Origin of the sequence: Microbacterium karelineae (genome assembly GCF_009745985.1) — a bacterium.
Classification (GTDB): Bacteria; Actinomycetota; Actinomycetes; order Actinomycetales; family Microbacteriaceae; genus Microbacterium; species Microbacterium karelineae.
Genome location: NZ_WFIX01000184.1, coordinates 1 through 56406, shown reverse-complemented (window position 1 = coordinate 56406; position 56406 = coordinate 1). Strand labels below are relative to the sequence as shown.

The 56406-nt window shown below is 70.0% G+C and carries 52 protein-coding genes and 2 tRNA genes (1 of these 54 only partly in view); 26 read left to right on the top strand and 28 right to left on the bottom strand.

Translation table 11 applies throughout. From position 1 onward, the window contains the following. On the bottom strand, positions 1–589 hold the 5' portion of the coding sequence (locus tag GB932_RS11620; RefSeq protein WP_156760863.1) for a DNA-directed RNA polymerase subunit beta. 41 nt of this gene lie to the left of the window's left edge; the window shows 589 of its 630 coding nt (coding positions 1–589); it begins with the start codon at positions 587–589; the stop codon falls past the left edge of the window. Between the two features lie 163 nt (positions 590–752). Here GB932_RS11620 and GB932_RS11615 point away from each other — a divergent pair, with 163 nt between their 5' ends. From GB932_RS11615 to GB932_RS11600, 4 genes are read left to right on the top strand one after another with little or no spacing between them, the layout of a single operon-like run. Continuing rightward, positions 753–1739 (top strand): ABC transporter substrate-binding protein, encoded by a 987-nt coding sequence (locus tag GB932_RS11615; RefSeq protein WP_197517454.1) that lies wholly within the window; start codon positions 753–755, stop codon positions 1737–1739. Beyond that, complete coding sequence (locus GB932_RS11610) at positions 1736–2788, top strand: FecCD family ABC transporter permease (RefSeq protein ID WP_156760861.1); 1053 nt, start codon at positions 1736–1738, stop codon at positions 2786–2788. The genes GB932_RS11615 and GB932_RS11610 overlap by 4 nt, the downstream gene beginning before the upstream one ends. Further along, a complete protein-coding gene (locus GB932_RS11605; protein WP_156760860.1) occupies positions 2785–3786 on the top strand; it encodes a FecCD family ABC transporter permease in 1002 nt (333 codons plus the stop codon). Before GB932_RS11610 ends, GB932_RS11605 begins: the two co-directional genes overlap by 4 nt. Next, complete coding sequence (locus tag GB932_RS11600; protein ID WP_156760859.1) at positions 3783–4616, top strand: ABC transporter ATP-binding protein; 834 nt, start codon at positions 3783–3785, stop codon at positions 4614–4616. Before GB932_RS11605 ends, GB932_RS11600 begins: the two co-directional genes overlap by 4 nt. Before the next feature lie 145 nt (positions 4617–4761). Here GB932_RS11600 and GB932_RS11595 read toward each other — a convergent pair whose 3' ends face one another. Further along, the gene (locus GB932_RS11595; protein WP_156760858.1) at positions 4762–5133 is read right to left on the bottom strand and encodes a hypothetical protein; all 372 of its coding nucleotides are present in this window, start codon (positions 5131–5133) and stop codon (positions 4762–4764) included. 81 nt (positions 5134–5214) lie between these two features. Here GB932_RS11595 and GB932_RS11590 point away from each other — a divergent pair, with 81 nt between their 5' ends. The 6 genes from GB932_RS11590 (at position 5215) to GB932_RS11565 (ending at position 9003) form a co-directional block, all read left to right on the top strand. After that, the gene (locus GB932_RS11590; RefSeq protein WP_156760857.1) at positions 5215–5670 is read left to right on the top strand and encodes a DUF3817 domain-containing protein; all 456 of its coding nucleotides are present in this window, start codon (positions 5215–5217) and stop codon (positions 5668–5670) included. A gap of 51 nt (positions 5671–5721) precedes the next feature. Next, complete coding sequence (locus tag GB932_RS11585) at positions 5722–6705, top strand: pirin family protein (RefSeq protein ID WP_156760856.1); 984 nt, start codon at positions 5722–5724, stop codon at positions 6703–6705. 13 nt (positions 6706–6718) lie between these two features. Next, positions 6719–7060 (top strand): GNAT family N-acetyltransferase, encoded by a 342-nt coding sequence (locus tag GB932_RS11580; RefSeq protein WP_156760855.1) that lies wholly within the window; start codon positions 6719–6721, stop codon positions 7058–7060. Positions 7061–7098: 38 nt separating this feature from the next. Beyond that, positions 7099–7446, top strand: a complete 348-nt coding sequence (locus GB932_RS11575; RefSeq protein WP_156760854.1) for a GNAT family N-acetyltransferase — start codon at positions 7099–7101, stop codon at positions 7444–7446. A 119-nt stretch (positions 7447–7565) separates the two neighbouring features. Continuing rightward, the gene (locus tag GB932_RS19245) at positions 7566–8177 is read left to right on the top strand and encodes a hypothetical protein (RefSeq protein ID WP_197517453.1); all 612 of its coding nucleotides are present in this window, start codon (positions 7566–7568) and stop codon (positions 8175–8177) included. Positions 8178–8193: 16 nt separating this feature from the next. Beyond that, positions 8194–9003, top strand: coding sequence for an aminoglycoside 6-adenylyltransferase (locus GB932_RS11565; RefSeq protein ID WP_197517452.1), 810 nt, complete (start codon positions 8194–8196; stop codon positions 9001–9003). A gap of 58 nt (positions 9004–9061) precedes the next feature. On the opposite strand, the gene GB932_RS11560 is transcribed toward GB932_RS11565, so the two are convergent. From GB932_RS11560 to GB932_RS11540, 5 genes are all read right to left on the bottom strand, one after another. Then, positions 9062–9134, bottom strand: a tRNA-Lys gene (locus GB932_RS11560). A gap of 9 nt (positions 9135–9143) precedes the next feature. Further along, a complete protein-coding gene (locus tag GB932_RS11555) occupies positions 9144–9692 on the bottom strand; it encodes a DUF421 domain-containing protein (protein ID WP_156760851.1) in 549 nt (182 codons plus the stop codon). A 48-nt stretch (positions 9693–9740) separates the two neighbouring features. Continuing rightward, positions 9741–10322 carry an isochorismatase family protein gene (locus tag GB932_RS11550; protein ID WP_156760850.1) on the bottom strand — a complete coding sequence of 194 codons (582 nt, stop codon included), beginning with the start codon at positions 10320–10322 and terminating at the stop codon, positions 9741–9743. 82 nt (positions 10323–10404) lie between these two features. Then, positions 10405–11049, bottom strand: a complete 645-nt coding sequence (locus tag GB932_RS11545; RefSeq protein ID WP_156760849.1) for an NAD(P)H-binding protein — start codon at positions 11047–11049, stop codon at positions 10405–10407. A gap of 123 nt (positions 11050–11172) precedes the next feature. After that, the gene (locus GB932_RS11540; protein ID WP_156760848.1) at positions 11173–12624 is read right to left on the bottom strand and encodes a helix-turn-helix domain-containing protein; all 1452 of its coding nucleotides are present in this window, start codon (positions 12622–12624) and stop codon (positions 11173–11175) included. Positions 12625–12767: 143 nt separating this feature from the next. Here GB932_RS11540 and aceA point away from each other — a divergent pair, with 143 nt between their 5' ends. From aceA to GB932_RS11520, 4 genes are all read left to right on the top strand, one after another. After that, positions 12768–14063, top strand: coding sequence for an isocitrate lyase (gene aceA, locus GB932_RS11535; RefSeq protein WP_156760847.1), 1296 nt, complete (start codon positions 12768–12770; stop codon positions 14061–14063). Positions 14064–14088: 25 nt separating this feature from the next. Continuing rightward, positions 14089–15747: a malate synthase A gene (gene aceB / locus GB932_RS11530; RefSeq protein WP_156760846.1), complete on the top strand. Its 1659-nt coding sequence runs from the start codon at positions 14089–14091 to the stop codon at positions 15745–15747. Between the two features lie 72 nt (positions 15748–15819). Beyond that, positions 15820–16440: a rhomboid family intramembrane serine protease gene (locus GB932_RS11525; protein WP_156760845.1), complete on the top strand. Its 621-nt coding sequence runs from the start codon at positions 15820–15822 to the stop codon at positions 16438–16440. A 160-nt stretch (positions 16441–16600) separates the two neighbouring features. After that, on the top strand, positions 16601–17089 hold the full coding sequence (locus GB932_RS11520) for an FBP domain-containing protein (RefSeq protein WP_156760844.1): 489 nt from the start codon (positions 16601–16603) through the stop codon (positions 17087–17089). 95 nt (positions 17090–17184) lie between these two features. Here the strand turns inward: GB932_RS11520 and pulA are convergent, their stop codons facing one another. Further along, entirely contained in the window at positions 17185–22947 is a 5763-nt protein-coding gene (pulA, locus tag GB932_RS11515; protein ID WP_156760843.1) for a pullulanase-type alpha-1,6-glucosidase, read from the bottom strand. A 319-nt stretch (positions 22948–23266) separates the two neighbouring features. Here pulA and GB932_RS11510 point away from each other — a divergent pair, with 319 nt between their 5' ends. Next, entirely contained in the window at positions 23267–23827 is a 561-nt protein-coding gene (locus tag GB932_RS11510; protein WP_156760842.1) for a thioesterase family protein, read from the top strand. Positions 23828–23833: 6 nt separating this feature from the next. Here GB932_RS11510 and GB932_RS11505 read toward each other — a convergent pair whose 3' ends face one another. Beyond that, entirely contained in the window at positions 23834–24421 is a 588-nt protein-coding gene (locus tag GB932_RS11505; protein WP_156760841.1) for a helix-turn-helix domain-containing protein, read from the bottom strand. A 59-nt stretch (positions 24422–24480) separates the two neighbouring features. Here GB932_RS11505 and GB932_RS11500 point away from each other — a divergent pair, with 59 nt between their 5' ends. The 3 genes from GB932_RS11500 (at position 24481) to GB932_RS11490 (ending at position 27403) form a co-directional block, all read left to right on the top strand. Beyond that, entirely contained in the window at positions 24481–25464 is a 984-nt protein-coding gene (locus tag GB932_RS11500) for an NAD(P)/FAD-dependent oxidoreductase (protein WP_156760840.1), read from the top strand. A gap of 49 nt (positions 25465–25513) precedes the next feature. Then, the gene (locus tag GB932_RS11495) at positions 25514–26770 is read left to right on the top strand and encodes a low temperature requirement protein A (protein ID WP_197517451.1); all 1257 of its coding nucleotides are present in this window, start codon (positions 25514–25516) and stop codon (positions 26768–26770) included. 78 nt (positions 26771–26848) lie between these two features. Further along, a complete protein-coding gene (locus tag GB932_RS11490) occupies positions 26849–27403 on the top strand; it encodes a dihydrofolate reductase family protein (RefSeq protein WP_156760839.1) in 555 nt (184 codons plus the stop codon). 120 nt (positions 27404–27523) lie between these two features. Here the strand turns inward: GB932_RS11490 and GB932_RS11485 are convergent, their stop codons facing one another. The 12 genes from GB932_RS11485 to GB932_RS11430 form a co-directional block, all read right to left on the bottom strand. Beyond that, complete coding sequence (locus tag GB932_RS11485; protein ID WP_156760838.1) at positions 27524–29173, bottom strand: subtype B tannase; 1650 nt, start codon at positions 29171–29173, stop codon at positions 27524–27526. A gap of 202 nt (positions 29174–29375) precedes the next feature. After that, positions 29376–29448 (bottom strand) — tRNA-Thr (locus GB932_RS11480). Between the two features lie 89 nt (positions 29449–29537). Further along, complete coding sequence (locus GB932_RS11475; protein ID WP_156760837.1) at positions 29538–29924, bottom strand: RidA family protein; 387 nt, start codon at positions 29922–29924, stop codon at positions 29538–29540. Further along, positions 29921–30775 carry a fumarylacetoacetate hydrolase family protein gene (locus GB932_RS11470; RefSeq protein WP_156760836.1) on the bottom strand — a complete coding sequence of 285 codons (855 nt, stop codon included), beginning with the start codon at positions 30773–30775 and terminating at the stop codon, positions 29921–29923. Before GB932_RS11470 ends, GB932_RS11475 begins: the two co-directional genes overlap by 4 nt. Then, positions 30772–31242, bottom strand: coding sequence for a nuclear transport factor 2 family protein (locus GB932_RS11465; RefSeq protein ID WP_156760835.1), 471 nt, complete (start codon positions 31240–31242; stop codon positions 30772–30774). The genes GB932_RS11470 and GB932_RS11465 overlap by 4 nt, the downstream gene beginning before the upstream one ends. Then, the gene (locus tag GB932_RS11460; protein ID WP_156760834.1) at positions 31239–32021 is read right to left on the bottom strand and encodes an SDR family oxidoreductase; all 783 of its coding nucleotides are present in this window, start codon (positions 32019–32021) and stop codon (positions 31239–31241) included. The genes GB932_RS11465 and GB932_RS11460 overlap by 4 nt, the downstream gene beginning before the upstream one ends. Before the next feature lie 32 nt (positions 32022–32053). Next, the gene (locus tag GB932_RS11455; protein WP_156760833.1) at positions 32054–33340 is read right to left on the bottom strand and encodes an FAD-dependent monooxygenase; all 1287 of its coding nucleotides are present in this window, start codon (positions 33338–33340) and stop codon (positions 32054–32056) included. A gap of 124 nt (positions 33341–33464) precedes the next feature. Next, complete coding sequence (locus GB932_RS11450; protein ID WP_156760832.1) at positions 33465–34364, bottom strand: LysR family transcriptional regulator; 900 nt, start codon at positions 34362–34364, stop codon at positions 33465–33467. A 69-nt stretch (positions 34365–34433) separates the two neighbouring features. Continuing rightward, positions 34434–35279: an ATP-binding cassette domain-containing protein gene (locus GB932_RS11445; RefSeq protein WP_156760831.1), complete on the bottom strand. Its 846-nt coding sequence runs from the start codon at positions 35277–35279 to the stop codon at positions 34434–34436. Further along, entirely contained in the window at positions 35276–37108 is a 1833-nt protein-coding gene (locus GB932_RS11440) for a dipeptide/oligopeptide/nickel ABC transporter permease/ATP-binding protein (protein WP_156760830.1), read from the bottom strand. The genes GB932_RS11445 and GB932_RS11440 overlap by 4 nt, the downstream gene beginning before the upstream one ends. After that, complete coding sequence (locus tag GB932_RS11435; protein WP_156760829.1) at positions 37105–38049, bottom strand: ABC transporter permease; 945 nt, start codon at positions 38047–38049, stop codon at positions 37105–37107. The genes GB932_RS11440 and GB932_RS11435 overlap by 4 nt, the downstream gene beginning before the upstream one ends. Positions 38050–38112: 63 nt before the next feature. Continuing rightward, complete coding sequence (locus tag GB932_RS11430; protein WP_156760828.1) at positions 38113–39654, bottom strand: ABC transporter substrate-binding protein; 1542 nt, start codon at positions 39652–39654, stop codon at positions 38113–38115. Between the two features lie 247 nt (positions 39655–39901). On the opposite strand from GB932_RS11430, the gene GB932_RS11425 reads away from it, so the two are divergent. Genes GB932_RS11425 through hpaD form a run of 3 tightly spaced genes read left to right on the top strand, consistent with a single transcriptional unit; the run spans position 39902 to position 43272 of the window. Beyond that, entirely contained in the window at positions 39902–40951 is a 1050-nt protein-coding gene (locus tag GB932_RS11425; protein ID WP_156760827.1) for an amidohydrolase family protein, read from the top strand. A 7-nt stretch (positions 40952–40958) separates the two neighbouring features. Further along, entirely contained in the window at positions 40959–42266 is a 1308-nt protein-coding gene (locus GB932_RS11420) for a DUF3500 domain-containing protein (RefSeq protein ID WP_156760826.1), read from the top strand. A gap of 10 nt (positions 42267–42276) precedes the next feature. Next, a complete protein-coding gene (gene hpaD, locus GB932_RS11415; protein ID WP_156760825.1) occupies positions 42277–43272 on the top strand; it encodes a 3,4-dihydroxyphenylacetate 2,3-dioxygenase in 996 nt (331 codons plus the stop codon). Here hpaD and GB932_RS19630 read toward each other — a convergent pair. From GB932_RS19630 to GB932_RS11405, 3 genes are all read right to left on the bottom strand, one after another. Further along, positions 43266–43388 (bottom strand): hypothetical protein, encoded by a 123-nt coding sequence (locus tag GB932_RS19630; protein ID WP_306769953.1) that lies wholly within the window; start codon positions 43386–43388, stop codon positions 43266–43268. The genes hpaD and GB932_RS19630 overlap by 7 nt on opposite strands. Beyond that, complete coding sequence (locus tag GB932_RS11410) at positions 43385–43849, bottom strand: MarR family winged helix-turn-helix transcriptional regulator (RefSeq protein ID WP_156760824.1); 465 nt, start codon at positions 43847–43849, stop codon at positions 43385–43387. The genes GB932_RS19630 and GB932_RS11410 overlap by 4 nt, the downstream gene beginning before the upstream one ends. Positions 43850–44032: 183 nt before the next feature. Further along, the gene (locus GB932_RS11405; RefSeq protein WP_156760823.1) at positions 44033–45205 is read right to left on the bottom strand and encodes an MBL fold metallo-hydrolase; all 1173 of its coding nucleotides are present in this window, start codon (positions 45203–45205) and stop codon (positions 44033–44035) included. Between the two features lie 267 nt (positions 45206–45472). On the opposite strand from GB932_RS11405, the gene GB932_RS11400 reads away from it, so the two are divergent. Further along, entirely contained in the window at positions 45473–46801 is a 1329-nt protein-coding gene (locus tag GB932_RS11400; RefSeq protein ID WP_156760822.1) for an aminomethyl transferase family protein, read from the top strand. Positions 46802–46813: 12 nt separating this feature from the next. Here GB932_RS11400 and GB932_RS11395 read toward each other — a convergent pair whose 3' ends face one another. Beyond that, a complete protein-coding gene (locus GB932_RS11395; protein WP_156760821.1) occupies positions 46814–48364 on the bottom strand; it encodes an alpha/beta hydrolase in 1551 nt (516 codons plus the stop codon). 2 nt (positions 48365–48366) lie between these two features. Beyond that, positions 48367–49527 (bottom strand): DNA polymerase III subunit delta', encoded by a 1161-nt coding sequence (locus GB932_RS11390; protein ID WP_156760820.1) that lies wholly within the window; start codon positions 49525–49527, stop codon positions 48367–48369. An 87-nt stretch (positions 49528–49614) separates the two neighbouring features. Between GB932_RS11390 and GB932_RS11385 the strand changes: the two genes are divergently transcribed. Beyond that, on the top strand, positions 49615–49815 hold the full coding sequence (locus GB932_RS11385) for a hypothetical protein (protein ID WP_156760819.1): 201 nt from the start codon (positions 49615–49617) through the stop codon (positions 49813–49815). Beyond that, on the top strand, positions 49812–49934 hold the full coding sequence (locus GB932_RS19625) for a hypothetical protein (protein WP_306769952.1): 123 nt from the start codon (positions 49812–49814) through the stop codon (positions 49932–49934). Before GB932_RS11385 ends, GB932_RS19625 begins: the two co-directional genes overlap by 4 nt. On the opposite strand, the gene ispG is transcribed toward GB932_RS19625, so the two are convergent. Continuing rightward, entirely contained in the window at positions 49924–51054 is a 1131-nt protein-coding gene (gene ispG / locus GB932_RS11380) for a flavodoxin-dependent (E)-4-hydroxy-3-methylbut-2-enyl-diphosphate synthase (RefSeq protein WP_156760963.1), read from the bottom strand. The genes GB932_RS19625 and ispG overlap by 11 nt on opposite strands. Positions 51055–51285: 231 nt before the next feature. Between ispG and GB932_RS11375 the strand changes: the two genes are divergently transcribed. Then, the gene (locus GB932_RS11375; RefSeq protein ID WP_156760818.1) at positions 51286–53229 is read left to right on the top strand and encodes a chorismate-binding protein; all 1944 of its coding nucleotides are present in this window, start codon (positions 51286–51288) and stop codon (positions 53227–53229) included. A 272-nt stretch (positions 53230–53501) separates the two neighbouring features. Beyond that, positions 53502–54914, top strand: a complete 1413-nt coding sequence (locus tag GB932_RS11370; RefSeq protein WP_156760817.1) for a phytoene desaturase family protein — start codon at positions 53502–53504, stop codon at positions 54912–54914. A 76-nt stretch (positions 54915–54990) separates the two neighbouring features. Here GB932_RS11370 and GB932_RS11365 read toward each other — a convergent pair whose 3' ends face one another. Next, positions 54991–56124 (bottom strand): IS30 family transposase, encoded by a 1134-nt coding sequence (locus GB932_RS11365; protein WP_156760168.1) that lies wholly within the window; start codon positions 56122–56124, stop codon positions 54991–54993. Positions 56125–56406: the final 282 nt, after the last annotated feature.

Below are 56406 nucleotides of genomic sequence, written 5' to 3'. Positions count from 1 at the left end.
TGAGATCCTCGGCGATGCTCGTCAGTCGCAGGGCGCGGCGCGTGAGCTGCGTCGACCGTGCCGGCTCCATCGCCTCGTAGTCGTCGGCGAGGTGCGTCGCGCCCGACGCCTGTACGCGACAGAAGGCGGCCGTGCGGTCGAGCGCGACGGCGAAGTCGCCCGTGAAGGCGCCGCGGAGAATCGTGTCGATGAGCGCGACGAGCTCGGCGGGCGTGGCGGGTGTCGGCGCGCCCGCGACGATCTGATCAGTCGTGCGCAGCTCACCCCTCCCTCGCTCATAGAGCAGGGACGCGGTCTGCGGATCGTCGTGGATGCTGAGCTGCACGAGGTACAGGCGCCAGAGCGCGCCCGGCAGCGACTTCGCGGGCGAGCGCGACCAGAGGTGGGCGATGTCGTCGATGCCGTGCGAGGCCGTGAACGAGATGAGCCGCTCGATCACCTCGGGGTCCTCCTCCCGGCGTACGCGGGCGAGGAGCGTCGTCGCCGTCGAGTGCGCGGCGCGGGAGACCTCCGCCGGATCCTCGGAGGGGAACAGGCGGTCGAAGGTGCCGGACGGCCGGAACACCGGCTTGGGGAAGTCGCTCGTCATCGCGCTCCAGGCTACGCCTGCCTGGGCCCTCTCGCGCCGGATCCGGTGCCGCCCCGGCGCCGTCGACGCCGCCGGTCACGAGTTGGCGTCCGCGCGGTCGATTCACTATGGTTAGCCTCGCCTTACCATGGGCGTCCTGACTCCCCGACTCGAAGGATCCGATATGACCCTGCGCCGTCGCGCCGGCCTCGCACTGGCCCTCGCCCTGCCGCTCGCTCTCACCGCGTGCGCCTCATCGGGCGACGCCGCCCCCGCAGCGGAGGAGCCCTCTGGCGACACCGTGTCGATCGCGCACGCGATGGGTGAGACCGAGGTGGCGTGTACGCCAGAACGCGTCGTGACCCTCGGCCAGGGCGAGACCGACAGCACGATCGCGCTGGGTGTCACCCCTGTCGGGGTGGTCTCCCCGTGGACAGACGACTGGTATGAGTACCTGCCCGACGAGGTCGAGCAGGCCGAGGTCGTCGGCACCGAGATCGAGCCCGACCTCGAGGCGATCGCGGCGCTCCAGCCCGACCTGATCCTCGGGTCGAAGCTGCGACATGAGGCGCTCTACGACCAGCTCTCGCAGATCGCCCCGACCGTATTCACCGAGACCATCGGCGTGGCGTGGAAGGAGAACGTCGGCACCTACGCCGAGGCGCTCTGCCTCGAGGACGAAGGCGAGCGGATCGTCGCGGACTACCAGGAGCGCGCGGCCGAGATCGGCCAGGCCCTCGACACCGCAGGCCAGGGCGACACCGAGGTGTCGATCATCCGCTTCATGCCCGACCAGGTGCGCATCTACCTCACGGGCTTCCCCGGATCCGTCATCCGCGACGCGGGCCTCGAGCGCCCCGAACCGCAGCGCGTCGAGGACTGGGAGGCGTCGGAGCAGCTCATCGAGATCTCGGAGGAGCGGATCCCCGAGATGGACGGCGACGTCATCTTCGAGATGGTGTCGGCCGAGCACTACGCCCAGCAGGGCACACAGACGATCGACGAGCAGATCGAGCGCTGGACCTCGACCGACCTCTGGCAGGGCCTGTCGGCCGTGCAGGCGGGCGACGTCGTTGTCGTCGACGAGAGCCACTGGAACCTCGGCGGAGGAATCGGCGCCGCGAACGCGCTCCTCGCCGACCTCGAGGCGCACTTCGCCGACGCCGCGTGACGTCGACCCTCACCACCGCAGGCGCGCCCGGGCGGGACCGGGCGCGCCTCGCGGCGTTCGCACGGACGCGCCTCGTGGCTGCGCCCGTCCTCCTCGCCGTCCTCGTCGCCATCGCGATCTGGCTCAGCATCGCCGTCGGCTCGGTGTTCCTGCCGCTCAGCGACGTCATCGCCGCGCTCGGCGGCGCACGCACGAACGACGCGCACCTGATCGTGCAGGACCTGCGGATCCCCCGCACGGTCGCGGGTGTCGTGGCGGGTGTGTGCCTCGCCGTCGCGGGCGTGCTGCTGCAGGGCTCGACGCGCAACCCGCTCGCTTCTCCGACACTGCTCGGCATCACCTCGGGAGCGGGATTCGCGGTGGTCATCGGCGTCGCCCTGCTCGGCCTCCCGTCGACGTGGGCCGTCGGGCTCGCGTTCGTCGGCGGTGCCGGCGCGGCGAGCCTCGCCCTCGCGCTCGCCGGCACGGGCCGCGACGGGCTCTCGCCGCTGCGCCTCGCCCTGTCGGGGGCACTCGTCTCGCTGCTGCTCTCGGCGTGGACGCAGGCCGTCCTGGCCCTCAACGAGGCCGACGCCGACGAGGTGCGCCACTGGCTCGCCGGCTCGCTCGCCGGCCGCGACGCCGCCGCGATCCCGCCGCTGCTGCCGCTGCTCGCCGTCGGCCTGGTCGCCGCCGTGCTGCTCGCCCGCCCCCTCGACGCGCTGGCCCTCGGCGACGAGGCGGCCATCGGTCTCGGGCAGCGGCCGGGTCGGATCCGCGTCGTCTCCGGCCTGACTGCCGTCGCGCTCGCGGCCCTCGCAGTGTCGGTCGCCGGTCCGATCGCGTTCCTCGGCCTCATCGCGCCGCACATCGCGCGCTTCCTCGTCGGCGGCCGGCACCTGCCGGTGCTGCTCGCCTCCGCGCTCATCGGGCCGGCCCTCCTCCTCGGCGCCGACATCGTCGGTCGCATCGTCGCGCCGCCGTCCGAGGTGCAGGCGGGCGTGCTGACCGCGATGATCGGCGCACCGATCCTCATCCGCATCGCGACCCGCGCGCGGAGCGTCTCGTGAGCGCCGTCGCCGCGACGCGGCGCCGCGCCCGGCGCGTCGCACCGTTCGTCGTCCTCGGCGCGATCGCCGGCCTCGTCATCTTCGGGCTCGTCGACGGCTCGCAGCGGATCCCCGCCCCCGACGCGCTGCTCGCGGCCGTCGGCCTGGGCGACGGCGGCAGCACGTTCATCGTGCAGCAGCTGCGCATGCCCCGGGTCGTCGTCGCCGCGGTCGCGGGCGCCTGCCTCGGTGCCGCGGGGGCGCTCATGCAGGGCCTGATGCGCAATCCGCTGGCCTCGCCCGACATCCTCGGCGTGACGGGTGGCGCGAGCCTCGCCGCGGTCGTCGCGATCGGTGCGGGGATCCCGCCCGCGTGGCTGCCATTCGCCGCGGCGACGGGCGCGATCGTGGCCGTCGCGATCATCCAGTCGCTCGCGCGGCGCACCGGCGCGGGCGGCGCCCGCCTCGTGCTCGTCGGGATCGGCGTGCACGCGATCGCCGGCGCCGTCACGACCCTCGTCGTCGCCCGGATCGATCCGCAGCGGCTCGGCGCGGCCGAGGTCTGGCTCGCCGGCAGCCTGCACGCGCGCGACGCCGCGCATGTGACCATCGCCCTCCTCGGCGCCGCCGTGCTCGTGCCGCTGGCGTTCGCCCTGCTGCGCGGCCTCGCCGTCATCGAGCTGGGCGACGAGATCGCGATCGGCGCGGGTGTCGCGGTGCCGCACACGCGCGCGCTCGTGCTGATCGCGTCGGCCCTGCTCGCCGGCGTGGCCGTCGCCGTGACGGGCCCCCTCGGGTTCGTGGCGCTCGGCGCGCCCCACATCGCTCGGCGCCTCGTCGGGCCGACCTCCGCCCCCATGCTGGCCATGTCGATGCTCGTCGGCGCTCTCCTCGTGCTCGCGGCGGACGCGCTGGGGCAGCGACTGCTCGACGACGCCGCGATCCCGGCGGGTGTCGTGACCGCGGCGCTCGGCGCCCCCTACCTCCTCTGGCTCCTCCACCGAACAGGACGACGATGACCTCCCCCGACCCCCTCGCCCCCGCGCTCGGCGCGCGCGAGGCGACCGAGATCCGCATCGAGTCGCTGCGCGTCGGATACGGCGCAGCCCCGATCGTGCGGGGCATCGACCTCGACGTGCCGACGGGATCCGTGACGGCGATCGTCGGCGCGAACGGCTGCGGCAAGTCGACCCTGCTGAAGACGATCGCCCGGGTGCTCGCGCCCGACGAGGGCCGCGTCCTCCTCGACGGCGAATCGGTGCACGCCATGCCGACGCGTCGCGTCGCGCGGACGCTCGGCCTGCTCCCGCAGAGCAGCTCCGTCCCCGAGCAGCTGACGGTCCGCGAACTCGTCGAACGCGGCCGATTCCCGCATCGCGGCGTCTTCCGTCCCTGGACGGGCGACGATCGCTCGAGCGTCGCCGCGGCACTCGAGGAGACAGGGATGGTCGAGCTCGCCGATCGCCCCGTCGACGAGCTGTCGGGCGGCCAGCGGCAGCGCGCCTGGATCGCGATGGTCCTCGCGCAGGAGACACCCGTACTGCTCCTCGACGAGCCGACGACCTATCTCGACCTCGCGCACCGTCTCGACATCCTGCGACTGCTGCGACGACTCAACCGTGATCGCGCCGTCACGGTCGTGATGGTGCTGCACGACCTCGTCGAGGCAAGCCGCTACAGCGACCACATCATCGCGATCCGCGACGGCGCGATCCACGCGTCCGGGCGTCCGGCCGACGTCATCACGCCCGATACGGTCGCGGCGGTCTTCGGTGTGGAGTGCCTCACGATCCCCGATCCCGTGTCCGGCAGCCCCATCGTCGTTCCGATCGACCCTGACGTCGTGTGACGCCGGCTTCGGATCGACAGGGACCGCACCGCGCCGGCGTCGGATCGAAAGCCCTCCTCCGCCGGATCGGGCGGCGTGTCGTGGCACATACGCGTCCGCTCTCCGACGCCCGCGCCCCGTCCCTCTGACGGCTCCGACACCCGTGTCAGCGGCCGACGGGGATCGCCTCGAGAACCGCGTGGCCGAGCAGGTCGGCGTCGTCGAACGTCAGGGTGATGTGCGCGCCGATCGGATTGCCGAGAACCGATGTCTCCGGGGCGTAGTCACCGGCCGTCGGACGCGGCAGCGTGCCGTCGCCGAGGATCGCGCTGACGACCATGGCCAGCTCGGTGAGCGGGCTCGCGCCGTGCCGCACCGCGTCACGGTCGATGAACCAGCGATCCATCGAGAGGAGGATCCCCTCCGCCGCACGCCGCTCGCCCATCACGTGCACGTCGCGCGCGGCCTGCAGCACCTCCTCGAACCAGGTGCGCGCCGCACCCGCATAGTCGGGCGAGAAGCTCCGGTGCCTCGTCATGGCGCTCACGGTAGCAGTCACCGCGGACTGAGATAAGGCGTTCACAGAGGACGCCTCGGCTCACCCGGATAACGTGAGGGCGTGACTCCTCGCTTCCTCTTCCGCACCGTCGCCCTCGCCGAGCTCGTCACGTGGGCGGGCCTCATCTCCGCGATCGTGCTGCGGGCCTTCGGCGTCACGGACGCCGCTGTCGGGCCCGCCGGCGGCATCCACGGCTTCGTCTTCCTCTCGTACTGCGCAGTGACGGTGTTCACGTGGGTCGACGGGAGGTGGCGGCCCGCGACGGGCGCCCTCGGCCTCGTCGCTGCGGTCGTCCCGTTCGCGACGCTGCCCTTCGAGCGCGTCGTCGACCGGCGCGGCCTCCTCGCGGCGCATTGGCGTCTCGCTCCGGGCCACGAGGATCCCACCGGCGCCGTCGAGCACGCGCAGGCATGGGTGCTCCGCCGCCCGGTCACCGCCGCCGTGCTCGCGATCGCAGGTGTGGCGGCCGTGTTCGTCGTGCTGCTGTGGCTCGGCCCGCCCGTGCCCCGCGCCTGACCCGTACGATGAGGGCATGAACTCGGGATCCGTCGGCGACACTGTGCTGCGATGAGCAACGAGGAGCGCGACCCGCGGGTCCAGGTGCTCGAGCCGGGCGAGCCGTGTCGCGACGTCGAGGTGCTGCTGCCGCGCGCCGTGCCCCTCGGCGGACCGCGCGCGATGCCCGTGTCGCGCACGCTGCCCCAGAAGAGGCGCTCGCTCGTCGGCGCCTGGTGCTTCCTCGATCACTACGGTCCCGACGACGTCTCCGAGACGGGCGGCATGCTCGTGCCGCGCCACCCGCACACCGGCCTCGCCACGGTGTCGTGGCTCTTCTCCGGAGAGGTCGAGCACCTCGACTCCGGCGGGAACGCGGCGCGGATCGTGCCCGGCGAGCTGAACCTCATGGTCGCCGGACGCGGGATCACCCACCAGGAGATCTCGACGCCCGCGACGACGCTCCACGGGGTGCAGCTCTGGTACGCGCTCCCCGACGCGACGCGGTTCGGCGACAACGCGTTCGCCCATTACGCCCCCGAGTCGGTCTCCCCCGCCCCCGGCGTCGCCGCACGCGTGTTCATCGGCGCCCTGGCCGGATCCGTCTCGCCCGTCGAGACGCGTACGCCCGACCTGCTCGGCGCCGAGCTGACTCTCGAGGCCGGCGCGCGGGTCGCCCTCGACGTCCGCTCCGACTTCGAGCTCGCAGTCCTCGCCGAGACGGGCGGCGTCCGGGTGAACGGCACACACGTCGCGCACCGAGCCCTCGCCTACGTGCCCGTCGGATCCGATGCCCTCGTCATCGAGGCCGGCGACGCGCCCGCGCGGATCATCCTCCTCGGCGGTGTGCCCCTCGGTGAGCAGATCGTGATGTGGTGGAACTTCGTGGGCCGCTCGCACGACGAGATCGTCGACTTCCGGCGCCGGTACCAGGCCGAGCTCGGCTTCGAGAACGGCGACGCCGAGGATCCGCTCTTCGGATCCTTCCCCGCCGGCCAGCCGGATCCGCTCCCCGCCCCCGCCCTGCCGAACGCGCGGCTGCGCCCGCGCGCCTGAGGAGGATGCCCACATGACCGAGGACCGCTTCGCCGTGGAGCACCGCACCCCCGAGAGCCGCTACGTGCTCATCGACCGCGAGTCGGACGACGCCGTCATCGGCGAGGAGAGCTACGTCGACGTCGGCGACGAGCGCGTGCTCTTCCACACGCTCGTGTCGGACGACTACGGCGGGCGGGGCCTCGCCTCGCGTCTCGTCTCGGCAGTGGTCGACGACGTCGTGGCACACGGGAAGGTCGTGGTCCCGGTGTGCCCGTATGTGAAGACCTGGCTCCCGAAGCACCCCGAACACGCCGATCACGCCGTCGCCGTCCGCCCCGAGCATCTGCGCGCCGTGAGCCGACGGCCGCGGTGAACACGCGGATCCGCCCCATCGACACACGAGGAGACCCCATGACCGATGACCGTTTCGCCATCGAGCACCGCGAGGCCGAATCGCGCTTCGTCCTCGTCGACCGCGCGGCCGACGGAGGTGCCGCGGAGATCGGCGAAGAGGCCTACGTCGACGTCGCCGACGAGCGGGTGCTGTTCCGCACCATCGTGTCGAAGGAGTACGGCGGCCAGGGCCTCGCCTCGATCCTCGTGACGGCGGTCGCCGACGACATCGTCGCGCGCGGCCTGAAGCTCGTGCCGGTCTGCTCGTATGTCGCCGTGTGGGTCCGGAAGCACCCCGAGTATGCGGATGTCGTCGTCGACCCCCGCGACGCGCACCGCGAGGCCGCCGCCGTGCGCGAGGGCTGACGCACGCTGCGGCTCCCGAGTGCCGACCCGCCCTTCGAACGCTTCGCTGGGGCCGCGCGGCACTCGGGAGGGGTGCTTCGCCCGCCCGCACCACGCACCGGCGCTCGTACGATGAGGGCATGAGGTTCCTCCGCACCGCCACAGCGGCCTATGCCCGCGCCGTCACGGCACTCGCCGCGACCGGCACCGTCCTCGCCCTCGCGGGTTGCGGCGCAGGCGGCATGACGCTCGACACGATCGGCGAGACCACGGCCGGCGCGATCCGCGACGCGGGATCCGTGCGCTTCACGATGACGACGGGCGACGAGACCTTCGAGGGCGCCACGACCTATGAGGGAGGCGAGGTGTCCGCCCTGCACGTGGAGTCGACGACGCCCGGCGCCGAACGCGACGAATGGATCATCGACGGGGAGTACTGGACCAACGAGGGCGGAGGCGACGCCCGGCGCAGCGACGCCGTCACTCCGGACGCATTCGCCGCCAGCTGGGACTGGGCGCAGGTGCAGGAGGATCTCGCTGCGTCGGCGACCGCCTTCGAGGAGGTCGGAGGCAAGGACGTCGACGGCACCTCGACGCGCGGCTACGAGCTCACCGCCGACGACCGCACCGAGACCTGGTGGATCGACGAGGACGGCCGGCTCCTCGCGTACGAGTTCGAGTTCGCAGAGGGCACGGCGGGCGGTGGCACGCTGTTCGATTACGGCGCCGACAGCGCGATCGCGGTCGAGTAGGGCGCGCGGTCACGGCGTGGACTACGACAGGGCGATCGAGACTCTGACCGCGTGGGCGCGGAACGACGAGAACGTGCGGGCGATGGTGATGACCGGTTCCGCCGCGGCACATGAGGCACACCCGCTGTCGGATCGCGATATCGAGATCTACGCCACGGATCCAGCGCCGCTGCTCGCGGATGATTCCTGGTGGAATCAGCTCGGAGACGTGCTCGTCGTCGAACGCCTATCCATCCCCGGATGGCATCCGTCCCGCCTGGTGTACTACGTCGGCGGCAAGCTGGATCTGACCGTCATCGCCGCCGCCGCGCTGCCGTCCATCCGCCGCGAGCGGCCCTTCAGCGTCCTTGTGGACAAGGACGGCGTCTCCGGATCGCTGCGCCAGGAGTCGGCGGAGTCCGCGCTGCCTGACGAGGCGGCGTTCCGCGAGCGAGTCGACTGGGGGTACGCGGCCGCGCTGATGTGCGCGAAGGCGATCGCCCGCGACGAGCCCTGGTCGAGCAAGATCCGCGACAGGGATCTGAAGGCATCCCTGCTGACGGTCATCGAGTGGGATCATCGCGTGCGTCACGGGTTCGACCACGACGTGCGCTTCCTCGGCTCCCGTATGCGGCAGTGGATGGACGCCGACGTGCAACAGGCGCTCGAACAATGCTGGGGCCGCTTCGATGCTGAAGACTCGGCGAAGGCGCTGCGCGCGTCGATCCACCTGTTCGCGCGACTCGGCACGCGAATCGCGGACGAACTCGGCTTCCTGCCTATCGACCACGATCGCATCCATCGCGAGGTCGAGGCGATCCTCGCCCTGCGCCCGGAGGTCGACTGACGGCCGAGAGGGGACCTTCGCGCCCTCATACGCCGCTTCGACCGAGGAGCCTCAGCAGTGCGCCCACCGGGGCTCGAACCCGGGACCCGCGGATTAAAAGTCCGATGCTCTGCCAACTGAGCTATAGGCGCGGATCCAGCCTACTTGACGGGTCCTGGGGCGGTCGTCAGGAGGTCGGCGCCGATCACCTCGTCGAAGACGCGCGGATCGATCGGCTGCCCCGCGCGGACCACGCTGAGCGCGCCCGACGGCTCGAACACGACGGCGCCCACCTGGTCCGGGTGGGAGACGCCGGCCTGGCGCAGGCGGGAGTGCAGCTCGGCCGTCGACACGTGGCACCGACGCATGTGCCGCTCGATGATCTCGGGGCCCGCCATCAGCAGGACGGGCCGGTTGACGACGAGGCGGGATCCGAACCGTGTCCGCCGGACGACGCCGGACAGCGCCTGCAGCGCCACGAGCGTGATGAGGGCGACGATGCCGCCGCCGAGGACGGGCGCCTCGCCGAGGGCCGCGCGCGCGACGATGCCGCCGAACGCGATGACCGCCGCGAGGTCGTAGCTCGACATGCCGGACAGCATGCGCTGGCCGAGCACGCGCACGAGCAGGACGAGCGCGAGATACATCCCGACCGTCGCGAGGGCGACCGCGGCCGCCTCGAGCCACGTGATCCCCAGCAGTTCCGCCACCGCGACCTCCCCAGTCCTGTCCTCCCAGGGTAGTGAGCGGCGAGGACGTCAGTGCACGCCGGCCGATCCGAGCTCCGCGCCGCCGGCGACGAGCCTCTCGAGGGCGGCGTAGCTCGTATCCGGCGCGACGCCCGCGACGAGGTCGGTGAGGATCCGCACGCGCAGCCCCGCGGCGAGGGCATCGCGTGACGAGGCGAGCACGCAGTGGTCCGTCGCGAGGCCCACGACGTCGACGCCGTCGACGCCGCGCTCGGCCAGGATCTCGGCGACCGTCTCGCCGTCATCGGTCGCGCCCTCGAACATCGAATACGCGGGGACGCCCTGGCCCTTCTTCACGTGGTGCGTGACGGCGGCCGGGTCGAACCACGGATCGTATTCGGCGCCGGGGGTGCCCGCGACGCAGTGCACCGGCCAGGTGTCGATGAAGTCGGGGTCCTCCGAGAAGTGCCCGCCGTTGTCGCCGTCTGCATCGTGCCAGTCGCGCGACGCGATGATGGCGTCGTATTCGCGCGCCCTGGCCTCGAGCAGCCGCGTGACGCCGATGGCCACGGCGTCGCCGCCCGCGACGGCGAGCGCGCCGTCCTCGGTGAAGTCGTTCTGCACGTCCACGATGAGCAATGCGCGTCCCATGTCCCGAGACTACGCGTCGGACCGTCGCGGCAGAACGCCCCTGCTCGAAGGAGCGTCGCCGCGGACAGAACCGCGCGAGCGCTCAGGCCGCGAGCGCCTCCGCGATGGGCACCTCGCCGTTCCCGAACGGGATCGTCCGGCGGATCGTCGACGGATCCGCGAGCGTCGCGGCCACGACCGCCGCGACGTCGGCGCGGGAGACCTGGCCGTGCCCGGGCTCGCGCGTCTCGACGAGCCCCGTCGGCTCGTCGAGCGTCAGAGGGCCGGGTCCGAGGACTGTCCAGTCGAGGCCGCTGCCGCGCAGGTGCTCGTCGGCGGCGGCCTTCGCCTCGGCGTAGTGGAACAGCGCGTCTGCCTCCGTGAGGCCATGATCCGTACGCGAGTTCAGGAACGAGACCATGACATAGCGCGCCGCGCCGGCCGCGGCCGCCGCGTCCATCGAGCGGATCGCGGCGTCGCGGTCCACCGCGTAGGTGCAGTAGGGGTCGCCGCCGCCGGCGCCGGCGGACCAGACGACGGCGTCGTGGCCGCGGATGAGTTCGGCGATCGCGTCCGTGTCGAGGTTCTCGACGTCGGCGACCCGCGGCGTCGCGCCCGTCGTCGCGACATCGGCCTCGTGCGCGGGGTTGCGGATGACGCTCGTGACCTCGTCGCCCCGGGAGACGAGGAGGGGTGCGAGGAGGAGTGCCACCTTGCCGTGGCCGCCGATGATGAGAACGCGCGACATGACGTCACCTTTCGCGTCGGGGTTACGAGGTCCTCCCCCACGCTAACCGCCCGCGAACGCACAGGATCCGTCTCGACGAACACGACGTGTCATGCGATCGTGCGGTCCCAGTGCGCTCGCGACTCAGGACGGCGCATGCTGCTCGAGGAACTCGTAGACGTCGGTCGCGTCGACGCCGGGGAAGGATCCGGTGGGCAGCGTCGCGAGGAGCGTGCGCGGCGTCGCGACGTTCGGCCAAGCGCCGTCGCGCCACCTGTCGGCGAGGTCCTCCGGCGGGCGCCGGCAGCACACCTCGTCGGCGTGGCGGGAGACGCCGCGGTTCAGGGTGTCGCGCCCGACGAACCACTTCGTGTCGTCGAAGCGCACGCCCACGCTGACGGAGTGCGCGCCCTGGCTCGACTGCTCGACCCGCGCCGTGCACCAGAACGTGCCGCCGCCCGTGTCGGTGTACTGGAAGTACGGGTTGAAGCGGTCGTCGACGTCGAACACGACGCGGCTCGTCCAGCGGCGGCAGCACATCTGCCCTTCGATGGATCCGAGCCGGTCGGTCGGGAAGTTCACGTCGTCGTTCTCGTACGCCTTCGTGATCGTGCCCGACTCGTGCACCTTCAGGAAGTGCACACGGATCCCGAGGTGCCGCGTCGCGAGGTTCGTGAAGCGGTGCGCCGCCGTCTCGTAGGACACCGAGTACGCGTCGCGCAGGTCCTCGATCGAGATCGCGCGGCGCTCCTTCGCCTCGCGCAGCGCGGTGACGGCGCGCTTCTCCGGGACGAGCAGCGCGCCCGCGAGGTAGTTCTGCTCGACCCGCTGCCGGAGGAACTCCGCATACGACGACGGCTCCGAGTGCCGGAGGATGCGGCTCGCAAGCGCCTGCAGCATGGGGCCGCGCGGATCCGTCGACGCCCGGTTCGGCAGATAGAGGCGCCCATTGCGCAGGTCGAGCACGCTCCGCGTCGACTGCGGCAGGTCCGGCACATAGTGGAGCGTCACCCCGACATGGGCGGCGATCTCGCCCGCCGCGCGCTGTGTGAGGGGCCCTCCCGGGTGGTCGATCGCCGCGAGCACCTCCTGCGCAGTCTTCTCGAGCTCCGGGAAGTAGTTGTCCTGGGCGCGCATGAGGTGCCGCAGCTCGAGGTTCGCGCGACGCGCCTCCTCGGGCGTCGCCTGCCGCTCGTCGCGCAGCCGGTCGATCTCACCCGTCAGCCGCAGGATCGTCGACAGCGCCTCATCGGGCATCCCCTTCGGGATCCGGAACGGCTCGATCCCGAGTTCGCGGAACCGCGGCGAGCGCATCTCGCGCTCGAGCGCGACCTCGAGCTCGCTGCGCGGATCCAGCTCCTCCGCGGCGAGCAGCTCGTCGGGCGAGACACCGAGCGCCCGCGCGATCGCGCGCAGCATCGACAGCCGCGGCTCGCGGTGGCCGTTCTCGATCATCGACAGCTGGCTCGGTGCGCGGCCGACGGCGTAGGCGAGCTGCGCGAGGCGCATGCCGCGCTGCGTGCGCAGAGCGCGGATCCGCCGCCCCACCGCGATCGCGTCGGAGGTGTCGTCCATCTCGTCTTCGAGAGTCGTCATGCGCAGATCCTGCCACATCCATCCGAAACACAGAACTTCATCACTATTTCTCTCCAGGAATGTGCTCCGAAGTGCTTGCACTTCACACATCGTGGACTCATCAGCCACCGCGGCACCGCCGCCGATTCGTCAGGAGTTCACCGATGAGCACCACACCCCTCCGCCCTGGAACGCAGACGCAGACCGCCGAGGAGCTCCAGCTCGAGTGGGACGCGAACCCCCGCTGGACGGGCGTCGCCCGCGACTACACGGCCGAGGACGTCGTCCGGATCCGCGGGAGCGTCCGCGAGGAGCCCACGCTCGCGCGGCGTGGCGCCGAGCGCCTCTGGGATCGGCTCACGACCGGCGAGTACGTCCGCGCGCTCGGCGCCCTCACGGGCAACCAGGCCGTGCAGCAGGTGCGCGCGGGCCTCGAGGCCATCTACCTCTCGGGCTGGCAGGTTGCCGCCGACGCCAACCTCTCCGGGCAGACCTACCCCGACCAGTCGCTGTACCCCGCGAACTCGGTCCCGGCCGTCGTGCGGCGCATCAACAACGCGCTGCTTCGCCAGGACCAGCTCGAATCGGCCGAGGGATCCCTCACGCGCGACTGGCTCGCCCCCATCGTCGCGGACGCGGAGGCCGGCTTCGGGGGCCCGCTCAACGCGTACGAGCTCGCGCACGGCATGATCCAGGCGGGCGCCGCGGGGATCCACTGGGAGGACCAGCTCGCGAGCGAGAAGAAATGCGGCCACCTCGGCGGCAAGGTGCTCGTCCCGACGAGCCAGCACATCCGCACCCTCAACGCCGCGCGCCTCGCGGCCGACGTCGCGGGCGTGCCGACGATCCAGATCGCGCGCACCGACGCGCTCGCGGCCGACCTGCTCACGAGCGACATCGACGAGCGCGACAGGGCCTTCGTCACCGGCCAGCGCTCGAGCGAGGGGTTCTACCGCGTGAACAACGGCATCGAGCCCGTCGTCTCCCGCGGCCTCGCCTACGCGCCGTACGCCGACCTGCTGTGGGTCGAGACGGGCACGCCCGACATCGAGCTCGCCCGCGAGTTCGCGAACGCCGTGCACGCGGAGCACCCCGGCAAGATGCTCGCCTACAACTGCTCGCCGAGCTTCAACTGGTCGGCCGCCCTCGACGACCGCCAGATCGCGAGCTTCCAGGAGGAGCTGGCCGAGCTCGGCTACCGGTTCCAGTTCATCACCCTCGCCGGGTTCCACGCGCTCAACCACTCGATGTTCCAGCTCGCCCGCGGCTACGCCTCGTCGGCGATGACCGCGTACGTCGAACTGCAGAACGCCGAGTTCGCCGCCGAGGCCGACGGCTACACCGCCACCAAGCACCAGCGCGAGGTCGGCACCGGCTACTTCGACCACGTGTCGCAGGCCCTCAATCCCGACGCGTCCACGCTCGCGCTCGCCGGGTCCACCGAAGCACAACAGTTCTGAATCTCGACCCAGAGGAGACGACATCATGACCCTCATCGACACCACCACGACCCGCCCCGAGGATCGCGTGCGCGAGCGCACCTTCCCCGCCATCGACGTCACGGGCCCGATGCGCGAGCGGTACGAGCAGATCCTCACCCCCGACGCGCTCGCGTTCATCGCGCAGCTGCATGAGCTGTTCGCCGGGCCGCGGTACGACCGCCTCGCGGCCCGCCTGCGTCACGGCTACGAGATCGGCAACGGGCGCGACCCGAGGTTCCGCGAGGACACGAAGCGGATCCGCGAGCGCGACGACTGGCGCGTCGCGGGCGCGGGCCCCGGACTCGAGGACCGCCGCGTCGAGATCACCGGCCCGACGGATCCGCGGATGACGATCAACGCGCTCAACTCGGGCGCGAAGGTCTGGCTCGCCGACCAGGAGGACGCGACGAGCCCCACGTGGGGCAACGTCATCGGCGGGCAGCTGTCGCTCTTCGACGCGATCCGCGGCCAGCTCGAGTTCACCGCGGACAACGGCAAGCACTACACGGTGACGAACGACGAGACGCCGACGATCGTGATGCGACCGCGCGGCTGGCACCTCGAAGAGCACCACCTGCACTTCACCGACGCGCACGGCCGTACGATGGCGGCGTCCGGATCCCTCGTCGACTTCGGACTGTTTGCCTTCCACAACGCGCACGAGCTCATCGCCCGCGGCCGCGGCCCGTACTTCTACCTGCCGAAGATCGAGCAGGCCGAGGAGGCGCGCCTGTGGGATCAGGTGTTCACGTTCACCGAGCAGTACCTCGCCCTGCCGCACGGCACGATCCGCGCGACGGTCCTCATCGAGACGCTGCCCGCCGCCTTCCAGATGGAGGAGATCCTCTACGAGCTGCGCGATCACTGCGCCGGGCTCAACGCGGGGCGCTGGGACTACATCTTCTCGATCATCAAGACCTACCGCGGACGCGGGTCGCGGTTCGTGCTGCCCGACCGCAACGAGGTGACGATGACCGTCGGGTTCATGCGGGCCTACACCGAGCTGCTCGTGCAGACGTGTCACAAGCGGGGCGCGTATGCCATCGGCGGCATGAGCGCGTTCATCCCGTCGCGGCGCGACGCGGAGGTCAACGCGAACGCCCTCGCGAAGGTCGCGTCCGACAAGAAGCGCGAGGCCGGCGACGGCTTCGACGGCACATGGGTGGCGCACCCCGATCTCATCCCCGTGGCGCGGGCCGAGTTCGACGCCGTGCTCGGCGACCGGCCGAATCAGCTCGACCGCCAGCGCGACGACGTCGACGTGCGCGAGCGCCACCTGCTCGACCTGACGATCGGCCGCGGCATCACCGACGCGGGTGTGCGCGGCAATGTGGACGTCGCGATCCGCTACATCGAGGCGTGGCTGCGCGGGCAGGGCGCCGTGGCGATAGGTGGACTGATGGAGGACGCGGCGACCGCCGAGATCTCCCGTTCGCAGATCTGGCAGTGGATCCGTCAGGATCGCACGACCGAGGAGGGCACGGCGATCACCCACGACTTCGTGGCCGGCCTCGTCGACGATGTGCTCGGCTCGGTCGAGCGCACTCCCGGCGACCGCTTCGACGAGGCCGCGGCGGTGTTCCGCGATGTGGCGCTGTCGAGCACGTTCGCGCCGTTCCTCACGATGAAGGCGTACGCCGACCACCTCGTCGAACGCGACTGACGGATGCGCAGCAGCCGCGGCGTCCGGATCCGGACGCCGCGGCTCCTGCGCGCATGCGCGAGACTGGACACCATGACCTCGTCGCCAGCGGCCCGGCCCCGCGAACGGATCCTCGAACGCGCCGTGCAGCCCGTGATCCTCCTCGCGATCATGTGGGCGGTGCGCGCGGCCGACACGATCATCCCGGGCAGCTGGAACCGCGCGCTGGGCATCGTCTCCTGGCAGTTCAGCGGCCTCGACGGCGTGATCGCATCGCCGCTGCTGCACTCGGGGTGGCCGCACCTCATCGCGAACTCCGCGCCGTTCGCCGTCCTCGGGATCCTCGTCGCATTCGACGGTGTGCGCCGCTTCTGGGCCGTCACCGCGATCGCCGCCGTCGTCGGCGGCCTCGGCACGTGGGTCGTGAACGTCCCCGGCACCGTCACGGTCGGCGCCTCGGGACTCGTCTTCGGGTACTTCGGCTACCTGCTCGTGCGCGCCTTCGTCGCGCGGTCGCTCGGCCACGGGATCCTCTACGCGGCGGTCGCGATCGCGGCGGCCGTCGTCTACGGCGGCGCGATGTTCACGGGGATCTTCGGCGCGGCGAGCGGCATCTCGTGGCAGGCGCATCTGTTCGGCGCGATCGGCGGCGCCGTCGCCGCCGTCGCGCTGCGACCGCGGCGCGATCAGTCTGCTCCCCGATCCGGCGTGTAGCATCGGCCGCATGTTCCAGCGAGCGACCCTTCGGGGAGTGAGGAGGTCGTCGACGCGCTCAGCGTCGGCGGCGACGAGAGCCTGACCCGGCTCTCCCCTTCGCGTGCTCTCACCGAGCCGCGCCCTCACGCATCCTCCTGAACAGAAAGCTCACCTCATCATGCGCGTCATCGACGCCGCCCGCATCCGGGCGTCGTTCGCGAACGTCTCCGTCCGCGAACGCAAGACCCTTCCCCTCCCTGACCTCGACGCCGTCCATTGGGAGTCCATCGACTTCCTCGGCTGGCGCGACCCGAAGCAGCCGCTCGTCGGCTACATGGTCGCGATGGTCGACGACGAGCCGGTCGGCCTGCTCATGCGGCAGGCCGAGCAGACACCGCGCTCGCGCACGCAGTGCGTCTGGTGCGCCGACGTGCACCTGCCGAACGACGTCGTCATGTTCAGCACGAAGCGCGCCGGCGCGGCGGGCCGCCGCGGCGACACCGTCGGCACCTACGTGTGCGCGCAGTTCGAGTGCAACCGCAATGTGCGCCAGAAGCCGCGCACGGCGTATGTCGGATTCGACGTCGAGGCCGCCCGGCAGGCGCGGATCGCGACGTTCCGCGACAACATCGACCGCTTCGCGCGCGATGTGATCGCGACCCGCTGACCGGCCCGCCCGGCGCCCCCAACCCTTCATTTCTGGCACATCTCCGCGCGGGAATCCGTGCAGGGACGTGCCAGAAATGAAGGGATCGGGGCCGCTCAGCCCGCCGCGTCCTCTACGAGGACCGCGACCGTGCGGGCCGGGATCGTGACCGAGCCCGACTCCGCGTCGTACGACGTCTCGCGGACGACCGCGTCGGCTCCCTCCTGCTGCGCCGTCGACAGGCGGTGGTCGCGACCCGCGAGCCCGTCGATCGTGATCGTCACCGGCTCGGGGGACGCGTTGAACACGACGAGCGCGCCGTCGTGCGCGGGATCCGCCGGCTCGCCGGCGAGGTCGTCGATGTGCATCGCGATGACGCCGGGCGCCTGATCCGGCCCGCTGTTCGGGAACGAGACCTTCTCGGCGATGAGCTCGGCTCTGCCGAGTCGCAGCAGCGGCACCTCCTCGCGGATCCGCAGCAGGTCGAGCGCCGCCCGCTCCGCATCGGCCATCGCGTCGGCGTCGGGCTTCAGCGTCTCGTCGGCCAGCAGGGGTGCCATGAGGTCCCACTTCTCGCCGTTGTCCGCCTTCGGCGGCAGGCCGGAGCCGAATGTCGACTCCTGGCCCGTCCAGTCGATCCGGTTGAACCAGTCGCCTGAATCGTAGCTGTTGCGGTCGAGCGACTTCGAGCGCAGCAGCTCGGTGCCCGCGTGCCAGAAGGGCACGCCCTGCGACAGGGTGACGGTCGCCTGGGCGAGCGCGTTCATCCGCACGCGGTCGTCCATGCTCGTCCCCACCGGCATCTTGAGCACGCCGAGGTCGTACAGCGTCTCGTTGTCATGCGCGTCGACGTAGTTGATCACCTCATCGGGCTCGTCGGCGTAGCCGGCGGGAGAGCCGCGGTAGTCGAGGTCCTCGCCGCGCGTGACCTCGCCATCCGAGGCGACGAAGGAGTAGTCGCGCAGGTTCCCGACGAGGCCGAGTCGCACGAGGTCGGTCTGGTGGGCGAGGTCGGCGAGCGCCTCCTCCTCCGTCCCGTTCGACGGGTCCCCGTTGGGGTCGGTGCCGAGGCCCGTCCCGAATCCCTGCACGCGGGTCGACGACGAGTCGACAGGGCTGCCGCCGTGCACGGCGTCGCGCAGCCGATCGTTGAACGTCGCGATCCCCGTGCCGCCGAGCTGCCCCTGCGTCGCCTGCTCGAAGAGCGCGCCATCGGCGACCTCACCGAAGTTCCACCCCTCCCCGTAGAGGAGGATCCCGGATCCGTCGACGTCGTCCTCGTCGAGCGTCAGCTCGTCGAGCGCGGCGCGGACGTCGAGCATGTTCTCCTTCGAATGGTGCCCCATGAGGTCGAAGCGGAATCCGTCGACGAGGTACTCGCGCGCCCACCAGACGACGGCGTCGACCATGAGCTTGCCCGCGAGGGCGTGCTCCGTGGCGACGTTCTCGCAGCAGGTGGAGGTTTCGACCGCGCCGGTCTCGTCGAGGCGGTGGTAATAGCCCGGCACGACCCGGTCGAGCACGCTGCGCTCGGCCTGGCCGGACGCCGCGGTGTGGTTGTAGACCTGGTCGAGGATGACCTCGAGGCCCGCCTCGTGCAGGGCTCCGACCATCGCGCGGAACTCCGCCACACGGGATCCGCCCTCCGGTTCGGTCGCATACGAGCCCTCGGGAGCGAAGAAGTGGAACGGATCGTATCCCCAGTTGAATCCGTCATCGGCGGCGATCGCGGCGATGCAGGCCTGCTGCTCATCGGAATCGGGCGCCATCGACGCGAGGTCGCAGTCGGTCCGCGCCTGCGCCGCCGGGTCCTCCTCGATGGTCGCGATGTCGAACGAGGGCAGGAGGTGCACGCTCGTGATGCCGGCGTCGGCGAGCTCGCGCAGCTGGCGCGTGCCGTCGCTGTCGGCGGCGAACGCGAGATAGGTGCCCCGCGCGCCCTCGGGGACGGACTCGTCCGTGATCGAGAAGTCGCGGATATGCAGCTCGTAGATCGCGCGGTCGACCGACCGCTCGACGTCCGGCGCCTCCGCCTTCCGCCACTGCTTCGGCCGCAGGTCCTTGTCATGCATGTCGATCGCGACCGAACGCTGCGAGTTCGTCGTCAGCGCCGCGGAATACGGATCCGTCACGAGATTCGTCTCGATCCTCCCCGTCTCGGGTGCGTAGACGCGCACCTCCCAGAGGTACTCGTCCCCCGATTCCACGCCCTTCGGGCGCTTCACCGTCCAAGAGCCGGAGTCGTCATCGCGCTCGGCGTCGAGACGTCGCGGATCCGCGTCGCCCTCGCCCCACGTGAGGAGCGTGACCTGCTGAGCGGTCGGCGCCCAGAGGCGGAACGTCGCCTTCCTGCCGCGGAACACGGCGCCGAGCTCCTCCCCTGCCGCCTCCTCGGCGTACAGGTCGTCGATCACGCCCGGCAGCTGCACCCCCGTGAAGGCGGTGAGCGCGCCGTCCGCGTCGTGCTGGGCGACCGCGAGCTGGCCGCGCAGGAGATCGGCCGCGGCATCGCGATCGCCGGCATCGATGCGCAGCGCCGTCGCGTCGGCAAGCGTCGGGAACCGCGTGCGCTGGGCGTCGGTGAGCCCGCCGTCGACGACGGAGAGGCCGATCGTCTCCCCTCCCGTGACGGCCCCGTCCTCGAGCACGATCGTCGCGTCGGCGCTCGAGACGAGCTCCCAGCGCGCCCCGTCGGCGTCGGCTCCGAATCCCGCGGGCCAGGCGAGGGTCGTCTCGTCGATCCAGTGCGCGCGCAGCTCCCCGACCCCGACGACGGCGGGGCCGTCGGCGGCGATCTCGAGCGTGTGGGTCTCGAGTGTGTAGCGGAACGAGACCGGCTCGCCGTCAGCGACCGAGAAGGCGTAGTTGTCGCCGCCCGGGGCACCGCCCACGCCGTAGTTCTCGTCCCAGCTCATGCCGTGCGCGACCTTCCCCTCATAGCTGCCGCCGGGGATCGCATCCGTCGTGAGCTCGTACACCCCGTCGCGGTCGCCGTCGTGCATGATCGAGGCGAGGCATGCGGGATCCCAGTCGCCCTCGCAGCCCAGCGCCTGCTGGAAGCTGCCGGGGATCGTGACGATCGGTCCGTCGAGGCTCGACTGCGTGACGTGGCTGCGCGGATCGAAGTAGAAGGTCACGGATCCGCCGTCGTGCGCGTAGGTGAGGTTCGGCCCGTCCTGCTCGCCGTTCGCGCCGTAGTTGACGGCCCAGGTGCCGTCGATCGCGGCCTTGTACTCGTAGTCGCCCGCGGGCAGGTCGAAGGCGCCCTCGTAGATGCCGTCGGCGCGCTGCGCGAGCGCTGCCGCCTCGCAGGCGGGATCCCAGTCGCTCACGCAGCCCATCTCGGTGTTGTGGCTGCCGGGCAGCGTGACCGTGCCGATCTCGCCTCCGCCGTCGCCGCCGGGCGCCTCGTCGAGGTTCGCGGCGTGGCCGACCGACGCGTACGTCGAGGCGGCGTCGAGGGATCCGTCGGCCGCCGTCGCGACCGCGCGGTACTCGACGAGCGTGCCGGCGGGCAGCGCGCGCACGTCGTGGAAGACGCGCGGCGTGCCGTCCTCGGCGACGCCGAGCGGGGTCCATTCCTCGGAGCCGACGACGCGCCACGAGAAGCTCGTCTCGGCCCAGCCCATCGTGCCGAGGTCGGCCTCGACGGGCGCGAGGCCCTCGAGCGCGGCGCCCGGTGTGGGCGCGGCGATCGACAGCTCGAGCTGCGCGTTCGAGACGGGAGCGTCGGCGCGGTGCACGATGGCGCTGAGCGCGGGGACCGTGACGGAGACGGATCCGTCGGATCCGCTCGTGAGCGCGTCGCCGCCGCCGTACAGCGTCGCGTACGAGGCGTCTGCGGTCAGAGAGCGGAACTCAGCGGACTGCTCCGCGTCGCTGTTGTTGACGGCGACGAGGTATTCGACCTTCTCGTCGCGGTCGACGCGCGAGAACGCGTACACGCCCGCACCGTCCTCGGCGTACAGCTCGGTCTGGGCGCCCGCGTCGAGCGCCGGGTGCGCGTCGCGCAGCTCGGAGAGCGCGGCGATGTGCTGATACAGCGGCGCGTCCTGGTCGTAGCGGTCGAGCGATCCCGCGTTCTCGCCCGTGACGAGCGGCTGGTCCGCGTATTCGGCGACCTCGGTCGTGAACATGTCGTGGCGCGCATCTTTGTCACCGCCGGGCCCCGCGAAGCCCTGCTCGTCGCCGTAGTAGACGACGGGCTGACCGCGTGTGAGGAACATCAGCTCGTGGGCGAGCTCGTCGCGTTCGAGGGTGTGCTCGGCGTTCTGCAGGAACGAGCCGACGCGCCCCATGTCGTGGTTCCCGAGGAAGGTCGGCAGCGCCGAGGCCGACGTCGTCGGCGTCGTGTAGCGGTCGTCGCCCGCGAACAGCGTCGACAGCACGCGCGCCGAGTTGCCGCCCGCGTATCCGACGGCCGAGCTCTGGAAGGCGAAGTCGAGCACGGAGCTCATGTCCGTGTCGCGCACATACGGCGAGAGCTTCGTCGGATCGGCGTCGTACACCTCGCCGAACATGAAGAAGTCGTCTCTGCCCTGTGCCTGCGCGTAGTCGGCGACCTCGGACGTCCACTGCTCCCAGAACTCGATGTTCACGTGCTTGACGGTGTCGATGCGGAAGCCGTCGATGCCGAGGTCGACCCAGTCCTGGTAGACGTCGACGAAGCCGTTCACGACGGTCGGGTGCTCGGTCATGAGGTCGTCGAGCCCGACGAAGTCGCCGTAGGTGACCGACTCTCCCGCCCAGGTGCTGTCGCCGCGGTTGTGGTAGAGCGTCGGGTCGTTGAGCCAGTCGGGAGTCTTGGCGGCGGCGTCGCGGACGACGGGCGTATAGGGGAACGAGGTCGCGGCGTCGAGTTCGGGGAAGGTGTCCGTGCCGGCGTAGTCGGCGGGGTCGAAGGCGCCACCCGCGGCATCCGTGTACGGCGCCGTCTGCTGGTCGATGTAGCCGTACTCGCCCTCGGCGTAGTCGATCACATCGGCCGTGTGGTTCGTGATGATGTCGAAGTAGACCTTGATGCCGCGCGCGTGGGCGTCGTCGATGAGCGCCCGCAGCTCGTCGTTCGTGCCCAGGTGCGGGTCGATGCGCGTGAAGTCGGTGACCCAGTAGCCGTGGTATCCGGCGCTCGCGTCGTCCCCCGCCCCCTGGACGGGCTGGTTCGCGAAGCTCGGCGTCAGCCAGATCGCCGACGAGCCGAGCCCCTCGATGTAGTCGAGACGCTCCCGCAGGCCCGCGATGTCGCCGCCGTGATAGAAGCCCTTGTCCGCGGGGTCGAAGCCGTGAGCGAGGCGGTCGCCTTCGATTCCTGCGGTGTCGTTGCCGGCGTCGCCGTTGGCGAAGCGATCGGTCATGACGAAGTAGAACGTCTCATCGGATCCCGCCTGTCGAACGGGGTCCGCGACGAGGGCCTCGTCGCCGTCGGCCAGGCCCTCCGGGAGACCGCGCACCTCGACTGCCGCGCGGTGCGTCTCGTCGTCGAACACGAACCTCAGCTGCGCGGGACCGGCGATCGTGAGGGGGATGTTCTCGTCGCCGCCGTCCAGCCCGTAGGCCTCGTCCCATCCGCCGTCCACGGCGATCTTGTACTCGTACGAGCCCTCCGGCACCTCGAACTCGGCGGCGTAGAGGTTCGCCTCGCCGGTCGGCTCGAGCGCGGTCGCGGCGCAGTCCGGCTGCCAGTCGGATCCGCATCCCAGCTCGTCCTGCAGGCTGCCGGAGACCACGAAGGAGCGGTCGGCGGCAGCCGCCTGCGGCACGCTGAGCGCGGGTGCGGCCACCACCGCGGCCGCGGCGAGGGCGGCGAGCGCGCCTCGGATCGGGCGCGATCTGTTCGGGGATCCGTCGCGGCGCGCGGGCTCGCGAAGTGCAGATGACATCGTCGTCACGTCTCCTCCAGGAGGCGGGTGGGCCGGGGCCCTCGGGTGAGTGCCGTCACGGTAACAACGCCTCCCCGCAGAATGCAAGCGTTTCCACTGTTTCATCGTGCGTGGAGGCACGGCCGGGTCGCGCGAGAATCGCAGAGATCTCCCACAATCACGCGGATCCGGCACGCCGCAGGCCGCGCTCTCACCGACCTCATTCATGATTCTCGCAACGCATATGATGAAAGCGTTTCCATTGCGCGTCGGCTGAGCCCTTGTCTCCTCCCGACAAGGCATTCCCACGGCGCGCGCGGCGCGGATAGCATCGCCCCTCGTGAACGTTCTCTGGCGCACCCTCCTCGTCATGCTGCGCGCACGGCGGATCCGCAGCCGCGAGGGATCCCTCCCCCTCGACGCGGTCAGCCGCGTGCGGCTCACGACGCTGCCGACCGACATCGACCTGCTGCGGCACATGAACAACGGCCGGTACCTGTCGCTCTTCGACCTCGGCCGGTGGGACATGACGACCCGCACGGGGCTCGCCGACGCCTTCCGCCGCAATCGCTGGTACGCGGTCGTCTCGAGCGAGACGATCACGTTCCGCAGGTCGCTCGAGCTGTGGCAGCGCTTCGACGTCGAGACCAGGTGGATCGGCCAGGACGAGAAGGCCCTCTACCTCGAGCACCGCGCGACCGTAGACGGCGAGGTCTACGCCCGCGCCGTCGTCCGCGCCCGCATCCTCCGCCGCGGCGGCGGATCCGTCGCGAACGACGAGCTGTTCGCCGCGATGGGCATCGAGGGCGAGCTCCCGGACGTCGATCCCTGGATCCACGACTGGGCCGCTGCGGCCGCGCTGCCCAGCACCCGCCGGCCCGCTCCGAGCACCTGGAGCTGACCGCGATCAGGCGGACGAGGCGCGCAGGTGCGCCCGCTCGCCCTGCGCGCCGAACAGGGACAGCACCTCGACCGAGCGGCCGTCCGCCGACCCCATCGAGTGCGGCACGTGGGTGTCGAACTCGGCGGCTTCCCCGGGGCCCATCAGGATCGTCTGCTCGCCGAGCCGCAGGCGCAGCCTCCCGCTGAGGACGTACATCCACTCGTAGCCGTCGTGCCGCGCGAGGACCGCATCGGGCCCACCGTGGTCCGTGCGCTCACCGGGATAGATCACCTTGAACGCCTGCAACGCGCCCGCGCGCCGCGTGAGGGGGATATAGGTGATCCCGCCGCGGACGATCGGCTTGATGTGCACCCGCGGGTCCCCCGTCTCCGGGGCTCCGACGAGCTCATCGAGCGTGACACCGTATGCGCGCGCGAGCGGCAGGAGCAGCTCCACCGTCGCGCGCCGCCCACCGCCCTCGAGGCGCGACAGAGTGCTCATGGAGATGCCCGTGTCGCGTTGGAGCTCCGCGAGCGTCAGGCCCCGCTGCGTCCGGATCGTCCGCAGGCGGCGCCCCAGCGCCGCCGCCACACCGTCGTCGTCGATCGCCATGCTTGCCATTATGGCAAACTTCGCTGGCCGTTTCGCGTGATTCCCTGCACGCTCGAATCATGAACGAGACCACCGACGTCGCCATCATCGGAGCCGGGCCCGCCGGGCTGCAGGCCGCCCTCACCATCGGACGCATGCACCGCACCGCGATCGTGCTCGACTCCGGCTCCTACCGCAACGACCCCGCCGACGCGATGCACAACCTCATCGCTCACGACGGTCAGTCCCCCGCCGACCTCCGCGCCGCAGCGCGCGCCGACCTCGACCGGTACGACACCGTCCGCGTCGTCGACGCCGCGGTCGATCGCGTCGACGGCGAACTCGGGCGCTTCCGCCTCACGACCGACGCCGGGGAGTTCGTCGCGGGGCGAGTGATCCTCGCGACGGGCATGCGCGACACGCTCCCCGACATCCCCGAGATCGGATCCGTCTTCGGCGCGGCCGTCGCGCACTGCCCGTTCTGCCACGGCCACGAATACGCCGGGAAGCCCGTCGCGCTCATCGGCCCGGCGCCGTTCCTCGAGCACATGTCGGCGCTCATGTCCCCCATCGCCTCGTCGCTCACCGCGTTCCCGAACGGCACGGAGCTCGACGACGGCGTCGCCGAGCGACTCGAGCTCCTCGGTGTCGAGATCATCTCGGATCCCGTGCACGGCTTCCACCGTCGCGCGGACGGCGTCGACATCGTCATCGACGACGGCGCCGCCGCGCACGGGCGGCCCGGGCACGGATCCCTCGCGCGCTTCGGCGGCGCACTCGTGCGCCTGGAGTCGGCACCGGCCGCGCCGCACGCGGATCAGCTGGGCCTCGAGGTGTCGGAGATGGGCGGCGTGATCGTCGATCCCTTCGGCCGCACGAGCGCCGCTGGCATCTACGCGGCGGGTGACATCGCGCAGCAGCCGAACATGCCAGGGCCGATGTGGGCCGTCTGGAGCGCGATCGCGACCGGTGCGGCCGCCGGCACGGGCGCGGTGCAGGACCTGGCGGGCGAGCTGCTCGGGCGCGTCGCCGCATGCCAGCGACCCGTCGGCGCGCCCGTGTGAGCGCGCACGTCCCCGACAACGCCGCCCCGGCGGAGTACCCTGCTGAGCGATGACTGCCGACGCACTCCACCACCACCTCCGCCGGATGACCGGTCGAGACCCGCACGACCGCGGCCGCGTCGCGAACACGCTCGAGCTGCTGTTCGACCTCGTGTTCGTGATCTCCTTCGCGCAGGCGGCGAACGGCCTCGCCGGACAGATCCACCACGACAACGTCACGGGCGGCCTGATCGGCTTCGGATTCGCGATGTTCGCGGCGATCTGGGCGTGGATCAACTACACGTGGTTCTCGTCCGCGTTCGACACCGACGACTGGCTGTTCCGAGCCATGACCATGCTGCAGATGGTCGGCGTCGTCGTCATGGCCGTGTCGATCCCCGCGCTGTTCGCCTCGCTCGAAGAGGATCCGACCGGCGGAGCGCTCGACAACACGGGGATGGTCATCGGGTACGTGATCATGCGCGTCGCGATGCTGGTCCAGTGGCTGCGCGTCGCCGTGCAGAGCCCCGCGCACCGCCCGACCGCACTGCGCTATGCGGCGGCGCTCGCGGTCGCCCAGGTGGGCTGGATCGCCCTCGCGTTTCTCGAGACCACGCCCCTCGTGATGCTCGTCGGATCCGTCGTCCTCTACGGCGTCGAGCTGTCCGGCCCCGTCATCGCGGAGCGGCGGGGGAAGACCCCGTGGCACGCGCACCACATCGCCGAACGCTATGGTCTGCTCGTCATCATCGCCCTCGGCGAGAGCGTCGTCGGAACGGAGGTCGCGGTGGCCACGGTGCTCGAGACCTCCGGATGGACGCTCGATCTCGGCGTCCTCGCCCTCGCAGGCCTCAGCATCACGTTCGCGCTCTGGTGGCTGTGGTTCCTCCTGCCATCCGGCGCGGCGCTCCATGCGCGCCCCTCGCGCGCCTTCCCGTGGGGCTATGGCCACATCGTGATCTTCGCCGCCATCGCCGCGATCGGCGCGGGCCTGCACGTCGGCGCCTACGCGATCGAGGATCCGGAGCATGTCGATGCGGTCGTCGCGCTGCTGGCCGTCGCGATCCCCCTCACGCTCGTCCTCGTCGGGTTCGAGGTCATGCGCGCCATCCTCATCGGCTGGGCCCATGTGCGCGCCGAGGTCGGCGCGATGCTCGTCTCGGTCGCCCTCATCGTGATCGCGGTCGCGCTCGGCGCCGCCGGCGGACCGCTGGTCGTGAGCCTCGCGATCATCGCGCTCGCGCCCGTCGTGCAGATCGTGGCGGACGAGCTGTGGGGGCACCGTGCGCGCGCTCGCGCCCTCGAGCGGCTCGGCGCTCACGCCTGACGCGGCGTCTCCCCTCCCGTGATCGTGCGGGACGGCGTAGTGTCATCACGCACGATCTCGACCGAAGGGGTATGACACATGCTGCTGTTGTCGATGGGCGTCTCAGTCGACGGATTCATCTCGGACCGGACGGGCTCGTTCGACTGGTCCGCGCCCGACGAGGAGCTGTTCGCCTTCCACCTGGCGCGCGTCCGCGAGCTCGGTGCGATCGTCTGCGGCCGCCGGCTCTACGAGACGATGCGCGTCTGGGAGACGGACCCCGCGATGCGCGGCACGCCGGACGAGTCCGAGTTCGCCGATGTGTGGACGGCCCTGCCGAAGGTCGTCTTCAGCCACACGCTCGAGAGCGTGGACGGGAGCGCGCGGCTCGCCGAGGGCACGGTCGCGGACGAGATCGAGACGGTTCTCGAGGCGACCGATCACGACGTGGAGATCGGCGGCGCCGACATCGCCCGCCAGGCGATCGAACTCGGCCTCGTCGACGAGTTCCGCATCTTCCGGTATCCCATCATCGTCGGCGGCGGCACTCCCCTCCTGCCGCACGTCGTCGACCCGATCCCCCTCGAACTCGTCGAGACGCGAACGTTCTCCTCGCAGGTCGTCTACGAGCGCTACCGGCGTGCGGCGGGCTGATCCGGATCACGCGTCGGTGAGAGCGTCCGACCGGGCGGACTTCGGCCCGCGGGGGGGGTGACCGCAGACCGCGACAGGTCCCGGCATCGCCTCGGATGCCGGGACCTGTCCGGGCACGGCTCAGTCGGCGAGTGCGACCTCGAGCCACGCCATGGCCTCGGGGATGTCGTAGTTGCCAGCGTGTCCGGTATCCCACGCGAACTGGAAGTTCACGTCGTCCACGCGTCGGTCGCCCTCGAGCGCGAGCGCCAGCGCGGTCGACACCGTCAGGGAGGTGTCGCGGTCGCGGGCCCCGTGGCGGACGTACCAGTGCGAGGCCGTGTCGGCGTTGGTGCCGATGTACTCCATCGGATCCACGAGGTCGACCTGCTCGTCGACGACGGTGTCGCGGTCTCGCAGCAGCTGGTCCCAGGTGAGACCCGTATCGTCCCGCCCGATCCCGTCGCCTGCGGCGGCGTTGTCGTTCCAGGAGTACTCGGTGAAGTTCGAGTACTCCTCGTCCGGGTCACCGAACAGGTTCGACTCGCCGCTGCCGGGGCCTCCGCCCGCCCCCGGTTCGGCGACGCCGGTCTGGTCGAACGCCGGCGCGGGCTTGAGCTCGCGCGTCGTCACGACGTAGAGCAGATAGTTCTCGAGATCGAATGCATCGACCTCGGCGGCATCGGCATCGACGTCGATCCAGTCGTTCACGAGCGTCGTCTCGCCGGTCGCGACCTCCTCGCCGAGGTCGGGGATGACGCCCCCCTGCGCCATGTAGGTCTCGGCCGAGCGGACGAGCTGCGCCTCGATCTCGGCCAGCATCCCGTCGGCGTCGATCCGCTTGCCATCGGCTCCGCGCAGCTTCTGCGCGTCGAGGACGGCGGCATACTCCGCGGCGAGCGCCGCGCTCGCGTCAGGGTACGGATCCTGTCCCGACTCGGCGCGCGTGTCGAAGCGCGTGTAGAGCCACTCGTACGCGGCATCGGCGTTCCCGAGGTCCGTGATCGGGCAGTATGCGACGACCGCGAACACGTCATCGGAGATCGACTGCTGAGCGCTCGAGTGCACGCCCGCCGCGCCGATCTCGGCGAGATACGGGGTGTAGTCGCGGCTGTTGCCGGACGCGCCGAGCGCGGACACGAGAGCTCCTCCCCCGCTGGTCCCGGCCGCGATGATCCTCTCCGCGCTGCCTGCGAGCACGTCATCGTTCAGCCGGAGATAGCGGACCGCGGCCTTCGCGTCGACCACTGCGGCGGGCGCCTTCCCGACCCAGTCGCCCTCCTCGCCGGCGATGCCTCGCGACCTGGTCGCGACGTCGGCGTAGATGTATCCCGCCTTCAGCGCGGCGGCCGCGGCGCTCTCGGCGCTGTCGTACACGGCTCCGTCGACGAGCTGCGCGCGCACGTAGCTCGCGAACCACCCGCTGTTGTCGAAGCCGAGGTACATCGCGGCATCCGGATCATCGGCGACCGCCTCGGGCACGAACACGTTCATGCTCTGGTAGCCGCACGCCGTGTTATCGCCAGGCGCGTCCGGCACGCTGATCGGGTCAGCGACGTAGCAGAGCTCCTGATACCAGCGGACCGGGGTCTCGACGCCGTCGATCGTGACCGTGATCGTCGCGTAGTCGCTCGTGTCGAGAGCGAGCGAGGCTTCGTCGTCACGCACGTGTCCCGCGGGGTCGAGGCCCCCTCCCGTGAGGACGCCGGCGGCGAGCGCGACCACGGCGGCGGTGCCGAGGCCGGTCGCTGCTCGCCTGGCGATGGCGGGGGTCGTCTTCTTGTTCAGCATGCGAGTTGCCCTCCTGGGGACGGCGCGTTCCTCGTCGAACGCGTCCGACCACACCGTATGGACGCCCAACGATCCGCACAACAGGATTGTCAACATTCATGTGCACGATAAAGTTGCACGATCTGAATGCGAGCCCGCCGCCGCGCCGGCCCGCGACACGACGAAGCCCCGCCGCCTGAGAGGCAACGGGGCTTCCGGTCTGAGCCGCCTGTCGGAATCGAACCGACGACCTATTCATTACGAGTGAATCGCTCTGCCGACTGAGCTAAGGCGGCGTCTCGCACCGCGCGAGCGGCACGAGAGATGATATTACTCGGTCTCACGCCCGTGCGCGAATCTCGCATGCGTCCCGGGCGCGCCGGGTTCACGACTCACCGAGGACGGCGACGAGGTCGCAATGGACGAGCGCTCCCCCGTCGAGCCGGGCCGCCATCGCCTGCCGCGCCGGCCTCGACGACGGATCCGGGAACATCGCGAGCCATTCGCGGTTCAGGGCCGTTCGATCGCGATAGTCGACCAGCCAGAACGTCAGCTTGGCGATGTCATCGACCGACCCGCCCGCGGTGTCCATGAGCGTCGTCACATGGCGGAAGACGTTCACGCACTGCGCGTCGAGCGTTCCGGGCATCTCCCGTGTCTCGGGGTCGCGTCCGGTGAGCACGCCCGAGAAGAGGAAGGGGCCGATGCGGCTGGCTGCCGGGATCGGATTGTCGTGTCCGAATCCCGGCAGCTCGATGCTCTCGCGATTCACGACGCCGCGACGACGCGGTTCTCGATCGCGCCGAGACCATCGATCTCCGCCCGTACCACCTCGCCGACGCGCAGGAAGTCGCCCGTCGGCGCCCCGATCCCCGACGGCGTGCCCGTCGCGAGGATGTCTCCGGGCATGAGGGTGAACACCTGGGACAGGTAGGCGATCTGCTCGTAGATGTCGTAGATCATGTCTCCCGTCGACCAGTCCTGCCGCGTCTCGCCGTTGACCGTCAGCGTCATCCGCAGGTCAAGCGGATCGGCGATCTCGTCGTCGGTCGTGAGCCACGGCCCGATCGGCCCGTGCGTGTCGAATGACTTGCCGAGAGTGAAGGTCGGAGAGCGCTTCTGCAGCCAGTCTCGCACCGACACGTCATTCGCCACGAGGTAGCCCGCGATCACGGAGCGCGCATCGCCGACGGCGATATTCCGGCACTGGTGCCCGATGACGACGCCCAGCTCCACCTCGTAGTCGAGCTGGTCGCTGATCGCGGGCTTCTCGATCGCATCGTGCGGGCCGACGATGCACGAGACCTGTTTGTTGAACCACAGCTGGCTCGTGGGAATCGGGATGCCCGCCTGCTCCGCCTCCTTGGCATGCTCACGGTAGTTCATGCCGATCCCCAGATACTTCTGCGGATCGTCCACAGGCGCGAGCAGCGCGACGTCGGTGAGCGCGTAGGAGGTCCCATCGTGCTCACGGAGTGCTTCACCCAGGGACGCCAGGCGGGGCAGGATCCGGCGGAGCGAGGTTCCTGCGCCCGGTGCATCGGAGACGTCGACGATGCGTCCGTCCTCCACCCGCCCCAGGCGGGCATCGCCCCCATCGAGCCGAAATCGTGCGAGCCTCATGTCGACATGCTCCTCTCCTGCGCCGCCGGCGCATCGTCGTGCGCCGCCTCGGATGGCAGCGCGGGCCAGACCTCCTCGCCGGACGGCGTCATCTGGAAGCTCACGAATCGCCACCCGCGCTCGCCGTGCGCGAGCACCTGCGTCGCGACACCCTCCAGGGTGCGCTCGCCGCCGCCGGGGGCGCGCATGCGGTTGACGATCGCGCCGGTGACGATCGCGATGCCGTCGGCGACACGGATGTCGAGCTCGCCCCGCGTGATCTCCAGATACGCCTGTCGCGTCGCGACGTGCTCGAGCAGCTGCGCCTTGCGATGGATCAGACCTGGCGCGTGCACGTGCAGAAGGGTGTCATCGAAGAGGTCGTCGAGAGCGGGCAGGTCGCCCGCGATGAGAGCCCTCTGGCGTCGCTCCTCCACGCGCATGATCTCCGCTCGGGTCTCGTCAGTCGGTGGTCGGAGGTTCGTCATATCAGTCCTTCGTAGGAGCCGCCGTCGAGCTGCAGGTTCTGGCCGCCGATGTACCCGGCCTGAGCGCTGCACAGGTACGCGCACGCATCGCCGAACTCCTCGGGCCTGCCCAGGCGTCCCGCGGTGACCGTCGAGGCGATCCGGTCCCGCGCCTCGTCGAGCGAGATCCCCGCGCTCGACATGAGCCGTTCCGCCATGTACTGCTGACGAGGTGAATCGACGCGTTCCGGGAGCAGATTGTTGATGGTGACGTTGTCGCGCATGGCCACTTTGCCGATCGACTTGCTGATCGCGGTGAGCGCGGCACGCGCCGATGTGGACAGGCCCATATCGGGTGCTGGGCTCTTGACCATCGCGGACGTGATGTTGACGATCCGTCCGAAGCGCTGTGCGCGCATGCCGGGCAGGTAGGCCCGCATGAGCTCCACCGCGGGCACCGCGTTCGCGCGCAGCGCGGACACGAGCGCGTCCTCGTCCCAGTCCTGGTACGCGCCGGGCCGTGGCCCCGCGTTGTTGGTCACGAGGATGTCCGCATCAGGCACCTCGTCGAGGATCCGCTGCCTTCCCTCGGCGGCGACGAGGTCCGCCGCCACGTAGGAGACGCGGGCATCCGGCACCTCGCGTCGCAGCTGCTCCGCCGTGCGAGCGAGCTTCGCCTCGTCGCGACCGTTCAGCCACACGCTGACGCCCTCGCGAGCGAGGGACCGCGCGCAGGCGAAGCCGAGCCCCTGCGACGAGGCCGCGACGAACGCGACGCGCCCCGAGATCCCGAGATCCATGCGCTCCTCCTCTCTCGTTCTCGCGATGCCCGTCAGACGGGGATCTCGGACGGCTGCTGGTCCCATGTGCGGAACCCCGTGGCCTCGCCCGCTCCGAACCCTGGTCGAGGCGCGCCGACGAGTCGGTGGTATCCGCTGAAGATCTCGTCCGCCTCCGCGAGCGGGAGGACCTCCTCGATGTCCTCGAACGGCCTGCCGTCCGTGCGTTCGGCGACCATGCGCCGGATCACCTCGTAGCCCTCCCCGCGCATGGCGTCGACGATGCGGGTCACGATCGGGCGGCGCTCGGCATCGTATGCATGGAACGCCTTGACCGGGTCCTCGAGCTCGACGAGCTTCTCCGACAGGACCCGAGCGTCCAGCATCGCCTGGGTGATGCCATTGCCGCCGCGCGGGTACATCGCGTGCGCGGCGTCGCCGAGCAGGACGACACGGCCGTCGACCCAGGTGTCGACCGGGAAGTGGCGCACAAGCGGGAAGAGGTACACCTCGCGGGCTTCGCGGATGAGCTCCTGCACGTCGAGGAACGGCAGCTTCAGTGTGTCGAACGCGGGGATGATCTCCTCGGGGTCCGCGACCTGGTTCCAGTCCTCGATCGTCTCCTCGCCGTTGGTCTCGACGACCCAGTTGATGAGATCGAGTCCCGAGTTCTCGAAGTTCTCGGCGATCGGGTAGACGATCATGGTGGAGATGCGGGGGTCGCCGAGGTGGAAGATCGAGTGTCCGCCGCGGATCGGCTCGCGCAGCGTGGTGCCGCGCCACATCGTGATGCCCGAGAACTCGGGAGCGGCGAGGTCGGGGTGCATCTGCCGACGCACAGCCGACTTGATGCCGTCGGCGGCGATGACCGCCTCATGGCGCACCTGCTCGGTACGACCGTCGCGGTGCTCGAGATCGAGCGTGACGCCGTCGGCGTCCTGCGCGTACTTCACGACGCGGGCGCCGAAGACGACGGCGTCCTCGCCGAGGCGCTCGAGCACCTTGCGGTAGAAGAGCATCTGCAAGATGCCCCTGTGCACGAAGCGCTGCTCGTGCAGGTATCCCATGTGCACGCCGCACTTCTCAGCGTAGATCTCCTGACCGAAGTGGTTGTAGAAGATGGAGTCCTCGGCGTCGACGGAGATCTCGCGGAACTCCTCGAGCATGCCGAGCTCGTCGATCTCGCGGGTGCCGACGGTCTTGATGTCGACGCCGACGCCGAGCGGCTTCAGTTCGGGGACCGTCTCGTAGATGGTGGGCCGGAGACCCTTCTGGTGGAGGCGCAGCGCCGTGAGGAGGCCGCCCGGGCCCGCGCCGATGATCGCGATGTCGGTGGTCATGGTGTCCTCGTCTTCTGTGTTGTCGAGAGCGTCGAAGCTCGGAGGGATCCGGGAATCCGTGCGTGCGCGCCGAAGGCGCCCGACACGCCGTGTGCGCGGGTGAGAGACCGGATGCGGTGCCTGGTCAGGGGCGTTCGCGCCTGCGGAACCAATCCGTGATGAAGTCGAGGAAGACCTTGACGCGCTCCGGCGTCTCGCCGCCCGGACCGTGTACCGCGTACAGCGATCGCGACGGGACGGGATGCTCGGGAAGCACCTCGACCACGCGGCCGTCCTCCAGCGCCTCTCGCGCCGGACCGCGCGGAACCAGGCCGATGCCGCAGCCCTCCTCGACGAACTGCTCCACCTGCAGATAGGCGTTCGTGCGCGCCGCCGGCGTATGCACCTTGAACTGGGTCGTGTGGGGTTCGCGGCCGAGACGCCACACCGAGTCGCTCGTGTGGAGGATGAGTCGATGATCGGCCAGATCGTGGATCGTCGCGGGGGTTCCGTGCTCCCCCAGGTACGCAGGCGAGGCCGCGAGCATGAACGGCAGATCCGTGATCCGTCGCACCTTCACGCGCGAATCCCTCGGCGCACGCGCGTGGAACGCGACGTCGAAGCCCCGGTCGAGGAAGTCGTATACGCGGTCCGACGGTACGCCGAGCTCGAACTTCACGCGGATCCGAGGATGCTCGCGGATGAACTCCCCCATCGCATATCCGAGGTCGAGGTTCCCCACCCACTTCGGGCTGAAGATGCTGAGCTGACCCTCCGCAGCACCCTGGTCGTTCGTCAGACGCGAATCGATCTCCTCGATCTCCTCGAGGATCCGCTCCGCGAAATCGGCGTACTCGGCTCCCGCCGCCGTGAGGCTGACCGAGCGCGGTGTGCGATTCACCAGCCGGGCACCGACCTGCTTCTCCAGGTCGGCCACATGTCGCGAGACGAGCGACGGCGAGATCGACAGGTCGGTTGCGGCACCGGCGAACGTCGCCGAGCGGGCGACCGAGACGAACGTGCGCATCACGACGAGTCGATCCATCGGTGAACTCCTCTCGCGCCGCGCGGTCCCCGGCGCGACGAACGTCCTCTGCGAGTGTAGCCATCGCCATCATGTCGCCTCCGCCCGCCCGGCGAGACGGATGGCGCGACGCTCGTCGCGTCCAGACGGGTGCGACGCGGGCGTCGCCGCGAGGAGCGAGCGGGTGTACGGATCCTGAGGGTCCTCGTACAGCGCCTCCGTCTCGGCGAGCTCGACGAGGCGCCCGGCACGCATCACACCGACCCGGTCGGCGATATGGCGCACGACGCTCAGGTCGTGGGCGATGAACAGGTAGCTCACGCCGGTCTCAGACTGAAGGTCCTCGAGCAGGTTGATGATCTGCCCCTGCGTCGAGAGATCGAGGGCGCTCACGGCCTCATCGCAGACGATGAGGCTCGGCTCGAGCACGATCGCCCGAGCGATGGCCACGCGCTGCTGCTGGCCCCCCGACAGCTCGTTGGGGAAGCGATTCATGTGATCGGCCGTGAGCCCGACGAGTTCGAACGCGCGGCGGGTCCGATCCGCGACCTCCGCCCGGTCGGTCACGCCGTGCCGGCGCAGCGCCTGCTGGACGCCGTGAGACACGAGATGGCGCGGGTTGAGCGAGACAGACGGGTCCTGGAAGACGGCCTGCACCCGGCGACGGTAGGACAGCGGTGTGCGCGGTCCCCACGTCGACAGATCCTGCCCCTCGAATCGGATGGCCCCGTGCGTCACCGTCTCGAGACGGAGGATCGCCCGCCCGGTCGTCGACTTGCCCGACCCGGACTCGCCGACGATGCCGAGAGTCTCGCCCGCGGCGACGTCGAAGGTCATGTGCTCGATCGCCGGCTCCGGCCGGCGCGAGCGGAACAGTCCGATCGGACCGTCGTAGGTGACGGCGAGGTCATCGACCTCGAGCAGCGGGGCGTTCATCGGGCCACCTCCGCGAGTCTGTCGGCATCGACGGCCGCGTCGATCTCCGCGCGCATCGCCGTATCGATGGTCGGAAGCCTCCTCGCACCGACGGCGTCCGCCGGATTCGCGGCGAGCAGCGCCCTCGTGTAAGGGTGCTGTGGGTCGTCGAACAGCTGCTCGACCGGCGCGTCCTCGACGATGCGACCGCGGTACATGACCGCGGCCCGGTCGCAGGCCTCTGCGACGACGCCGAGGCTGTGCGTGATCATGAGCACGCCCATGCCGTACTCGTCGCGCAGGTCGAGCAGCAGGTCGAGCACCTGGGCCTGTGTCGTCACGTCGAGGGCGCTCGTCGCCTCGTCGGCGACGAGCACATCGGGATCGGCCGCGAGCGCCATCGCGATCGCGACGCGCTGGGCCATTCCGCCCGAGAACTGGTGCGGGTAGTGATCCAGCCGGTCGGCCGCGTTCTTCACGCCGACGCGATCGAGCAGTTCGACGGCGCGGATGCGCGCCTGCTTCCGGCTCATGCCCTTGTGGATGCGCAGCGGCTCGACGAGCTGCTGGCCGACCGTGTGGACAGGCGACAGGGCCGTCATGGGGTCCTGGAAAACGGCAGCGATGCGGTTGCCGCGGAACCGGCGCATCTGCGCGGCGGAAAGACGCGAGGTCTGCTCTCCGTCGATCCAGACCGAGCCGCCGCTCTGCCAGACGCCTCCCGGCAGCATGCCCAGGATGGCGCGCGCGAGCGTGGACTTGCCGGATCCCGACTCACCGAGCAGGCCGACGATCTCGCCCCTGGCCACGCGGACGGAGGCATCGCGGACGATGTCGACCTCGCCCTCGCCGGGCTTGTGGAGCGTGACGGTGACCTCCTCGGCGCTGAGTGCGGCGGTCTCAGCCGGATTCGCAGCCGAAGCGGGGGCCGGAGCCACGGCGCGGCGTGTGCGCGGTGTGCGGCGGCGTTCACCTGTCATCGCGTCGTTGAAGCCGTCGCCGAAGGTGTTGAACGCGAGCACTGTCAGCACGATCGCGATGCCGGGGGGCCACGTCAGGTGGGGCGCGGCATTGATGTTGGCGACCGCCAGGCTGAGCATGGACCCCCAGCTCGGCACGTCTCCGGACAGGCCCACTCCGAGGAAGCTCATCGCCGACTCGATCATGATCGCGGATCCGAAGAACACCGCGCCCTGTGTGACCATCGGGCCGACAAGGTTCGGGACGATCTGGCCGAAGATCAGCTGCGGATTCGTGAGGCCCGACACGGCTGCCGCCTCGACATAGGCCTTCTCTCGCTCGGCGAGCACCGTCGCACGGACCATGCGCGTGAATCCCGAGGCGAAGATGAGACCGATCGCGACCATGAGGACGAAGATGTTGCGGCCGAAGATCGCGACGATGGCGATGCCGATGAGCATGCCGGGCAGTGCCTGAGCGAGATCGACGAAGCGCATGCCGATGCGGTCCCACCATCCGCCGTAGAAGCCGAGGACGAGGCCGACAGGCACTCCCACGATCGCCGCCACCAGGACGGCACCGACCGCGACGGTCAGAACGACACGGGTCCCGAAGAGCAGCAGTGTGAGCTGGTCGTGACCGAGATCGTCGGTTCCGAGCGGGAACGTGTCATTCGGGGGCGTCAAGATGTTCTGCAGCGAGCTGTCCGTCGGTGCGTAGGGCGCGAACAGCGGGGCGCCGATGGCGACAAGGACGAGCAGGACGATGAAACCGGCCGACACGAGCGTGGCGGGCTGGCGGACGAGCCGTCCGACGATGCGACCGACATTGCTGCGACGGTGAGGCTCGCGCGGCCTCTGCGCGAGGGTCGTCGTGTACGTGGCGCTCATTGTGCACGCACCTTCGGGTTGATGATCCCGTAGCTCACATCGAGCACGAGATTGACGATGATCACGATCAGGGCGATGAGCAGCACGCCTCCTTGGACGACTGCGAAGTCCTTGCCGGTCACGCTGCGGAGCATGAGGCTGCCGATGCCGGGGTAGGCGAAGACCTTCTCGATCGCGAAGCTCGCGCCGACCATGATGCTGACGGCGATGCCGGCCGCCGACAGCGTCGAGACGAGAGCGTTCTTCAGCGCGTACCGGCGGATCACCCGGCCCCGGGAGACGCCTGCTGCGAGGAGAGTGTCGACATAGCGCGCGCTCATGGTCTCGGCCATCGCGGTCCGCGTCTGGCGGGCGATGAGCGCGGCGCCGACGATGCCGAGGGAGACCGCGGGCAGGATGAGCCCGCGCAGCCAGCCGATCGGGTCCTGGTCGATCGGAACATAGGAGACGACCGGGAAGATGCCCATCTGGACCGAGAACACCAGGAGCAGGACGATGCCGATCCAGAACTCCGGAACGGACATCGACAGCGACGAGAACGCCGTCGACAGTCGGTCGCGGACGGAGCCCGCCTTGGTGCCGCCGATCACGCCGACGGCGATGCCGAGCATGAGAGCGATCAGGATGCCGCCACCGAGAAGAGAGAACGTCGCCGGGAGACGTTCGGCGAACAGCTCGGTCACCGGACGAGCCGACACATACGACGTGCCGAAGTCGCCGACGAGAACACCCGCATACCATTCGCCGAGGCGCACGAGCATCGGCCGGTCGAGGCCCAGCTGCGACTCGATCTGCGCGATCCCCTCGGGCGTCGCGGTGACGCCCAGAATCGATGCTCCGACGCTGCCGGGAACCAGGTAGGTCATCAGGAACACGACGACGCTCAGAATCAGCAGCTGCGGGACGATGAGGCCGATGCGCGTGAGGATGAGCCTCAGCATGGTGCGCCTCCTTGAGTGCGAATGGTCATGCGGGTGTTCTCAGGTGTCACTCGAGAGGAGCCGTCACTCGACGGGCGCGACATCGCGGTAGTTGAGGAGCTGCGGCTCCCACTTCTCCGCCGGCTGGTCGACCCCGCTCACGGTGGTCGAGTTCCAGGCGATCGTCTCAAGACCGCGCGCGTGCGCGCAGACGAGAGCCTCGTCGGCGACGATCTCGGCGACATCGCCCCACAGCTCAGCGGCTTCGGCGGAGTCGCCCGCGGCGATCGCCGCGTCGGCCGCTGCCCTCAGCTCGTCGCTTTCGACGCCAGCCGGGTTGTTCGGCGCATCCGCCGCGAACCACGCCTTGTACCACTCGTACGGCGTGGCCTCATCGGTGCTGCCGAGACCCAGCGGGTACCGCCCCGTGTTCCACTCCGAACCGAACTGCGGCGGCGGAACCGACTCGACGGAGATGTTCACGTCCCCGATCTCGGAGGCCATCTCCATGAAGACCTCGAGCTGGTGCGCGTTGTACACCGCGCCGATGAGATCGAAGGAGATCGACGGGCTTCCGGCCGCCTCGTAGAGCGCCGTGGCGGCGTCGATGTCGGCCGGGTAGCCGTCGATGTCCGAACTGTACCCGGCCTCGCCCTCGTCGAAGTGCTGGGTCGCGGCCTCGAAGTCGTCGGCGATGTCGTTCGCGAATGTCTCGACATCCATCGCGGTGCAGAAGGCCTGACGCAGCTCCTGCGACTCGAACACGCCGCCGGGACCGCGGTCGAAGAAGACGATGTTGTTGCGGATCGCCGGATACATGATCGACTCGACGTCGGTGCCCTCGAAGGCGGCCACCGCATCGGGTTCGACCTCGCTCACGTCGATCTCGCCATTGCGCAGCGCGGCAGCTGCGGCCTCGGACTCGCCGATCGCATAGAGCTCGACGTCGTCGAACGCCGGCTGCTCACCCCAGTAGTCATCTGTGCCGGCGAACATGAGGCGCGTTCCCATGACCGAGGCGTCAGGATCGTAGGCCCACGGCGAGGTGCCCACGGGATGCGTCGCGCTGTCGCCGCTCTCGAGCGAGACCGGGCTCGCGATGAGAAGAGCGCGCGAGGTGAGCGTGTGGGCGAGGGACGGGTTGGGCTCACTCAAGTTGAATCGCACGATGAACTCGTCGACCACATCGACCGACTCGATGGATCCGAGCTGGCCGGACGCCTGGGTGGCCCCCGCCTGCACGAACTCGACATTCGCCTTGACGGCCTCCGCGTCGAACGGCTCGCCGTCGTGGAACGTGACGTCCTCGCGCAGCGTGAGCGTGAGCGCGTCGGCCGTCAGCTCATAGTCCGTCGCGAGGTTCGGAGCCGGCATCCCGTCATCACCGGGTGCCAGGAGCGTCTCGTATACGACGCGCGCCGGCCCGCCCTCCATCGCCTGGCCGGGCGACCAGTTCTCCGGGAACTCGCCGTAGTTGACGCGGAGCGTCGACTCAGCAGCAGACCCGCCCCCGTTGTCCGCGCCCGTCGAGCCCCCGTCGGATCCGTCGGCCGAGCAGCTGGCGAGCATCACGCCCGCGATCGCCAGCGGGGCGAGCGCGGCGAGTGCCTTCCTGTTCTTCTGCATGAGCGCCTCCTTGCGACTGTGCAGTCACCCTCGTCCGCGTCAGGTTCGCCGATGCAGGGTGCGATTGGGATATCGATGACGCTATCCACTGGGCGTCGTCGCGGGCACCGGAATTCGCGCAACTTAAACGTGCATGATCCTGCAACTCTCCACGCCCGCCGCCGTCCTAGTGTGAGTGGGGAGACGGCGGAGTCGCGCAGTGTGCGACCGCCGTCGGATCCACCGGCTTCGAACAGAGAGGGCGACAATGACGGTCGTCGACATCAACATCCATCACCTTCCCGAGGACCTCTTCACGAACGAGAAGATCCTCAACGGCTTCCTGAGCACCGCTCCGCGCGGCTTCGGGGAGATCGCGACGCTCGGCACGGCGGATGACGGCAGGCAGCAGCTGATCCTCGAGAAGCCGGCGGGCCATCAGAACCTCAACTACGTCGATGGCGACTACTCGGTCGAGGCGAAGCTCGCCGTGATGGACGATGCCGGCGTCGACTACGGCATCATGCGCGTCCCGGTGTGGCAGGAGTGGCTCGACCTCGACACCTGCAGGGCGGTCAACGACAACGCTGCGGCCATCGTCGAGAAGTCAGGCGGACGCCTGTTCTCGACCGCATGCATCCCGCCGTGGGGCGGGAAGGAGAACATCTACGAGCTCGAGCGGTGCATCGACGAGCTCGGCGTCGTCGGCGTGCAGCTCGCCTGCCACTACGGCCAGCTCTACCTCGACGACGACGTGTTCCGTCCGTACCTCAAGGTCCTCAACGACAAGGGCCTTCCGGTCATCGTCCATCACACGCCGCTCCCGGTCGAGTGGAAGTCGGTCGTCGACTACACGAACCTGCGACGCGAGTACGGTCGCATCATCGACCAGGGGATCGCCGTGGGACGCGAGCTGTTCAGCGGCATGTTCGACGAGCTTCCCGACCTCAAGCTCATCCACACGATGCTCGGCGGCAACTGGTTCGCGAGCCAGCAGCTGCTCACTCCCCACAAGCCCGTCAAGGCCGAGTCGCTGAGCCGCCTCGACCCGACCGGCGGCGATAGGATCCGTCAGTACCTCGACCAGAACATCTACTTCGACCTGACGCACCCGCATTCGTGGGGGAAGAAGCAGATCGAGGCCGCTCTCGAGATCTCAGGATCCGATCACTACATGTTCGGGTCCTCGTTCCCCGTCTTCCGCAGCTGGATGAGCCAGGGCGTCGACTTCCTCAAGAACGAGGTCGACATCTCCGACGACGACCGCGAGGCGGTTCTGTGGAGGAACGCCAAGCAGATGTTCGACCTTCCCATCTGAGGGGCCCATGTCCGAGCAGCGAGATCGCGACATCGACGGGTTCTTCTCGAGCGATCGGGTGGCCGGCCGCGGCGACGCCGTCACGCTGACAGACGAGAGCTATCGGAGCTTCCTCTTCGACGTCGACGACCCCCACCTCGCCGAATGGCGAGGGCAGGTATGGCGCGAGTTCGCGGCGAGGCGCACGGATCATCCGTTCGTGCAGGAGCTCCTGGCCGATTGGCGCGCGCTCTACGATGAGCCGTTCCGCGGCGTGACGTCAGACGGGTCCGTACAGGATGTCTGGGACCTCGGAGATGTGGGCGAGGCCGAGGAGCCCGCACTCGTCGAGGCGGCGGAGGGCGCCCTCGCGGCGCTCTCCCCGGCCGAGCGCGAGCGCGCCACATACTCGCTCGATGCGCCCGAATGGCGAGCGTGGAGCAATCCCGAGTTCGTCATCCACGAGGTCGGCATCCGACTCGAGGATCTCGGCGACGAAACGGTGCGGGCGATCCTCCGACTCGTCGAACAGTCGCTGAGTCCCGAGGGATACGCCCGCGTCACCGAGGCGATGAACCTGAACGGCTTCCTCGGCGAGCTGACCGATCTGCCGATGGTGATGAACAACCGCAGCTACTTCTTCGCCGTGTACGGGGATCCGTCCACAGGCGCACCGTGGGGCTGGCAGCTGTTCGGCCACCACGTCGCCCTGCACTTCGTGATGATCGGCGGCCGGCACGTCGTCGCGCCGTGCTTCCTCGGCGCGGAGCCCGCGCTGACCGGCGGCGAGCGCGCCCCGATCTTCGACCACCGCGAGCGCCTCGCCCTCGCCCTCGCCGCCTCCCTCACGAGATCCCAGCGGACCGAGGCGATCGTGTACGATTCCGTCCTCGATCCGCGTATGCCGGAGGGGCGTCTCCACCCCGCGGACGAGCGTCACGTGGCGGGGGCGTTCCGCGATAATCGCGTCATCCCCTACGAGGGAATCCGCGCGACGGATCTGCACGATGCTCAGCGCGGGCTCCTGCGGGATATCGTCGCGGACTTCCACCTTCTCCTCCGAGAAGACCAGCGACGCCTCGCCCTCGCCGAGTTCGATGCGCACATCGACGACACCTGGTTCAGCTGGTACGGCGCGGCCGACGGATCGCAGCCGGTCTACTTCCGCGTCCAGAGCCCGGTCATCGTCGCAGAGCTCGACAACCACGCCGGCGTCTGGCTGAGCAACACCGAACCCGCGCGCTTCCACGTGCACACGACGCTGCGCCTGCCGAACGGCAACGACTACGGTCACGCGCTGCGTCGGCAGTGGGCGCTCACTCATTCCGACGACTAAGGAGACGACGATGCTCCCCACCACCAACTTCACCCCACCCTTCGACATCACCCGTGCCAGCCACGTCGCGCTCGCCGTGACCGATCTGGCAGCGAGCCGGGACTTCTATCGCGACACGATCGGCCTCGTCGTCACGGAGGAGACCGACGACGCGATCTACCTGCGCGGCCTCGAGGAGGCGGCCCACCACAGCCTGGTGCTCGAGCCCGCCGACGAGGCCAAGGCGCTGCGTGTGGGCTTCCGTGTGCGCACCGACGACGACATCGTCGCCGCCGAGAAGCACTTCGCCGCCGCGGGCATCCCGCACCAGCGCGTCGAGAGACCGCACCAGGGCCCGACCCTGCAGTTCACCGACGGCGTCGGCACGCACATGGAGCTCACGAGCTCGATGACACAGGTCGAGCGCAGGATGCAGGCCTTCGACGAGTTCGTCGCGGGCGCCCCCCAGCGCCTCGACCACTTCCAGTGCGTCACGCACGACGTGCAGACGGCCACCGACTTCTGGGCCGGCCTCGGCATGCGCATGTCGGAGTACACGGCCAAGGACGGCACCGACGAGCTGTGGGGCACGTGGTTGGAGGTCAAGGGCAACACCCACGACCTCGTCTTCACGAACGGCCGCGGGCCGCGCCTGCACCACTTCGCGTACACGGTGCCCGACGCCACGGCACTCCTGCACGCGGCGGATGTCGCGGGCGCGACCGGCTTCGGCGAGGAGATCGACCGCGGTCCGGGTCGCCACGGGATCAGCAACGCCCTGTTCCTCTACGTGCGCGACCCCGACCAGCACCGCATCGAGCTGTTCACGACGCACTACCAGTTCATCGACCTCGAAGAGGAGCCGATCCGCTGGGACGTCTCGAACCCACGCCGCTCACAGCTATGGGGCATGCCCGCCTCGCGCCGGTGGTTCTTCGAGGCGAGCGAGTTCCCGGGAGAGCCCGTCAACGACCCGCTGCTCACGGCGACGCCCGCGACGCTCGAGGACTACCTCCAGCTTCACTGACCGCATCCACGATCGCGCCCGCCGCACGACTGCGCGGCGGGCGCCTTCGCGAGCGGGTGGCCGACGACCTCGAGCACCTCGGGACGAGACGACCTGTGTGAGGTTCGGGGTCTCATCGCCACATGGTCGGCGACGGGATCTCCGGCCCGTCGAGCGCCTCGGTCACCTCGTGCATCTGCGCGATCGCCGCACCCATGAGCTCCTCTCCGAGCACCTCACGGAGGCTCTCGTGCAGCTGAGCGAGGCGACGACGCCCCTCGACGACGCCCGTCCGACCCACATCGGTCACCTCATACCAGATGACGCGACCGTGATATGGATGCGGCGTCCGCCTCACCCACCCCTTCGACTCGAGGCTCCCAAGCGCCGTCGAGGCCGACTGCGGGGTGATGCGAAAGCGGCGCGCGAGATCCGACGCCGACATGTGCCCGAGCTCGGCGAGGTGCACGGCGATCCCCAGCTGCGTCACCGTGACGTCGAGCCCCGCGATCGCCTCCTCGAGCCTCCGATGCACGGCCTGATTCGCGCGAAAAAGGGCATACGGGAGTCCATCGGTCCAGCCGGGCACAGTTGTCATCCATCCATGATGCATGGATCGAAGCTGTTTCTGCACGCGTGAAATCTTTACAGCAAACGAACATCATTTCACATGTCTGCAGATCAGTTCCGATCCGCAGCGGCACCCTCATGCTCGACGGGCCCGACTGAGGCGACGCCGCCCCCGGCGGACGCTCCACCGAGGCCGACGTCGCATCACGACTCACACGCGGAAGCGATCGAGATCGTTCGCGATCGTGACCTCTCCGTCGTACCCCTCCTGCGCCCAAGCCTTCCACCGGGCGGGATCGACGACGTCGTTCGCGAGGTCGCCGACGTGACTCATGACCAGACGCCTCGCCCCGGCGGCCTGAGCGACCTCGCCTGCGCGCTGGATCTCGATGTGCGATGTCAGCAGGTGATCGATGAGAGCCGGTGGGCCATCGAAGCCCTCGACATTCACTGCCTCGTGGATGAGGATGTCGGTGTCACGCGCCAACGACAGCAGGTTGTCGGAGTAGGTCGTGTCACCTGAGAGCGTCACGGACCCGTGATCCGTATCGAAGCGATACGCGAACGCGGGGAAGACCCCGCCGTGCGGCACGAGGATCGCGCTCAGGCGCACGCGGTCATCCTCATGCACGACCAGCGGATCCATCCGAGGCGCCGTATCCGCCGCGGTCGCGTCGACGCCCGACACGTCGATCTCACGATCGTCGATCTGCCCACGCGGATCGCGGATCGAACTGCCGCGGATGAACAGATTGGTGCTGTACGCGTGAGCACCCGCCCAGGTGTCGAGGACGTCTGTGAGTCCGGGAGTGGGATCATCGCCCCCCACCGTGGGCACCTCGGCACCTTCGAACGGCTCCGGAAGCCAGCCCGCCGGGCCAGGGCCGTAGACCGGAACCCTGTCGGGAACCGTGTCTCCGAAGTTCGCGTTGCCGCCGAGCAGGAAGTAGTCGTACAGATCCGCCACATGATCGATGTGCAGATGCGTGACGAACATCGCGGTGAGGTCTGCGAGAGCCAGGCCCGCCCTGACGTACTGCGTCAGGGACCCTCGCCCTGCGTCGACGACATAGACGGCCCCGTCCACGATCACCGCCGTCGAGATCCCGGCCCGATCCGGGTCGGGTGGCGGCCCGCCCTTCGTTCCGAGCGTGATGACTTCGAGCGGCGCGCGCGGACCGTCGGACGGTGCCGCCGCATCGGACACCTGCGGACTCGGCGACGAGCCGTCGGCTCTCGCGCCGACGGCTCCGCCGATCGCGCCGCCCGCGACGCCGCCGAGCAGGAGCGACCCCGCCAGCCCTCCGAATACCTGACGCCTCGTCAGTGAGACGCCTCCGCCTCCGGGATCGTGGTCCGCAGGAGCTTCATCGATGTCGGTCATGATTCCTCCACGTCATCGGGGATGGGGGACAAATATACAGAGATCTGTCGCGATTTCATACATCATGCAATCATCTGCGATCAATTCAGTTGATTGACATACAGTGCGCGCGCCGCTACCGTGGCCGTCACCGAACTCGCTCGACGGAGAGACATGACGCGCGTCACGAGGGCGTGCTCGTCGCACACGACGCGAACATCATCTTCTGATCTCTCCCTCCGCGCGCGCCGACCTTCCACCCACTCGACGACGAGAACAGGAACCCTCATGACCGCACCCGACCTGCAGAGCGCCATCGACGCCGCCGGATCCCCGATCCAGCTCCTGTGGAGGCCCAGCGCCCCCGCCTGGACGGTTCCCGTCGTGGAGCCCGAGTTCGCCGGCTGGCGCGAGGAGCAGGCGGCCTGGCGCACGGGCGTCGCACTGTTCGACCTGTCGTTCCACATGTTCGACACGTTCTTCCGCGGATCCGACATCACGAAGCTGCTCAGCGAGGTGAGCGCGAACAACTACGACAAGTTCGCGATCGGCCAGGCGAAGCAGTTCGTCCCCGTCGCATACGACGGCAACATCATCGTCGACGGCATCCTCCAGCGCACGGGCGAGGAGGACTACACCCTCACGGGAGTGCCTGCGGCGCAGAACTGGGTGAAGCACCATGCGCAGACGGGCGGCTACGACGTCGAGTTCTCGACGGACCCCGACTCGTCGGTGCGCACCGAGGCCGACCCGAAGCTCTTCCGCTTCCAGGTGCAGGGGCCCCACGCGATGGACGCCATCGAGCGCCTGCTCGGCGGCTCCGCGCCCGACGTGAAGTTCTTCCACTCGATCGTGGTGCAGATCGCGGGGCGCCCCGTGCGCGCGCTGCGCCACGGCATGGCCGGACAGGCCGGGTTCGAGTTCATCGGCGACTTCGCCGACTACGGCGCCGTCAAGGACGACATCCTCGCCGCGGGCGAGCCGTCGGGCCTCGTCCAGGTCGGCGGGAAGGCATACTTCACGAACGGCGTCGAGAGCGGCTGGATCCCCACGCCGACGCCCGCCATCTACACCGACGAGCGCCTCACCGACTACCGCCGCTCGCTCAGCGCATACTCCTACGAGGGGAAGAAGCCGCTGAACGGGAGCTTCTACTCCGATCGCATCGAGGACTACTACGTGTCGCCCTGGGAGCTCGGCTACGGTCGCTCGATCTCGTTCGATCACGACTTCATCGGCCGCGATGCCCTGCTCGCCACCCGCGACGAGGTGCGTCGCACGAAGGTGACGCTCGAATTCGACGCCGACGACGTCACGCGCGTGCTCGGAGACGACCTCGACTACCTCAACAGCTACGGGCGCTTCCGCATCGAGGCGGGCGGCAAGCTGGTCGGCATGACGTTCTGGACCTCGCACATCGGCCCCGTGGGAACGCTGCTGTCCCTGGCCCTCGTCGACGCCGAGCACGCACAACCCGGTACGCCCGTCGACGTCGTCTGGGGCGAGCACCCCGGCCACGGAACGGCGCCCGACGCAGATCTGGGCATGCCCCGCATCCGCGCGACCGTGCAGGCCTCGCCGTACGACGAGTACGCGCGCACCGCCTATCGGCGGTGATCGCGCGCCGCATCACCCCTGCTGGCAGACGAGGCCCTCGTCGGGGAGCGTGCCATCGACGAGGTAGGCCTCGACCGCGCCGTCGACGCACGCGCTGCCCGCCTGGTAGGCGGTGTGCCCCTCGGCCTCGTAGGTGATGAGGGTGCCGCTGTCGAGCTGCTCGGCGAGAGCCTCGGCCCATGCGAACGGCGTCGCCGGGTCACCCGTCGTGCCGATGACGACGATCGGGGCCGCCCCCTCGGCGTGGATCTCCTCCCGCTCGCCCGACGGCGGGAACGGCCAGAACTCGCACACATCGGCGCCCATCATGTACTGCCACGTGACGGGCGCCGTCTCCTCGAGCTCGCGCTCCTGCGCGTCGGTCATCTCGCCCTCATCCGGATAGTCCATGCAGTTGTAGGCATGGAACGCCTCCGTCGAGTTCGACGAGTACCCGCCGCCCTCGCGCCCGTTGTAGAAGTCGGCGAGGAACATCGCATCGGCGGGATCCCCGTCGAGCGCGCCCGCGAGCGCGCTCGTGAGGTACGGCCAGTTCTCCTCGCTGTACAGCGCCGCGACGATGGCCGTCATGAGGGAGTCGCCGCCGAGCTCGCGCCCATCCGACGACACGAGCGGATGACGGTCGACCGACGCGAGGAGCGCCGAGATCTCGTCGAGCGCCTGGTCGACGGTGCCGCGGAACGGGCAGGTCGCCGCCTCGAGGCAGCTCTCGAGATACGTGTGGAGCGCCTTCTCGAACGCGCCCACCTGCGTCGTGCCGACCTCGCTGCCCGGCACCGACGGGTCCAGGGCGCCGTCGAGCACGAGCCGCCCGACGTTGTCGGGGAACAGCTCCGCGTACGTCGCGCCGAGGTACGTGCCGTACGAGTAGCCGAGGTAGGTGAGTTGCCGATCGCCGAGCACGGCGCGCAGCAGGTCCATGTCCCGCGCGGCCTGCTCGGTCGTGATGAACTCGAGCACATCGCCCGAGTTCTCCGCGCACGCGTCGGCGAACGTCTGCGCCGCCTGCTCCTGGCCTTTCTCCCACTCCGACGTGCCGCGCTCTCCCGCCGGGACGTCGTAGAGGTAGGCATCCATGCCGCGTGCGTCGAGGCACTCGACGGGGGTCGACCGGGAGACGCCACGCGGGTCGAAGCCCACGAGATCGAAGCTCTCGGCCAGCGCCTCGCCGACACCGTCGTATTCGAGGGACGAGAACAGGAGATCGATTCCGGAGGCCCCGGGACCACCCGGGTTCATGAGCAGAGATCCCTGCGGATCGGACGGCCGGTCGGCCGCGCGCGCGATGCGCAGCTCGATCTCACCCGCTTCGGGATCGTGCCAGTCGAGCGGGGCCGTGATCGTGGCGCATTCGACGGGCTCGCTCGTCATCGGCTGCTCGCAGTCCTCCCACTCGGGCGGCTGATCGTAGAACGGCAGCAGGTCGTCGGGGACGCCGTCGAGCACCGGGGCGGATTCGCCGCCCGACGCGTCGAGCACGAACGGATTCGCACACGACGCCACCAGGCTCGCGGCGACGGCCATCGCGCAGACCGCGACGACGCGGCGGATTCGGGTGCGCATGCTCAGGGCTTCCTCCCGCTGACGATCGTGATGAGCAGACTCTCGAGGGCGAGCGTCGGCTGGACGTTGTGGCCGAGCGCGCCCCGCGTCTCGGCGATGTGGTCGAGCACGGCCAGCGCGCGGCGCGGGCCCCACGCGGAGCCGAGCTCGCGCATCTCGTCGAGGAACTCGACGTTGATGAGCCCCGCTGTGCGGCCGAGCTGCAGCAGCGCGATGTCTCGGAACAGAGACTGCATGTCGGTGAGCACGCGGTCGAGACCGTCGCGAACGCTGCGCTTCGCGCGCTTCTCCTGGTCTTCCTTCAGGGCGTTCAGCTGCGAGCGCACGGCGGGCGGCACCTTCGCGCCGTCGGCCACGCCCACCGTGTGCAGCAGACTCGCGCGCTCGGCCTCGTCGCGCTCGGCCGTGAGCGCCTTCGCGTCGTCGTTCGCGGCCTGCACGATGCGCCCGGCGACCTCGACGACGTCGCCGATCCCCCGCGCGCGCAGCACGTCGCGCAGTGTCTGCTCCCGGCGCTCGCGCGATGCCTCGTCGGTGGCGAGGCGGTGCGCCATGCCGATGTGCCGCTGCGCGTGCCGGGCCGCCTGCTCGGCGAGCGTGGCGTCGACGCCCGTGCGCTCGACGAGCAGCTGCGCGACGTCGTCGACCTCGAGCTCTCGCAGCCGCAGTGTGCGCACGCGGGACCGGATCGTCGGCAGCAGATCGGCCTCGCTCGGCGCGCACAGCACCCACACCGTGTGCTCCGGCGGCTCTTCGAGCGCCTTCAGCAGCACGTTCGACGTGCGCTCGGTCATGCGGTCGGCGTCCTCGACGACGATCACGCGGTGCCGGCCGATGCTCGGGGCGTAGTAGGAGCGCTCGACGATGTCTCGGGCCTGGCGGATTGTGATGATCACGCCCTCCGTGCGCAGCTGCGTGAGGTCGGGATGCGATCCGGCCTGCACCTGCTTCATCGTGGCGACGTCGTGATCGCCCTCGGCGATGAGCGCCGCCGCGAACGCGAGCGCGAGCGTCGAGCGACCGGATCCCGGAGGGCCCGTGAGCAGCCAGCCGTGCGCGAGCTGCGACGGGTCGGCGGCCGCACGCCGCAGCACGTCGACCGCGGCATCCTGCCCCAGCGCGTCGCCCCACGGCACGGCCGGTGCGGTCGTCGTGAGAGTCATGCTCTCACCCTACGGCGCTCCCCTGACACGGGAGCGCGGCCACCCTCGGCGGGCGTGATACCACTTCGATACCATGCCGGTACGGCCATGACACTCCGCCTCCCGCCCGAGCTCGACTCCGCCCTCGACACGATCGCCGCGGCCGAGCACATGTCGAAGCACGCCCTCGTGCTCAGCGGCGTCGAGGAGCTCGTGCGGCAGCGGCTGCAGCGGGCGCGGCTCCGCTCCGATTTCGATCGCCTTCGTGATGAGGAGGCCGAGGTGCCTCGGAGGCTCGAGGACGCATGATCGAGCACCTGACCGCCGACGGAGCATTCGAATACGTCATCGGCATCGCGAGCGGTGAGATCGGCCTCGAGCAGTCGACATCCTGGCTCGAGACCCACCTCGAACCGCTCAGACCGTGACGACCTGGGCCGTTCCCGTGCGGGCATCGGGGCCCATCTCGTCGGCGAGGCGGTTCGCCTCCTGGATGAGCGTCTCGACGATGTCAGCCTCGGGCACCGTCTTGATGACCTCGCCCTTGACGAAGATCTGACCCTTGCCGTTGCCGCTCGCGACGCCGAGGTCGGCATCGCGCGCCTCGCCGGGGCCGTTGACGACGCACCCCATGACGGCGACGCGCAGCGGCACCGTCATGTCCTTGAGGCCCTCGGTCACGTCCTCGGCGAGCGTGTAGACGTCGACCTGCGCGCGGCCGCAGGACGGGCACGACACGATCTCGAGAGTGCGCTCACGCAGGTTCAGCGACTGCAGAATCTGATGCCCGACCTTGACCTCCTCGGCGGGCGGCGCCGAGAGCGAGACGCGGATCGTGTCGCCGATGCCCTCCGCGAGGAGGATCCCGAAGGCCGTCGCCGACTTGATCGTGCCCTGGAACGCCGGGCCGGCCTCGGTCACGCCGAGGTGCAGCGGCCAGTCGCCGCGCTCGGCGAGCACGCGGTAGGCCTGCACCATCACGACGGGATCGTTGTGCTTGACCGAGATCTTGAAGTCATGGAAGTCGTGCTCCTCGAACAGCGATGCCTCCCACACGGCCGACTCGGCGAGCGCCTCCGGCGTCGCCTTGCCGTACTTCTCGAGCAGGCGGCGGTCGAGGGATCCCGCGTTCACGCCGATGCGCAGGCTGACGCCCGCGTCCTTCGCGGCCTTCGCGATCTCGCCCACGCGGTCATCGAACTTCCGGATGTTGCCCGGGTTCACCCGCACGGCTCCGCAGCCCGCGTCGATCGCCTCGAACACGTACTTCGGCTGGAAGTGGATGTCGGCGATCACCGGGATCTGGCTCTTCATGGCGATGATCTTCAGCGCCTCGGCGTCCTTGTCGGTCGGACACGCGACGCGCACGATCTCGCAGCCAGACGCCGTCAGCTCGGCGATCTGCTGCAGGGTCGCGTTGATGTCGTGCGTCTTCGTCGTGGTCATCGACTGCACGCTGACGGGCGCGTCGCCTCCGACCTTGACCTTGCCCACGCTGATCTGCCGCGATCGGCGACGCGGGGCGAGAGTCTGGCGCGCACTGGGCATACCGAGGTTCACTGCTGGCACGCCGCTAAGCCTACGCCGCGCCGCCCGCGCGCGAGGCGCAGTTGCAGGGATCCCCAGCGACTGTGTAGCGTCGGATCCGTGTTCGCGATCGTCTCCTGGTGGCCCGCTTCCTAGGCGGACCTTTTCGCGACCCATCGAAAAACGACCGTCTCCTGCGGCGGTCGTTTCGTGTATCCGGGGCCGCCGCCCGAAGCCCCAGAAGTGAGTCCCATGGTTGACACTGCCGCCTCCCTGCTCGCCGCGCTCGCGGCCGATCCGCAGCGGTCCTTCGCGCTGATCGCCCGCGACGGCGCAGCGACCGTCGAGCTGTTGACGGGCCCCGTCGCCGACGTCGCGCACCTCGCCGATATCCCCCTGACCGGCGCCGACGGCGCCCCGCAGGAGGTGCTCGCGATGGTCCCGTTCCGCCAGGTCGTCGAGCGCGGATTCGAGGCCCACGACGACGGCGCTCCCCTGCGCTGCCTCGTCGTCGACGAGCGGGTCGTCTTCCCCGCCGATGATGTCCTCCGCGCGCTGCCGAGCGACGAGATCCCCCTCGCGGACGCCGGGTTCGACATCGACGACGAGCGCTACGCCGACATCGTGCGCACCGTCATCCGCGACGAGATCGGCCGCGGCGAGGGCGCCAACTTCGTCATCCGTCGCGACTACACGGCCGACGTCGAGGCGGATCCGCGCGTCGCCGCGCTGACATGGTTCCGCGCCCTGCTCGAGCACGAGCGCGGCGCCTACTGGACCTTCGCGATCGTCACCCCGGATCACGTCGCCGTGGGCGCGAGCCCGGAGGCGCATGTCACCGCGACGAGCGACGGATCCGCCGACGGCCGCATCGTCGAGATGAACCCGATCTCGGGTACGTTCCGCCACCCCGCCGGCGGCGCGACCGCCGAGACGCTCAGCGCCTTCCTCCGCGACACGAAGGAGACGGAGGAGCTGTTCATGGTCGTCGACGAGGAGCTCAAGATGATGAGCGCCGTCTGCAGCGACGGCGGCCGCATCACGGGCCCACACCTCAAGGAGATGTCGCGCCTCACGCACACCGAGTACGTGCTGCGGGGCCGCTCCGCCCTGGATCCGCGCGACATCCTGCGCGAGACGATGTTCGCACCGACCGTGACCGGATCGCCCATGCAGAACGCGTGCGCCGTGATCCGCCGCCACGAGGCGAAGCCCCGCGGCTACTACTCGGGTGTCGCCGCGCTGTTCACGCCCCGCGACGGCGGACACGACCTCGACGCACCGATCCTCATCCGCACCGCGTACATCGAGGACGGACGCCTCCGCGTGCCCGCCGGGGCGACGCTCGTGCGCCACAGCGACCCGTACGGCGAGGTGAGCGAGACGCACGGCAAGGCCGCGGGCGTGCTCGGCGCCATCGGCGCGATCCCCCGAGCCGTCACGTCGGTCGCCGGCGTCGACGAGGACGCTCCCGGAGCCGCACCGGCCCGCCTGGCGGACGACCCCGAGATCGCGGAGCTGCTCGCGTCGCGCAACGCGCGCCTCGCTCGGTTCTGGCTCGACGACCAGTCGCATCACGAGCCGGCCGAGTCGCTGGCCGGGCGCCGGGCGCTCGTGGTCGACGCCGAGGACCGCTTCACGACGATGCTCGCCCACCAGCTGCGTCGGCTGGGCCTCGAGGTCGAGATCGCGCTGTGGAGCGACGTCGCTGACGCCGCCGTCGACGCCGCCGAGATCGTCGTCACGGGACCCGGCCCCGGCGATCCTCTCGACGACGCGAACCCCCGCGTGCGGCGCCTGCGCGAGATCGTCGCCCGCCGGCTCGAGACACGGGCGCCCCTGCTCGCCGTCTGCCTCAGCCATCAGGTGCTCGCGACCCGCCTCGGCATCGCGATCGCGCCCCTCGAGAGCCCGCATCAGGGACTGCAGCTCACGGTCGACGTCTTCGGCGAGCCGGCCGCGATCGGCTTCTACAACACCTTCACGGCCCGCGTGCAGCCCGGCGTCCGGGTGCTGACGCCGAGCGAGACGCGGTGCGGGGCCGTCGGCGACGTCGAGATCGCCGCATCCGATGCAGGCGACGTGTACGCGCTGCGCGGCGCGGGCTTCGCGAGCGTGCAGGGCCACCTCGAGTCGATCCTGTCGCGCGACGGCATCCGCACCCTCGAGCGCCTCGTCGCCCACGCCCTCGCGTGAGGCCGCCCCTCCCAACACAACGCAGTCGATCCGAGCGGCAGCAACCGGATTCGGCCCCTGCCGGCCCAATCCACGCCGGATCGACTGCGTTGTGTTGATGCGCAACAGGATCCGCTCGGCAGGCTGCGCCTCTCCGGCGTCCTCGTGTGGCCTCGTCCACACCAACACAACGCAGTCGATCCGGGCGGCATCTGCCGGAATCAGCCCCTCAGAGCATCTTCCGGGCCGGATCGACTGCGTTGTGCTGGAGGGAACGGCGGTAGCGTGATCAGGTGGCCTCCTTCGATGTCGACGCCGTGATCGTCGGATCCGGCCCCAACGGCCTCGTCGCCGCCGTCACCCTCGCCGAAGCCGGCTGGCGCGTCGTCGTGATGGAGGCGCAGGAGACGCCGGGCGGCGGGCTGCGCACGGCGGAGACGACGCTGCCGGGATTCCGCCATGACCTGTGCGCGTCGAATCATCCGATGGCGATGGCGAGCCCCGCGTTCCGCGCGCTCGGTCTCGAGCGCGAGGGCCTCGAGTTCGCGCAGACCGACGTGCCGCTCGGCCACGCGATCCGCCCGGGCGAGTCGGGGATCCTGCGTCGCGACGTCGCGGAGACCGCCGCCGCCTTCGGAGCCGACGAACGCCTCTGGCGCGCTGTCGCGGGCACCTTCGGATCGCGCCCGCGACAGCTCGGCCGCGCGATCGGGGATCCGCTGCGCCCGACGCCCGACCTCATCGCGCTCGGCGCGACGAGCGTCTGGCCGCTCCCCTGGATCCTGCGCGCGCTGCGCGACGAGCGCTCGCGCGGCGTTCTCGCGGGCCTCGCCGCGCACTCGATCGTCGACCTGCGCCGTCCCGCGGCAGCCCTCGTGGGCGTCGCGCTCGGCGCCCTCGCACACGGCGTCGGCTGGCCGGCCGCGGTCGGCGGCACGCAGTCGATCGCCGACGCCCTGCTCGCACGTCTCGCCCGGCTAGGCGGCGAGGTCGTGACGGCCACACGCGTGACGAGCATCGACGATCTGCCGAGCGCCCGCGCCGTCCTCCTCGACACCTCGCCGCACGATGCCCTGCGGATCGCGGGACACCGCTTCACCCCGTCGTACGCGAACGCGCTGCACCGGATGCGCTACGGCGCCGCCGTGTTCAAGGTCGACTGGGCGCTCGACGGCCCCGTGCCCTGGGCGGATCCCGCCCTCGGCGAGGCCGGCTTCATCCATCTCGGCGGCACGGCCGAGCAGGTGATCCGCGCCGAGCGCGACGTCGCCGCCGGCCGGGTGCCCGACGAGCCGTTCCTGCTGCTGTCGCAGGCGTCCATGATGGATCCCTCGCGCGCGCCGGAGGGGAAGAACGCGTTCGGCGGATACGCGCACGTGCCGTTCGGCTACGACGGCGATCTCACGGAGGCGATCGAACGGCGGATCGAGGCGTTCGCTCCCGGGTTCCGGGAACGGATCCTCGCACGCCATGCCTCGGGCCCCGCCGAGCTCGAGGCGCACAATGCGAACCTCATCGGCGGCGCGATCGACGGCGGGATCCCCGATCTGCGGCAGCTGATCGCGCGCCCGCGGCTGAGCCTCACCCCGCAGGCGACGCCGGATCCGCGCATCTTCCTCTGCTCTGCGTCGACCGTGCCGGGCCCCGGCGTGCACGGCATGCCGGGCCGCCTCGCCGCCCGGGCGGCGCTGCGCCGGCTCGGCTGAGCCATCTCGAGCAGTAGCCACGACACGCCCTGTCGTCAGCGGGCGGATTCCAGTGGTGGTCGCAACACCGGGTGTTTTATACGAGTTGTAGCAGACGCTCGGCTGGGGTGTCCCAACCGAGTGTCTTGCGGGGACGGCCGTTGAGTTTCTGCGCGACGTGCTCGAGATCTTCCGGACCGTGGATCGACAGATCGGTGCCCTTCGGGAAGTACTGCCGCAGCAGCCCGTTGGTGTTCTCGTTCGAGCCGCGTTGCCAGGGCGCGGCGGGATCACAGAAGTAGACCGGGACGTTCGTGGCGATCCGGAATGCCTTGTGGTCGGCCATCTCCGATCCCTGGTCCCAGGTCAGCGACCCGCGCAGATGCGCAGGCAACGAACCGATCAGGGGGACGAGAACATCCCGGACAGCCTCGGCGGTATGGTCGCTAGGCAGATGCCCGAGCATCACGTAACGCGTGGACCGTTCGACGAGGGTGACGATCGCGGACTGGTTGCCCGCCCCGACGATCAGGTCCCCTTCCCAGTGCCCGGGGACGGCGCGGTCTTCGACGTCCGCGGGGCGGTCGCTGATCATGATCATCGGATCGACGAACCGGCTCGTGCGGTGTCCCGGCGATCGGTGCGGCTTACGACGGGTCCGTCCGGTGCGCAGCGCGTCGACGACGGCGCGTTTCAGGCCGCCGCGGGCCTGGACATAGATCGCCTGGTAGATCGTCTCCGTGCTCACCTGCATGCTCTCGTCGCCGGCGTGATCACGCGACAAGACGCCGCTGATCTGCTCCGGAGACCATTGTTGCGCCAACCGGTCCGACACGAACTCCCGCAGCCGTCCCGGCTGGGCGAGCTTCGCTGGCTTCGGGCGCGCCCGTTTCACGGCCGCGTCACGATGCGCGCCATACGGCAGATAGACGCCGCCGGTGGTCCGGGCGTCGAGCTCGCGTTTGATCGTCGATGCCGACCTTCCCAGGTCCCGGCCGATCGCCCGCAACGACCAACCGAGTCGGGTCAGATCCGCGATCTTCTCCCGTTCTGGAAGCGACAGCAGACGAGAACCCGTCTGCTCGGGAACCTGTGATGGTGGTGGAGTCGTCATGGACTCCATCGTGACCTGACCGGTGGAGTAATTCACGCGGCGCCCGTCGGGATGAAACCGCGAGTTCCGCGAGTGATGGACACCGTGGTCCCAGTCCTGGGCGGTGCGTTCGTGGATCCCGACCCGCTGGGCCGCGTCTCGTCGAGACGCTCCCTCTTCCCGGAGCCGCTTGTACTCGCCCTGGCGCGAATCCGGACGCGGCTGGCGGACCGATCGCTTTCCCGCTTTCCGCGCCCAATTGCGGGCGGTGTAGTAGTTCACGCCCAGCTCGCGAGCGGCGATCCCCACGTTGCCGACCTCGTCGAGCAGGACGAGGAACTGTTGACGCTTCTCCGAAAACGACACGATGGCCGCGACCTCCTGAAAGTCAGGGCGTTGCGACCACCGCTAGAACCCAAC

What these genes read in the sequence shown, in the direction of transcription:
- GB932_RS11615 (WP_197517454.1), top strand. Translation starts at nt 753, where the DNA reads ATGACCCTGCGCCGTCGCGCCGGCCTCGCACTGGCCCTCGCCCTGCCG.
- GB932_RS11600 (WP_156760859.1), top strand. Translation starts at nt 3,783, where the DNA reads ATGACCTCCCCCGACCCCCTCGCCCCCGCGCTCGGCGCGCGCGAGGCG.
- GB932_RS11595 (WP_156760858.1), bottom strand. Translation starts at nt 5,133, where the DNA reads ATGACGAGGCACCGGAGCTTCTCGCCCGACTATGCGGGTGCGGCGCGC.
- GB932_RS11585 (WP_156760856.1), top strand. Translation starts at nt 5,722, where the DNA reads ATGAGCAACGAGGAGCGCGACCCGCGGGTCCAGGTGCTCGAGCCGGGC.
- GB932_RS11580 (WP_156760855.1), top strand. Translation starts at nt 6,719, where the DNA reads ATGACCGAGGACCGCTTCGCCGTGGAGCACCGCACCCCCGAGAGCCGC.
- GB932_RS11575 (WP_156760854.1), top strand. Translation starts at nt 7,099, where the DNA reads ATGACCGATGACCGTTTCGCCATCGAGCACCGCGAGGCCGAATCGCGC.
- GB932_RS19245 (WP_197517453.1), top strand. Translation starts at nt 7,566, where the DNA reads ATGAGGTTCCTCCGCACCGCCACAGCGGCCTATGCCCGCGCCGTCACG.
- GB932_RS11550 (WP_156760850.1), bottom strand. Translation starts at nt 10,322, where the DNA reads ATGGGACGCGCATTGCTCATCGTGGACGTGCAGAACGACTTCACCGAG.
- GB932_RS11545 (WP_156760849.1), bottom strand. Translation starts at nt 11,049, where the DNA reads ATGTCGCGCGTTCTCATCATCGGCGGCCACGGCAAGGTGGCACTCCTC.
- GB932_RS11540 (WP_156760848.1), bottom strand. Translation starts at nt 12,624, where the DNA reads ATGACGACTCTCGAAGACGAGATGGACGACACCTCCGACGCGATCGCG.
- aceA (WP_156760847.1), top strand. Translation starts at nt 12,768, where the DNA reads ATGAGCACCACACCCCTCCGCCCTGGAACGCAGACGCAGACCGCCGAG.
- aceB (WP_156760846.1), top strand. Translation starts at nt 14,089, where the DNA reads ATGACCCTCATCGACACCACCACGACCCGCCCCGAGGATCGCGTGCGC.
- GB932_RS11525 (WP_156760845.1), top strand. Translation starts at nt 15,820, where the DNA reads ATGACCTCGTCGCCAGCGGCCCGGCCCCGCGAACGGATCCTCGAACGC.
- GB932_RS11520 (WP_156760844.1), top strand. Translation starts at nt 16,601, where the DNA reads ATGCGCGTCATCGACGCCGCCCGCATCCGGGCGTCGTTCGCGAACGTC.
- pulA (WP_156760843.1), bottom strand. Translation starts at nt 22,947, where the DNA reads ATGTCATCTGCACTTCGCGAGCCCGCGCGCCGCGACGGATCCCCGAAC.
- GB932_RS11505 (WP_156760841.1), bottom strand. Translation starts at nt 24,421, where the DNA reads ATGGCGATCGACGACGACGGTGTGGCGGCGGCGCTGGGGCGCCGCCTG.
- GB932_RS11500 (WP_156760840.1), top strand. Translation starts at nt 24,481, where the DNA reads ATGAACGAGACCACCGACGTCGCCATCATCGGAGCCGGGCCCGCCGGG.
- GB932_RS11495 (WP_197517451.1), top strand. Translation starts at nt 25,514, where the DNA reads ATGACTGCCGACGCACTCCACCACCACCTCCGCCGGATGACCGGTCGA.
- GB932_RS11490 (WP_156760839.1), top strand. Translation starts at nt 26,849, where the DNA reads ATGCTGCTGTTGTCGATGGGCGTCTCAGTCGACGGATTCATCTCGGAC.
- GB932_RS11485 (WP_156760838.1), bottom strand. Translation starts at nt 29,173, where the DNA reads ATGCTGAACAAGAAGACGACCCCCGCCATCGCCAGGCGAGCAGCGACC.
- GB932_RS11470 (WP_156760836.1), bottom strand. Translation starts at nt 30,775, where the DNA reads ATGAGGCTCGCACGATTTCGGCTCGATGGGGGCGATGCCCGCCTGGGG.
- GB932_RS11465 (WP_156760835.1), bottom strand. Translation starts at nt 31,242, where the DNA reads ATGACGAACCTCCGACCACCGACTGACGAGACCCGAGCGGAGATCATG.
- GB932_RS11460 (WP_156760834.1), bottom strand. Translation starts at nt 32,021, where the DNA reads ATGGATCTCGGGATCTCGGGGCGCGTCGCGTTCGTCGCGGCCTCGTCG.
- GB932_RS11455 (WP_156760833.1), bottom strand. Translation starts at nt 33,340, where the DNA reads ATGACCACCGACATCGCGATCATCGGCGCGGGCCCGGGCGGCCTCCTC.
- GB932_RS11450 (WP_156760832.1), bottom strand. Translation starts at nt 34,364, where the DNA reads ATGGATCGACTCGTCGTGATGCGCACGTTCGTCTCGGTCGCCCGCTCG.
- GB932_RS11445 (WP_156760831.1), bottom strand. Translation starts at nt 35,279, where the DNA reads ATGAACGCCCCGCTGCTCGAGGTCGATGACCTCGCCGTCACCTACGAC.
- GB932_RS11440 (WP_156760830.1), bottom strand. Translation starts at nt 37,108, where the DNA reads ATGAGCGCCACGTACACGACGACCCTCGCGCAGAGGCCGCGCGAGCCT.
- GB932_RS11435 (WP_156760829.1), bottom strand. Translation starts at nt 38,049, where the DNA reads ATGCTGAGGCTCATCCTCACGCGCATCGGCCTCATCGTCCCGCAGCTG.
- GB932_RS11430 (WP_156760828.1), bottom strand. Translation starts at nt 39,654, where the DNA reads ATGCAGAAGAACAGGAAGGCACTCGCCGCGCTCGCCCCGCTGGCGATC.
- GB932_RS11425 (WP_156760827.1), top strand. Translation starts at nt 39,902, where the DNA reads ATGACGGTCGTCGACATCAACATCCATCACCTTCCCGAGGACCTCTTC.
- GB932_RS11420 (WP_156760826.1), top strand. Translation starts at nt 40,959, where the DNA reads ATGTCCGAGCAGCGAGATCGCGACATCGACGGGTTCTTCTCGAGCGAT.
- hpaD (WP_156760825.1), top strand. Translation starts at nt 42,277, where the DNA reads ATGCTCCCCACCACCAACTTCACCCCACCCTTCGACATCACCCGTGCC.
- GB932_RS19630 (WP_306769953.1), bottom strand. Translation starts at nt 43,388, where the DNA reads ATGAGACCCCGAACCTCACACAGGTCGTCTCGTCCCGAGGTGCTCGAG.
- GB932_RS11410 (WP_156760824.1), bottom strand. Translation starts at nt 43,849, where the DNA reads ATGACAACTGTGCCCGGCTGGACCGATGGACTCCCGTATGCCCTTTTT.
- GB932_RS11405 (WP_156760823.1), bottom strand. Translation starts at nt 45,205, where the DNA reads ATGACCGACATCGATGAAGCTCCTGCGGACCACGATCCCGGAGGCGGA.
- GB932_RS11400 (WP_156760822.1), top strand. Translation starts at nt 45,473, where the DNA reads ATGACCGCACCCGACCTGCAGAGCGCCATCGACGCCGCCGGATCCCCG.
- GB932_RS11395 (WP_156760821.1), bottom strand. Translation starts at nt 48,364, where the DNA reads ATGCGCACCCGAATCCGCCGCGTCGTCGCGGTCTGCGCGATGGCCGTC.
- GB932_RS11390 (WP_156760820.1), bottom strand. Translation starts at nt 49,527, where the DNA reads ATGACTCTCACGACGACCGCACCGGCCGTGCCGTGGGGCGACGCGCTG.
- GB932_RS11385 (WP_156760819.1), top strand. Translation starts at nt 49,615, where the DNA reads ATGACACTCCGCCTCCCGCCCGAGCTCGACTCCGCCCTCGACACGATC.
- GB932_RS19625 (WP_306769952.1), top strand. Translation starts at nt 49,812, where the DNA reads ATGATCGAGCACCTGACCGCCGACGGAGCATTCGAATACGTCATCGGC.
- ispG (WP_156760963.1), bottom strand. Translation starts at nt 51,054, where the DNA reads ATGCCCAGTGCGCGCCAGACTCTCGCCCCGCGTCGCCGATCGCGGCAG.
- GB932_RS11375 (WP_156760818.1), top strand. Translation starts at nt 51,286, where the DNA reads ATGGTTGACACTGCCGCCTCCCTGCTCGCCGCGCTCGCGGCCGATCCG.